The 56,163-nt window shown below is 64.8% G+C and carries 55 protein-coding genes and 2 tRNA genes (2 of these 57 cut by a window edge); 24 read left to right on the top strand and 33 right to left on the bottom strand.

Annotation, left to right across the window (positions count from 1 at the left end; all coding sequences use genetic code 11):
• Positions 1–234, top strand: partial view of a nicotinate-nucleotide--dimethylbenzimidazole phosphoribosyltransferase gene (gene cobT / locus B5D38_RS09435; RefSeq protein ID WP_078708151.1) — the 3' portion only. The gene continues 786 nt to the left of window position 1, outside the view; 234 of the gene's 1,020 nt are visible here — the last part of the coding sequence; the start codon falls outside the window, past its left edge; the stop codon is at positions 232–234.
• A gap of 67 nt (positions 235–301) precedes the next feature.
• On the opposite strand, the gene B5D38_RS09440 is transcribed toward cobT, so the two are convergent.
• From B5D38_RS09440 to B5D38_RS09465, 6 genes are all read right to left on the bottom strand, one after another.
• Positions 302–505: a hypothetical protein gene (locus tag B5D38_RS09440; RefSeq protein WP_078708152.1), complete on the bottom strand. Its 204-nt coding sequence runs from the start codon at positions 503–505 to the stop codon at positions 302–304.
• A 131-nt stretch (positions 506–636) separates the two neighbouring features.
• On the bottom strand, positions 637–1,896 hold the full coding sequence (locus B5D38_RS09445; RefSeq protein WP_245318988.1) for an OpgC family protein: 1,260 nt from the start codon (positions 1,894–1,896) through the stop codon (positions 637–639).
• Positions 1,897–1,969: 73 nt separating this feature from the next.
• Positions 1,970–3,757 (bottom strand): glucans biosynthesis glucosyltransferase MdoH, encoded by a 1,788-nt coding sequence (gene mdoH / locus B5D38_RS09450; protein WP_280949379.1) that lies wholly within the window; start codon positions 3,755–3,757, stop codon positions 1,970–1,972.
• 75 nt (positions 3,758–3,832) lie between these two features.
• Positions 3,833–4,075 (bottom strand): hypothetical protein, encoded by a 243-nt coding sequence (locus B5D38_RS09455; protein WP_078708154.1) that lies wholly within the window; start codon positions 4,073–4,075, stop codon positions 3,833–3,835.
• Positions 4,076–4,188: 113 nt separating this feature from the next.
• Positions 4,189–5,745, bottom strand: coding sequence for an OpgD/OpgG family glucan biosynthesis protein (locus B5D38_RS09460; protein ID WP_245318994.1), 1,557 nt, complete (start codon positions 5,743–5,745; stop codon positions 4,189–4,191).
• Positions 5,746–6,005: 260 nt separating this feature from the next.
• Complete coding sequence (locus B5D38_RS09465; protein WP_245318997.1) at positions 6,006–6,506, bottom strand: MarR family winged helix-turn-helix transcriptional regulator; 501 nt, start codon at positions 6,504–6,506, stop codon at positions 6,006–6,008.
• 428 nt (positions 6,507–6,934) lie between these two features.
• On the opposite strand from B5D38_RS09465, the gene B5D38_RS09470 reads away from it, so the two are divergent.
• The 9 genes from B5D38_RS09470 to B5D38_RS09510 are packed head-to-tail and all read left to right on the top strand — an operon-like array spanning position 6,935 to position 16,207.
• Positions 6,935–7,312 (top strand): STAS domain-containing protein, encoded by a 378-nt coding sequence (locus tag B5D38_RS09470; RefSeq protein ID WP_078708156.1) that lies wholly within the window; start codon positions 6,935–6,937, stop codon positions 7,310–7,312.
• Entirely contained in the window at positions 7,309–7,677 is a 369-nt protein-coding gene (locus B5D38_RS09475; protein ID WP_078708157.1) for a response regulator, read from the top strand. Before B5D38_RS09470 ends, B5D38_RS09475 begins: the two co-directional genes overlap by 4 nt.
• Entirely contained in the window at positions 7,674–9,683 is a 2,010-nt protein-coding gene (locus tag B5D38_RS09480; protein ID WP_078708158.1) for a chemotaxis protein CheA, read from the top strand. The genes B5D38_RS09475 and B5D38_RS09480 overlap by 4 nt, the downstream gene beginning before the upstream one ends.
• Complete coding sequence (locus B5D38_RS09485) at positions 9,680–10,186, top strand: chemotaxis protein CheW (RefSeq protein ID WP_245319000.1); 507 nt, start codon at positions 9,680–9,682, stop codon at positions 10,184–10,186. Before B5D38_RS09480 ends, B5D38_RS09485 begins: the two co-directional genes overlap by 4 nt.
• Positions 10,183–11,895: a methyl-accepting chemotaxis protein gene (locus B5D38_RS09490; RefSeq protein ID WP_078708159.1), complete on the top strand. Its 1,713-nt coding sequence runs from the start codon at positions 10,183–10,185 to the stop codon at positions 11,893–11,895. Before B5D38_RS09485 ends, B5D38_RS09490 begins: the two co-directional genes overlap by 4 nt.
• Before the next feature lie 8 nt (positions 11,896–11,903).
• Complete coding sequence (locus tag B5D38_RS09495) at positions 11,904–12,389, top strand: chemotaxis protein CheW (protein WP_078708160.1); 486 nt, start codon at positions 11,904–11,906, stop codon at positions 12,387–12,389.
• Positions 12,390–12,418: 29 nt separating this feature from the next.
• Positions 12,419–13,276, top strand: a complete 858-nt coding sequence (locus B5D38_RS09500; RefSeq protein WP_078708161.1) for a CheR family methyltransferase — start codon at positions 12,419–12,421, stop codon at positions 13,274–13,276.
• A gap of 19 nt (positions 13,277–13,295) precedes the next feature.
• The gene (locus B5D38_RS09505; RefSeq protein ID WP_078708252.1) at positions 13,296–14,441 is read left to right on the top strand and encodes a protein-glutamate methylesterase/protein-glutamine glutaminase; all 1,146 of its coding nucleotides are present in this window, start codon (positions 13,296–13,298) and stop codon (positions 14,439–14,441) included.
• Positions 14,438–16,207, top strand: coding sequence for a methyl-accepting chemotaxis protein (locus B5D38_RS09510; protein WP_078708162.1), 1,770 nt, complete (start codon positions 14,438–14,440; stop codon positions 16,205–16,207). Before B5D38_RS09505 ends, B5D38_RS09510 begins: the two co-directional genes overlap by 4 nt.
• Before the next feature lie 54 nt (positions 16,208–16,261).
• Here B5D38_RS09510 and B5D38_RS09515 read toward each other — a convergent pair whose 3' ends face one another.
• Positions 16,262–18,217, bottom strand: a complete 1,956-nt coding sequence (locus B5D38_RS09515) for an elongation factor G (protein ID WP_078708163.1) — start codon at positions 18,215–18,217, stop codon at positions 16,262–16,264.
• 335 nt (positions 18,218–18,552) lie between these two features.
• Here B5D38_RS09515 and B5D38_RS09520 point away from each other — a divergent pair, with 335 nt between their 5' ends.
• A complete protein-coding gene (locus B5D38_RS09520) occupies positions 18,553–20,505 on the top strand; it encodes a methyl-accepting chemotaxis protein (protein ID WP_245319003.1) in 1,953 nt (650 codons plus the stop codon).
• An 82-nt stretch (positions 20,506–20,587) separates the two neighbouring features.
• On the opposite strand, the gene B5D38_RS09525 is transcribed toward B5D38_RS09520, so the two are convergent.
• From B5D38_RS09525 to infC, 6 genes are all read right to left on the bottom strand, one after another.
• Positions 20,588–21,577 (bottom strand): Gfo/Idh/MocA family protein, encoded by a 990-nt coding sequence (locus tag B5D38_RS09525; RefSeq protein WP_078708164.1) that lies wholly within the window; start codon positions 21,575–21,577, stop codon positions 20,588–20,590.
• Positions 21,578–21,604: 27 nt separating this feature from the next.
• A complete protein-coding gene (gene pheT, locus B5D38_RS09530; RefSeq protein WP_078708165.1) occupies positions 21,605–24,019 on the bottom strand; it encodes a phenylalanine--tRNA ligase subunit beta in 2,415 nt (804 codons plus the stop codon).
• 73 nt (positions 24,020–24,092) lie between these two features.
• Positions 24,093–25,175 (bottom strand): phenylalanine--tRNA ligase subunit alpha, encoded by a 1,083-nt coding sequence (pheS, locus tag B5D38_RS09535; RefSeq protein ID WP_078708166.1) that lies wholly within the window; start codon positions 25,173–25,175, stop codon positions 24,093–24,095.
• Positions 25,176–25,328: 153 nt separating this feature from the next.
• On the bottom strand, positions 25,329–25,748 hold the full coding sequence (gene rplT, locus B5D38_RS09540) for a 50S ribosomal protein L20 (RefSeq protein ID WP_078708167.1): 420 nt from the start codon (positions 25,746–25,748) through the stop codon (positions 25,329–25,331).
• A 30-nt stretch (positions 25,749–25,778) separates the two neighbouring features.
• Positions 25,779–25,979: a 50S ribosomal protein L35 gene (gene rpmI / locus B5D38_RS09545; RefSeq protein ID WP_078708168.1), complete on the bottom strand. Its 201-nt coding sequence runs from the start codon at positions 25,977–25,979 to the stop codon at positions 25,779–25,781.
• Positions 25,980–26,204: 225 nt separating this feature from the next.
• Positions 26,205–26,744 carry a translation initiation factor IF-3 gene (gene infC, locus B5D38_RS09550; RefSeq protein WP_078708169.1) on the bottom strand — a complete coding sequence of 180 codons (540 nt, stop codon included), beginning with the start codon at positions 26,742–26,744 and terminating at the stop codon, positions 26,205–26,207.
• A 254-nt stretch (positions 26,745–26,998) separates the two neighbouring features.
• Here infC and B5D38_RS09555 point away from each other — a divergent pair, with 254 nt between their 5' ends.
• Positions 26,999–27,817 (top strand): alpha/beta hydrolase, encoded by an 819-nt coding sequence (locus B5D38_RS09555; RefSeq protein ID WP_078708254.1) that lies wholly within the window; start codon positions 26,999–27,001, stop codon positions 27,815–27,817.
• Between the two features lie 485 nt (positions 27,818–28,302).
• On the top strand, positions 28,303–28,821 hold the full coding sequence (locus B5D38_RS09560) for a transglutaminase-like cysteine peptidase (protein ID WP_280949380.1): 519 nt from the start codon (positions 28,303–28,305) through the stop codon (positions 28,819–28,821).
• 54 nt (positions 28,822–28,875) lie between these two features.
• Here B5D38_RS09560 and B5D38_RS22195 read toward each other — a convergent pair whose 3' ends face one another.
• The 7 genes from B5D38_RS22195 to mbfA all read right to left on the bottom strand — a co-directional run bounded on the left by B5D38_RS22195 (position 28,876) and on the right by mbfA (position 34,265).
• Positions 28,876–29,112, bottom strand: a complete 237-nt coding sequence (locus B5D38_RS22195; RefSeq protein WP_165690819.1) for a hypothetical protein — start codon at positions 29,110–29,112, stop codon at positions 28,876–28,878.
• Between the two features lie 281 nt (positions 29,113–29,393).
• Positions 29,394–29,591 (bottom strand): DNA gyrase inhibitor YacG, encoded by a 198-nt coding sequence (gene yacG, locus B5D38_RS09565; protein ID WP_078708171.1) that lies wholly within the window; start codon positions 29,589–29,591, stop codon positions 29,394–29,396.
• Entirely contained in the window at positions 29,588–30,229 is a 642-nt protein-coding gene (locus B5D38_RS09570; protein WP_078708172.1) for a Maf-like protein, read from the bottom strand. The genes yacG and B5D38_RS09570 overlap by 4 nt, the downstream gene beginning before the upstream one ends.
• A gap of 20 nt (positions 30,230–30,249) precedes the next feature.
• On the bottom strand, positions 30,250–30,468 hold the full coding sequence (gene infA / locus B5D38_RS09575; protein WP_055892241.1) for a translation initiation factor IF-1: 219 nt from the start codon (positions 30,466–30,468) through the stop codon (positions 30,250–30,252).
• A gap of 208 nt (positions 30,469–30,676) precedes the next feature.
• A complete protein-coding gene (murA, locus tag B5D38_RS09580; protein ID WP_078708173.1) occupies positions 30,677–31,966 on the bottom strand; it encodes a UDP-N-acetylglucosamine 1-carboxyvinyltransferase in 1,290 nt (429 codons plus the stop codon).
• Between the two features lie 204 nt (positions 31,967–32,170).
• A complete protein-coding gene (locus B5D38_RS09585; protein WP_165690820.1) occupies positions 32,171–33,112 on the bottom strand; it encodes a calcium/sodium antiporter in 942 nt (313 codons plus the stop codon).
• 166 nt (positions 33,113–33,278) lie between these two features.
• Positions 33,279–34,265: an iron exporter MbfA gene (gene mbfA, locus B5D38_RS09590; protein ID WP_207552921.1), complete on the bottom strand. Its 987-nt coding sequence runs from the start codon at positions 34,263–34,265 to the stop codon at positions 33,279–33,281.
• Between the two features lie 298 nt (positions 34,266–34,563).
• On the opposite strand from mbfA, the gene B5D38_RS09595 reads away from it, so the two are divergent.
• On the top strand, positions 34,564–35,730 hold the full coding sequence (locus B5D38_RS09595; RefSeq protein ID WP_116002624.1) for a GNAT family N-acetyltransferase/peptidase C39 family protein: 1,167 nt from the start codon (positions 34,564–34,566) through the stop codon (positions 35,728–35,730).
• A gap of 62 nt (positions 35,731–35,792) precedes the next feature.
• The gene (locus tag B5D38_RS09600) at positions 35,793–37,247 is read left to right on the top strand and encodes a RimK family protein (protein WP_078708175.1); all 1,455 of its coding nucleotides are present in this window, start codon (positions 35,793–35,795) and stop codon (positions 37,245–37,247) included.
• Between the two features lie 50 nt (positions 37,248–37,297).
• Here the strand turns inward: B5D38_RS09600 and B5D38_RS09605 are convergent, their stop codons facing one another.
• The 4 genes from B5D38_RS09605 to B5D38_RS09620 all read right to left on the bottom strand — a co-directional run bounded on the left by B5D38_RS09605 (position 37,298) and on the right by B5D38_RS09620 (position 40,437).
• Complete coding sequence (locus B5D38_RS09605) at positions 37,298–38,188, bottom strand: SDR family oxidoreductase (protein ID WP_078708176.1); 891 nt, start codon at positions 38,186–38,188, stop codon at positions 37,298–37,300.
• Positions 38,185–38,541 (bottom strand): hypothetical protein, encoded by a 357-nt coding sequence (locus B5D38_RS22370; protein ID WP_207552922.1) that lies wholly within the window; start codon positions 38,539–38,541, stop codon positions 38,185–38,187. Before B5D38_RS22370 ends, B5D38_RS09605 begins: the two co-directional genes overlap by 4 nt.
• On the bottom strand, positions 38,525–39,658 hold the full coding sequence (queG, locus tag B5D38_RS09615) for a tRNA epoxyqueuosine(34) reductase QueG (RefSeq protein ID WP_078708177.1): 1,134 nt from the start codon (positions 39,656–39,658) through the stop codon (positions 38,525–38,527). Before queG ends, B5D38_RS22370 begins: the two co-directional genes overlap by 17 nt.
• An 86-nt stretch (positions 39,659–39,744) precedes the next feature.
• Positions 39,745–40,437, bottom strand: a complete 693-nt coding sequence (locus B5D38_RS09620; protein WP_078708178.1) for a glutathione S-transferase family protein — start codon at positions 40,435–40,437, stop codon at positions 39,745–39,747.
• Positions 40,438–40,690: 253 nt separating this feature from the next.
• Here B5D38_RS09620 and B5D38_RS09625 point away from each other — a divergent pair, with 253 nt between their 5' ends.
• Complete coding sequence (locus B5D38_RS09625; RefSeq protein WP_078708179.1) at positions 40,691–41,494, top strand: undecaprenyl-diphosphate phosphatase; 804 nt, start codon at positions 40,691–40,693, stop codon at positions 41,492–41,494.
• Between the two features lie 146 nt (positions 41,495–41,640).
• Here B5D38_RS09625 and B5D38_RS09630 read toward each other — a convergent pair whose 3' ends face one another.
• Positions 41,641–42,639 (bottom strand): complex I NDUFA9 subunit family protein, encoded by a 999-nt coding sequence (locus tag B5D38_RS09630; protein ID WP_078708180.1) that lies wholly within the window; start codon positions 42,637–42,639, stop codon positions 41,641–41,643.
• A 180-nt stretch (positions 42,640–42,819) separates the two neighbouring features.
• On the opposite strand from B5D38_RS09630, the gene B5D38_RS09635 reads away from it, so the two are divergent.
• The 4 genes from B5D38_RS09635 (at position 42,820) to B5D38_RS09650 (ending at position 45,178) form a co-directional block, all read left to right on the top strand.
• Positions 42,820–42,904: transfer RNA gene (locus B5D38_RS09635), tRNA-Leu, on the top strand.
• 868 nt (positions 42,905–43,772) lie between these two features.
• On the top strand, positions 43,773–43,988 hold the full coding sequence (locus B5D38_RS09640) for a type II toxin-antitoxin system VapB family antitoxin (RefSeq protein ID WP_078708181.1): 216 nt from the start codon (positions 43,773–43,775) through the stop codon (positions 43,986–43,988).
• A complete protein-coding gene (locus B5D38_RS09645; protein WP_078708182.1) occupies positions 43,988–44,386 on the top strand; it encodes a type II toxin-antitoxin system VapC family toxin in 399 nt (132 codons plus the stop codon). The genes B5D38_RS09640 and B5D38_RS09645 overlap by 1 nt, the downstream gene beginning before the upstream one ends.
• 174 nt (positions 44,387–44,560) lie before the next feature.
• Positions 44,561–45,178: a ribonuclease D gene (locus B5D38_RS09650; RefSeq protein WP_078708183.1), complete on the top strand. Its 618-nt coding sequence runs from the start codon at positions 44,561–44,563 to the stop codon at positions 45,176–45,178.
• 102 nt (positions 45,179–45,280) lie between these two features.
• Here the strand turns inward: B5D38_RS09650 and B5D38_RS09655 are convergent, their stop codons facing one another.
• From B5D38_RS09655 to B5D38_RS09665, 3 genes are all read right to left on the bottom strand, one after another.
• A complete protein-coding gene (locus B5D38_RS09655; RefSeq protein ID WP_078708184.1) occupies positions 45,281–45,682 on the bottom strand; it encodes a response regulator in 402 nt (133 codons plus the stop codon).
• Positions 45,683–46,084: 402 nt separating this feature from the next.
• Positions 46,085–47,569 carry a DHA2 family efflux MFS transporter permease subunit gene (locus B5D38_RS09660; protein WP_280949382.1) on the bottom strand — a complete coding sequence of 495 codons (1,485 nt, stop codon included), beginning with the start codon at positions 47,567–47,569 and terminating at the stop codon, positions 46,085–46,087.
• A 65-nt stretch (positions 47,570–47,634) separates the two neighbouring features.
• Entirely contained in the window at positions 47,635–48,834 is a 1,200-nt protein-coding gene (locus B5D38_RS09665; RefSeq protein ID WP_245319010.1) for an HlyD family secretion protein, read from the bottom strand.
• 165 nt (positions 48,835–48,999) lie between these two features.
• Here B5D38_RS09665 and B5D38_RS09670 point away from each other — a divergent pair, with 165 nt between their 5' ends.
• On the top strand, positions 49,000–49,608 hold the full coding sequence (locus tag B5D38_RS09670) for a TetR/AcrR family transcriptional regulator (RefSeq protein WP_207552923.1): 609 nt from the start codon (positions 49,000–49,002) through the stop codon (positions 49,606–49,608).
• A gap of 31 nt (positions 49,609–49,639) precedes the next feature.
• Here B5D38_RS09670 and B5D38_RS09675 read toward each other — a convergent pair whose 3' ends face one another.
• The 4 genes from B5D38_RS09675 to aroA form a co-directional block, all read right to left on the bottom strand.
• Positions 49,640–50,065 (bottom strand): hypothetical protein, encoded by a 426-nt coding sequence (locus B5D38_RS09675; RefSeq protein ID WP_165690821.1) that lies wholly within the window; start codon positions 50,063–50,065, stop codon positions 49,640–49,642.
• Between the two features lie 193 nt (positions 50,066–50,258).
• Positions 50,259–51,983 carry a 30S ribosomal protein S1 gene (gene rpsA, locus B5D38_RS09680; protein ID WP_078708188.1) on the bottom strand — a complete coding sequence of 575 codons (1,725 nt, stop codon included), beginning with the start codon at positions 51,981–51,983 and terminating at the stop codon, positions 50,259–50,261.
• A 279-nt stretch (positions 51,984–52,262) separates the two neighbouring features.
• Positions 52,263–52,904, bottom strand: a complete 642-nt coding sequence (gene cmk / locus B5D38_RS09685; RefSeq protein WP_078708189.1) for a (d)CMP kinase — start codon at positions 52,902–52,904, stop codon at positions 52,263–52,265.
• Positions 52,901–54,265: a 3-phosphoshikimate 1-carboxyvinyltransferase gene (gene aroA / locus B5D38_RS09690; RefSeq protein WP_078708190.1), complete on the bottom strand. Its 1,365-nt coding sequence runs from the start codon at positions 54,263–54,265 to the stop codon at positions 52,901–52,903. The genes cmk and aroA overlap by 4 nt, the downstream gene beginning before the upstream one ends.
• A gap of 172 nt (positions 54,266–54,437) precedes the next feature.
• On the opposite strand from aroA, the gene B5D38_RS09695 reads away from it, so the two are divergent.
• From B5D38_RS09695 to B5D38_RS09710, 3 genes are all read left to right on the top strand, one after another.
• Positions 54,438–54,821, top strand: coding sequence for a TIGR02300 family protein (locus B5D38_RS09695; RefSeq protein ID WP_078708259.1), 384 nt, complete (start codon positions 54,438–54,440; stop codon positions 54,819–54,821).
• 366 nt (positions 54,822–55,187) lie between these two features.
• Positions 55,188–55,263: transfer RNA gene (locus tag B5D38_RS09705), tRNA-Ala, on the top strand.
• Between the two features lie 304 nt (positions 55,264–55,567).
• The gene (locus B5D38_RS09710; protein ID WP_165690822.1) at positions 55,568–55,942 is read left to right on the top strand and encodes a PH domain-containing protein; all 375 of its coding nucleotides are present in this window, start codon (positions 55,568–55,570) and stop codon (positions 55,940–55,942) included.
• 100 nt (positions 55,943–56,042) lie between these two features.
• Here B5D38_RS09710 and B5D38_RS09715 read toward each other — a convergent pair whose 3' ends face one another.
• Positions 56,043–56,163: the 3' end of a phosphoketolase family protein gene (locus B5D38_RS09715; RefSeq protein ID WP_078708193.1), read on the bottom strand. The gene runs 2,315 nt beyond the window's last position; 121 of the gene's 2,436 nt are visible here — the last part of the coding sequence; its start codon lies beyond the right edge, outside the window; its stop codon occupies positions 56,043–56,045.

A 56,163-nucleotide genomic window follows, 5' to 3' on the forward strand; every position in this document is an offset into this window, starting at 1 on the left:
TGGAAGATGGACCCCGGCGCTTTGGACCACTGCCTGTTCGGCCACGTCTCCGCCGAGCCAGGACATATCCGCGCGCTGGAAGCCATGGGCAAGATCCCGCTCCTGGCGCTCGGCATGCGGCTCGGCGAAGGAACGGGCGCCGCGCTTGCGGCCGCCATCGTCAAGGCGGCGGCACGCTGCCATTCCGGCATGGCCACCTTCGAGCAGGCTGGCGTCGCGGAAAAAGCGGAGTAGGCTTTTCAGCAAGGGGATCGGAGTCAAGATCGCGTTCGCTCCGATCATCCTCGGCAAGGTCGAAGCCTCAGGACTCCGGCGATCCTGACCGGCCACCGTCGTCGAACCGGATGATGTAGCGCCAGACGGCGTAGCCGGTCAGGGCGAGGGTGATCATGCCCCAGGTGGCATCGCCGCGCTGCCATTCCATCAGGCACCAGGACGACGTGACCGCGACCACCGCGATGCGCCGCCAAAGCGGGCGCATCATTTCGTCGCCGTTGTTGCTCATGGCCCGACCCTCCCTGATTTCGCCGCCAGGGTGACGCCGAAAAGGACAATGCCGTCGGGTCATATCACGCAATGGAGCGAAAGTGACCGCCGCACGCGGCGGTCACCCGGCAATTGCCTGAGAAGACGACATCAGGAAGGCTGCTTCAAGCCCGTTTGTGCCGGAAGCGCCGCAACGTCAACGCGCCGGCGCTCCGCCGCGCTCATCGCGCCGTGCGGCCGCGTCGATTCTCCTGCTCCAGCCATCAGGGACGGCGCGCGCCGCATCTCCGGCACGAAGCCCACCTGCGGGCGCCGTGCCTCGGGAGCGCTGGCCGCCGACGGCACCTTGACCTTGGAGGCCACGCGCCACCAATCGAGATAGCGGGCGAGAAGGAACTGCAGGATCAATCCCGCGCCGAGAAGAAGCGTGTCGCGAAGAAGATCGGGCTTCGTATCGAAGATGATCACCTGCCCGATAAGGGACAACACCGTGCCGGTCGCGAACACAGGGAGCGAATGCCGGCCGAGCATCGTGAAGGGGTTGTCCTTGCGGACCCGCGCCAGCGGCGACGTCTTCGAAGCGTTGGCGAAGACGTAGATCAGCGACAGCACGTGCAGAAGCAGGGGCGCAGTCACATAGGTCTTGTCGAAGTTGCGCAGAGCGAAGGGCAGCGGAAGGTAGGCCTCCCACCCCCACAGGGTGAAGGCGTCGACGATCAGCGCGGAAATCACGTAGGCGGCCGCCAGCGCGAACAGAATCGGATGATACGGGACGGAAACGCCCCTCCTCATCTTGTTGAGCCCGCAGGCGAGGCCGATGGCGAAGAGGAACTGCCAGGCAATCGGGTTGAAGAACCAGCCGCCGGAATTGGGATAGTTCGGCATATCGATGCGGAACGTCGCCGCAAGAAACCAGACGAGGCCGGAAACGCCGAGCATCAGCCTGAGATCGATCCGGGCGAGCAGGAGCAGCACCGGCACCACGAGAAGCATCACCGAATACATCGGCAGAATGTTCACGTAGCCAAACTGGTGGGCCAGCGTCGGGATACCGATCAGGACGTCGAGAGGGCGCGTTAGAAGCGGCGTCAGGTTCATGTGATCGAGCAGGCGGCCCTCGCCAAAGGCCAGCGCCGACCATGCGAAGATCGCCATCGCCATCGCCATGATCATGAGATGGACCAGGTAGAGGACGCCCGCCCGGCGCCATGCCTTGATGCTGGCGATCAGCGGCTCGCCGGCCAGGAAGAGCTTGCCATAGGCGAAGGCCGAGGCGAAACCGGCGAGAAAGACGAACAGCTCCGCCGCATCGGAATAGCCGAAGTTTCGACTGGTGAAGTTCTCCCAGACGTTGCCCGGAACGTGGTTCACGAAAATCATGGCGAGCGCGATACCGCGGTAGAAGTCCACGCGGTGGTCCCGTTCGACATGAAATGTCTGTGGCGCCAAAGGCGCGGAGCTAAGGGTCGTCGGCATCTTGAACTCAGGCCATTCCCAACGAGATGGAAGCCCCTTCTCGAGACGACGTCGTGGCTTCCAAAGAGATCAGACGCCGGCGCCATTTCGCCGTCGCGCGGATCACCTCTTCAGGATGAAGCTCGAACGGCGTAGCGAAAACGCCGGTCGCGCGGATTCGTTCACCAATTTCCGGATCGCCCGAAAAACTGATCAAGAGCGGTGAAATGACCAGGGGGACTGCGATGGGGCAGACCCAGAGAAAAAGGTCCGGCGCGAAGACATAGGTGGCGTAGAGCAGAGCGGTGCCGGCTGCCACCATCCACCAGCTGCTGCGCAGGGCGGTGGAAAGCGGAAGACTGCCGTCCTCGCGTTCGGTGGCAGGCCAGCCACCGTCCGCACCCACGAGGATCTCAAACACGGCCTTCGACTGGAACATCATCATCACCGGTGCCAGGATCGAGGTGGTGAGAAGCTCCGCCGTCGCGCTGGCGAGAACCGTGATGAAACCGCCGAACTTGAAGCGGTGGCGCGAGAACGCATTGCCGAAGGCGATCAGCGTCTTGGGCAGGAGAAGAAGAACGCCGATGCCGACGAGCAGCAGGAGCGCCTTTCCTGTCTCCGGGCGCGGAAACACCGGGAACAGCGAGTCCGCGGGGAAATAGTTGGGCGCCGGCGCCAGGATCGGATCAAGCAGGCTGAAGACGATGAAGAACAGCCAGAGGGGCGAGGCGGCATAGGCCATGATGCCCTGAACCAGCGCGATGCGGCTCCAGGTTCTGAGGCGCGGGGCGCCGATGAGGCGGCCGTGCTGAATGTTGCCCTGGCACCAGCGGCGGTCCCGCTTGGCATATTCGATGAGGTTCGCTGGCGCTTCCTCGTAGGAGCCGTCGAGATCGGGATCGACCCTGACCTTGTAGCCAGCTCGCGCCAGAAGCGCGGCCTCCACGAAGTCGTGGCTGAGAATGTCGCCGCCGAAGGGCGCCTTGCCCGGCAGCTTCGGCAGACCGCAGCTCGCCGCGAAGGCACGCGTGCGGATGATGGCGTTGTGGCCCCAGAACGGGCCCTCGCGGCCTTGGAGCCAGGCGATGCCGCGCGAGAAGATGGGCGAATAAAGCGCCGCCGAAAACTGCAGCGCCCGCCCGAACAGCGTCTTGCGGCCGATGATCAGCGGCAGCGTCTGGAGAAGAGCCAGCTCCGGCTCGCGTTCCATGCGCGCCACCATCTCCACCATCGTCTCGGGGCGCATCAGGCTGTCTGCGTCGAGCACCAGCATGTACTCGTACGCGCCACCATTGTTGGTGACGAAGTCGGCGATGTTGCCGGCCTTGCGCCCGATATTGTTCGTGCGGTTGCGATAGTAGAGATGAGCGGCGACGCCGAGCTCGGCCGAAAGGCGGCGCGCCCAGAGCTGCTCCGCATCGCGACATTCCTGCCGGGTGGAATCGCTCAGCACGTGAACGTCGAACTGATCGAGCGCGCCGATCGCACGCAAGCCCTCGATCATCGCGGCGACGCGGGCGAAAACCGCGACCGCGTCCTCGTTGTAGACCGGGACGAGAATGGCCGTGCGCGAGAGGCCGCGCCACGCCGAGACGGGCCTCGGCGCGCGCCGAGGCCCGGCCGTGAACAAGCCGGCCATCGCCGTATTGAAGCCCCAGGCCAGCCAGAAGCAGCAGATCGCCAGCAACCCGATCTGCACGACATGGAGCCACGTCAGACCATTAACCGTGATGACGGTGGCAAAAAGCATAGCGGCCAGAAGGGCGAGCAACGCCGCCGTTCCAGCAAACACGAGTCGTCGTATCGTGATCACGTTCGAACCGGGTCCCCTACCCTGGCCAGGCCCCCGGCCAGCAAAGCGGAGCGCCGCCGCGACCGAGGAGCCAGCTTACCGCCGCCGCAGGGCGAGACGCCCAAAGGGCAGGAAACGCTCGCGCTTTTCGCGCACGAGCTGCTGAACCGGCATCGGGAGACTGGCCCGGGGGGCGGGCAGCACGACACCACGCAGCAGCGCGACAGCCTTGGCGTCGCCACCTCTGGCCGACGACATCAGCGCCGGAGCATCCGCCGGATCGCGTCCGTCCATCTCCAGCCTCGCCGCCAGGGCCTCGAGGACGACTTCGTCCGACAAATCAGGACGTCCAACAATCAAGCCCGCAGTCGGGCGATCAAGAGAAGCACGCATGGGAACAAACTTTGACGAGGGAGAACTGACGGCATTCTTCGAGATTGCAGCAGCCTGCGTCATACCGATCCTGTCCACTGATAGAGGAATGTCTCGCTTACAATGCGCTGCATCATCGAAAGTTTCGCACGAATTTCGACCGGGCCGGATTCAGTCCGTTCGAGTTCGATTGCAAGGCGCCAACCTCCGTCCGGCAGACGATCTAGCGCCACGTGGTTAACGCGCGCCTTCTCGGACACTTCCACGATCGGCTCAGGTGCCACGCCGTCCGGCAGATTGGCGACGGTTCCGCCCCTAAAGTTAATAGCAAAGCGGCGGAAGTTTGGCTGCGGCTCGTCGACGGCATTGCCCCCCGCACCCGCGAAGGTATCGGAAACATGCGCCAGACGATCAAAGGTCTCGACCTCGAGGCCCCAGCGCATCCGGTAGCGGAACTCGTAGGAGCTTCCCGCCTTCGGCTTGTCCTCGGGCACCCAGAAGGCGACGATATTGTCGTTCGCCTCGTTGGCGCTGGGAATCTCGACCAGCTCGATCGCGCCGCTGCCCCAGTCGCTGAGCGGCTCGATCATCAGCGACGGCCTCAGATCGTAGCGCGCCTCGAGATCCTCATAATGGGAAAAGTCGCGGTCGCGTTGGATGAGACCGAAGCCGCGCGGTGAAACCTCGGCGAGATGAGACAGGGCGAGCTCGGCCGGATTGCGCACCGGGCGCCAAAGCCGCTCGCCATTGGCGCGATAGATGACGAGGCCATCGCTGTCATGCACCTCGGGCCGGAAATCGTCCCGCGCGCCATGGTCATGCTCGCCGAAGAAGAACATGGACGTCAGCGGCGCGACGCCCAAACGCTGCACCTCCGCCCGGAAGTAGAGGCGTGCCGTCACGTCCACGATGGTCTGTTCGCCCGGCACGAGGGTAAAGGCGAAGGCGCCCGTAACGCTCGGACTGTCCATCTCCGCGTAGATCTGGATCTGATTATCGCCAGCCTTGGGCCTGACGATATAGAAGGTCGTGAAGCGGGGAAATTCCTCGGAGTCCGAGGTTGCCGTGTTGATCGCGAGGCCGCGAGCCGAGAGACCGTAGCGCGTCCCCGAACCCAGGGCACGAAAGTAGCTCGCGCCAAGGAACGTCACCAGCTCGTCGAAGACGTCGGGGCGCTGAAGCGGGTAGTGGAGGCGGAAGCCCGCGACACCAGGAAGATCGATTCCCTGGAAGGTCGAAGGATCCAGCGGTGCCCGGTACTCGAAATCGGCGCCGGTGAAGTGCTGCTCCTGGAACACCTTGCCGTCGCCGACAAAGATGCGCGCCGTGTCCTTGAAGTAGGAGCCCGGATAGAACGCCTGAAGCTGAAAGCTCACCGGCTGATCGCGCCAAAGCGCATGATCCGGCCGGAAGCGCACCATGCGGTGTTCGTCATAGGTCAGGTCTAGCAGAACCTGCGGCAGCTGCGAGGGCTGCTCGACATAGGCTTGGCCGGCCTTGGCACGCATTGCCGAGGACAGAGCCTCGAAGTCGAAATTCTGAAGATCGATCGCCGGCGCGGGGGCCTGCGGGCTATCCTGGGCCAGGGCGCGACCGGCCCACACCGTCGCAAGGGCGGCGCCGAGGCCGAGCTGCAAGGTGGAGCGACGAGTAAAAGAAACTGGTCGACGCGAAGGAAGAACAGGCATGGACACGAGGCGGCTTCACTCTGAAAGGAGGACAGCCGTAATAATAGGGCTACCGAGAGCATCTGCCTAGACGGACTCGCGGCTCCCACCAAGGAAATTCGCGTCAAGGTCGGGCGCCGGCGCCCCGAGCAAGTCATCGGCGAGAAGCGGTACGCCTTGAGGATCGTCCCCGGCTCGGTCACCGCGAGGATCCACAATGGCGCCCTCGCTCACCTCAGGCGCCGCAGCTTCTTGGTCAGGATTCCGTCAAACTGATCGATTGCCCCAACAAGGGCGTCGCGATCCTCCCCGTCCAGAGCCTCCCTCAGCTCCGTCTCGACGCGGCTCCAGATCGCCAGCACCGTATGCTTGGCGACCTCGCCCCGGGAGGTCAGAACCACCATGGTGCGCCGACCGTCACTATCGCTCGCCTCTCGCGCGACCATATCCTTCTCGATCAGGCGATCCAGCATTTTCGAGACGGTCGAGGGCCTCACGGCCAGCCGGTCCGCGAGCTTGGAGACACTGATCGGTTCGTTACGATCGAGCTCGCAAAGGAGCTGGTCCTGGCCTGGATGGAGCCCCGCATCCGTGAGGAGCAGCGCAAACAATGCCCGCGTCGATTTCGCGATCGACAGGAGCGACCGGGTCAGGGGCGCGCCGGCCGCGGAGGCCGGGTCGATTCCGCCTGTGTCGCCCTGCATGCCGCTTTTGAGTTCGATAAGGGTCATATCCTGATCTCCGTGAAGAGATGATCATGCAGAACGACCGGCTGGATTCTTTCAACTGGTTAAAGTCAGCCAGGAAATCATTTCCGACCGGTCGCAACCGGAGCTGGGCGCCTGCCTCTGCCCAGGACTCTCGCCATCACGCTTCAAGGTGAACGAAAGCTTGCGGGGAAACGATCCATGCGAGCGGGCGGCCGCGAGGGTCGGCGACGGTCCCTCGACCTTTGGTTGATCCCGCACCGCCCTGATTTTCTGGGAAAGCGCGCGCCTTGACCGCCCGAAAATAGAAAGCGCGACATATCTTATTCCACTTATACTGTATTCCTGATTGATATATTCAATACACCCAAAAGCAGAAACAGGTAACTCATCCGCAACCTGTCAGGAATATCCATGGTGCTCCAGACTTATTGGAGAGGGAATCGTCTGCCATGCAGGAAATATATAATCAGCCTGCACAGAACAATGCAGAAGACTACGCTCTCGCGGGACAACTATCGCTCAGAGACGCACCACGCGTTGCGGAAGAACTGAAGCAGGCGCTCGTCGCGGGCCGAAACATTCGCGTTCGCACCGGCGACGTCGAGGCTATGGACCTGAGCATCGTGCAGCTTTTGGTGGCAAGCATCAAAACGGCTGAGGCATCGGGATGCGCAATCGCGATCGAGGCACCCGAGGGCGGCGTCCTCGATCAGGTGCTGAAGCGCGCCGGCCTCGACCAGCCCTTGGACGGATGCCTCCAGCGCCGCGACGGCTTCTGGATCGGACTGAGCTGCCAAGCGAGCAAAGAAGAAGGATACGCCCAATGAGCAAGACGATCCTCGTCGTCGACGATTCGGCTTCCGTGCGGCAGATGGTCAGCCTGACCCTGGCGCAGGCCGGCTACCGCACCATCGAGGCCTGCGACGGCGCCGACGCCCTGTCGAAGGCGGGAGCCAACCGCCTCGACGCCGTCATCACCGATCTCAACATGCCGAACATGGACGGGCTCACCTTCATCAAGCGCTACCGCGCCAGCCCAGCCAGCGCCGGCGTGCCGATCGTCTTCCTTTCCACGGAGTCGGACGGCGGCATCAAGGCGGAGGCCAAGGCAGCGGGCGCGACCGGCTGGATGGTGAAGCCTTTCCGGCCGGAGCAGCTTCTCTCGGTCGTGCGCAAGGTGGCGGGCGAATGAGCGGCATCGACCCTATCGAGACGTTTCGCCAGGAAGCGCAGGAGCTTCTGGAAACGCTTGAACAGACCCTCCTCGACCTCGAACAGCGTCCCGACGACAAGGACCTCGTGGCGCGTGCCTTCCGCGCCCTTCACACGCTGAAGGGTTCGGGCGCCATGTTCGGCTTCACGGCCGTCGCCGAGTTCCTGCACGATTTCGAAACCGCCTTCGACCGCGTGCGCAAGGGCGAGGCCGAGGCTTCCAAGCCTCTGGTGTCCGCGGCCCTCAAGGCGCAGGATCATGTCGCCGACCTCGTCGCCGGTGGCGACGATCCCGCGCGCGGGCAGGAGATTCTCGCCAATCTGCGCGCGGCGGTGAGCGGCGCGGCGCCGTCGGGCGCAACGCCCTGCCAGTCCGCCGCGTCCACCCCCGCGGGAGCACCGGCCAGCGAAACACGCGGCTGGACGGTTCGCTTTGCCCTGCCCGCCGATGCGCTGGTCCTCGGCACCAATCCGCTTCTTCTCCTCGACGAGCTGCGCGGACTCGCGCCGGCCAAGGTTCGCGCCGCCATGGCTGCCGTGCCGTCGCTCGAGGCGATCGAGCCCTCCGCCTCCTACATCACCTGGGAGGTCACACTCGACGGGCCGGTGGCCCTTGAGGCGATCGAAGACGTCTTCCTGTTCATCCGCGACGACATGGACCTCGCCATCGAGCCGCTGAGCCCGGTCGTGCCGGAGACGGAGGAGAAGGCGCCCGCGCCCGAAACCGCCGCCTCGGAATCAGCGCCGACGCCCGCAGCGAAGAAGCCCGAGAAGCAGACCGCCGCGAACGAGCGCGCCGCGACCTCGCTGCGCGTCTCGGCCGAGCGTCTCGACGAGCTGATGGACCGGGTCGGCGAGCTGGTGATTGCCCAGGCGCGGCTCAATGAACTCGCCGCCCAGAGCCGCGAGCCCGCGCTGGGCGCCGTCGCCGAGGAGATCGCCCGCCTCACGGCGAGCCTGCGCGACACGACGATGAGCACGCGCATGGTGCCCATCGGCTCGCTCTTCGGCCGCTTCCGCCGCCTGGTCCACGATTTGTCGCGCGACCTTTCCAAGCCCATCGACTTCGTGACGGTGGGCGAGGAAACAGAGCTCGATAAGACCGTCATCGAGCAGTTGGCCGATCCCCTCGTCCACCTCATTCGCAATTCGGTGGACCACGGCGTCGAGCCGGCCGAGCGGCGCTGCGCGTCCGGCAAGTCTCCCACCGGCACCATTCGACTGTCGGCGAGCTATCGCGGCGCCGAGGTGGCCATTGCCGTCACCGACGACGGCGCCGGCCTTGATGCCGTCCGCCTGCGCGCCAAGGCGGAGGAACAGGGGCTCATCGCTCCTAGCACGCCGATGGCCGACAGCGACATCTATCCGATGATCTTCCAGCCGGGCTTTTCCACCGCCAAGGAAGTCACCTCGCTGTCCGGCCGAGGCGTCGGGATGGACGTCGTCAAGCGCACGATCGACGGCCTGCGTGGCTCGATCGACATCGACACGCAGCTGGGGCGCGGCACGACCGTCACGCTGCGCCTGCCCCTGACGCTCGCCATCATCGATGGTCTGCTCGTGCGGGTCGGCGACGAGCGCTACACCATCCCGCTGGCGGCGGTGGAAGAGTGCGTCGAGCTGTCGGCGACCGGCGGCGTGGAGACGCGCGGTCGCAACTTCATGAACATCCGCGACGCGCTGGTTCCGTTCCTTAGGCTGCGGGAGCTGTTCTCCGTTCCCGGAGAGCCCGAGCCCTTCCAGAAGGTGGTGGTCGTCGCCTCCGGCTCCACCCGCGTCGGGCTCGTGGTCGACCAGATCATCGGCAACAACCAGACGGTGATCAAGCAGCTCTCGCGGCTCCACTCGGGGGTCAAGACCTTCTCGGGCGCGACGATTCTCGGCGACGGCACCGTCGCCCTCATCCTCGACGTCATGCACCTGGTCGGCTTCGGCCAGTCCCTGGAAGAGCGGCGCCGGCAGGATCGCATGGGGAGAGCCGCATGAGCACGACCATCGAACATCACGGCATGAACGCCCTGACCTTCCATCTCGAGGACGAGATCTTCGCGGTTCAGGCGGAAAGCGTGCGCGAAATTCTCGACCCTGTCCCCATCACGAGGGTGCCCAACGCGGCGGCCTTCGTCGGCGGACTGATCAACGTGCGCGGCACCGTCGTTCCCCTCGCCGACCTTCGGGTCGTCTTCGGGATGGAGCGCCGGCCGCCCGACAAGGACACGCGGATCATCGTGGTGGAGTTCACCCTCGACGACGAGCCCATGGTGACGGGCATCCTCGCCGACCGCGTGCATGAAGTGACGGAAATCGAGGCCGCGTCCATGGAGCAGGTGCCCTCGGTGGGCATGCGCTGGCCGCCGGCCTTCATCAGAAGCATTGGCAAACGCGACGACGGCTTCGTCGTCATCCCCGACATGGAACGGATATTTCGCACCCAGAGCGGCCGGGACGCCGCCGCGGCGAACCTGACCGAAGAAAGGCACGAACAATGAGAGCGACCCTGAAGCTGAAGCTGGTGACAGCGTTCTTCCTGATCATCGCCATGTCCGCCCTGGGCATGCTGATGGCGGTCCAGAACCTGTCCTCCCTCAACGATGCCTTCAAAGTCGTGGTCGAGAAGAACGTTCTGCGCATCGAGAACGCCGGGAACATGGACACCCATATCGCCCGCCTCGCCCGCACCCTCTATGAATCGGTGCTACAGAGCGACCAGGACACCATCTCAAAGCTCCAGGACAGCGCCAACGAGGAGCTGCGCACCATCAAGGCCAGCGCCAAGGAAGTCTTCGACGTCTCCGATTCCGGCAAGGCGCTCGTCAATCGCTTCACCGATCAGCTCGCCATCTACGAGCGCTATGTCGGCGAGATCATGACGCTGTCTCGCGCCAACCGCGACATGGAAGCCATGGCGCTGATGACCGGCGAAGCCGCCGCAGTTCGCAAGGAGGCAGCCGCCGTTCTCGCGGAAATCGTCGACACCAACCAGAAGCAGCTCGACGAAGCGAAGACCAATACGGATAACGTCTACTCCTTCGCCCGCAACGTCGTCTTCGCCCTTCTGATCGCCTCGCTGGTGGTTTCGTTCGGCGCCGCGTTCTGGATCATCACCTCCCTTAGCCGTGGTCTGAAGCAGGCGCAGGCCCTGGCGGACGCCGTCGCCAACGGCGATCTGCGCGCCACCGCCGAGGTTCGCACGAACGACGAGGTCGGCGACCTCCTGAACACCCAGAACCGCATGGTGAAGAAGCTGCGCTCCGTCGTCGGCGACGTCACCTCCGCCGCCCATCACGTCTCCTCGGGTTCCGAAGAGATGTCGGCGACCGCCGAGCAGCTCTCCCAGGGTGCGACCGAGCAGGCGTCCGCCACCGAGGAGGCATCGGCGGCCATGGAGGAGATGGCGGCCAACATCAAGCAGAACGCCGACAACGCGGTTCAGACCGAGCAGATCGCCAAGCGCTCGGCGGTCGACGCGACCTCCAGCGGCGACGTCGTCGGCCGCGCCGTCACCGCGATGCAGACGATCGCCGAGAAAATCAACGTCGTTCAGGAAATCGCCCGCCAGACCGATCTTCTCGCCCTCAACGCGGCGGTCGAGGCGGCCCGTGCCGGCGAACATGGCCGGGGCTTTGCGGTCGTCGCCTCCGAGGTCCGCAAGCTCGCCGAGCGCAGCCAGGCGGCGGCCACGGAAATCTCCGGCCTCTCTGGCGACACGTTGAAGGCCGCGCAGATGGCCGGCGACATGCTCGCCAAGCTGGTTCCCGATATCCAGAACACCTCCCGCCTCGTAGAGGAGATCTCGGCGGCCAACCGCGAGCAGGCGACCGGCAGCCAGCAGGTGAACACCGCCATCCAGCAGCTCGACAAGGTGACGCAGCAGAACACCGCCGCCGCAGAGCAGATGTCGTCCACCGCGCAGGAGCTGGCCGGCCAGGCCGAGCAGCTGAAGGACGCCGTGTCCTTCTTCCAGACCGACGCGGACGGCGGTCGACCGGCGGCATCCGAGCCGCGCCGTGCCGCCAAGCGCCCCGCCAAGCGAGTCGCGTCCAGCCAGCGCGGACGCCAGGCCAGCGACTCCGTCGGCGACCTCAAGCGCATGTCGGCCAAGATGCACAGCCAGGGCGGCGCCGGCGGCTTCGAGTTCGACATGGGCAATGGCGACGACGAGTTCGACCACGAATTCTCCCGCAACGACGCCGCCTGAGAGGCACCATGTCGGACCACATGCAATACGTGACCTTCGGCGTGGCGGACGAGATATTCGCCGCGCCCGTGGAAAGGGTCCGGGAGATCCTCGATCTGAGGCCGATCTCCTCCCTGCCCCGGTCTCCCGAGGCGGTGCTTGGCATCATCGACCTGCGCGGCCAGACCGTGGCCGTCCTCGACCTTCGCAAGACGTTGCGCATGCCGGCCGTCGAGGACACCCACCACACGCGCATCGTCGTCCTGTCGATCCCGCGTGAGAAGGGCGAAGGGCTGCTGGCTCTCAAGACCGACCGCGTCTTCGAGGTCGCGCCGCTCGACGACGACAAGCTCGAGCCGCCGCCGGACGTCGGCCCCAGCTGGTCGCAGACGGTCATCGCCGGTGTCGGCCGGCGCCACGGCGCCTTCGTCACCGTCGTCGATCTCGACGGTCTCTTCGCCGGGCTCGATCTGGCCACGATCGCGCGGGCGGCCCCCGCGACAGCCGCCGCCTGATCCCCGTGACCTCCATCCAGAGCCGAGCCATGAATGCAGTCGCAATCGAGACCGCGCAGACCAAACTGACCTCGGACGACTTCAGCCGCATCGCGAATCTGATCGGCGAGAAGGTGGGCATCAAGCTCCCCCCGCAGAAACGCCTGATGGTGGAGGGCCGGCTGCGCAAGCGCATGCGCCAATGCGGCCGGCCCGATCTCAGGAGCTATTGCCACTATCTCTTCGAGGAGGGCGGCCTCGACCGCGAGCTCACCCAGCTCATCGACGTCATCACCACCAACAAGACCGACTTCTTCCGCGAGCCCCACCACTACGAGCTCCTGGAAAGGTCGCTGGTGCCGGAGATCCTCGCCAAGCGGAACACACTCCGCCCGAAGCTCAAGATCTGGAGCGCGGCGAGCTCCAGCGGCGCCGAGGCCTATACGGCGGCCATGGTGCTGTCGGACATGGCACGGCAGCGCCAGGACTTCGCCTTCTGCATTCTCGGCACCGACATCTCGACGGCGATGCTCGACAACGCGCGCCGTGCCATCTACCCGACGGAGATGATCGCCCCCGTGCCGAAGGCGATGCAGCAGCGCTATCTGATGCGTGGCACCGGCAAGCGCCACAACGAGGTTCGCATCGTCCCGGAACTGCGGCGCGTCGTTCACTTCCGCCAGATGAACCTCATGGACCGCAAATATCCGGTCGATCAGGACGTCGACGTCATCTTCCTGCGCAACGTGCTCATCTACTTCGAGAAGCGCGACCAGGAGGCGGTCGTCGCCCGCATGCTGAGCCATCTCCGGCCCGAGGGCTACCTTCTACTCGGTCATTCCGAATCCATGGCCGCGGCGGGCGCGCCCGTTCGCCAGATCGGACCCTCGGTGTTCCAGAAAATATGACAAGGGCGGGATGACGATCATGTCTCCAGCAAGAACAAGCGGCCTCGCATCCCGAAAAATCCGCGTTCTCATCGTCGATGATTCGGCGTCGGTGCGCAGCACGCTGTCGAGCATCCTGTCGTCCGATCCCGACATCCAGGTCATGGCGACGGCCAGCAATCCTTACGCCGCCGCCGAGAAGATCAAGGCCGAGGTCCCTGACGTCATTTTTCTGGATGTGGAGATGCCGCGCATGGACGGCATCACCTTTCTCAAGAAGATCATGGCGCAACGCCCGATCCCGGTGGTGATCTGCTCGAGCCACACCGAAGAAGGTTCGGAGCGGATGATGGAGGCGCTGGAAGCGGGCGCCGTCGAGGTGGTGCTGCTGCCGCGCGTCGACACGGCGGAGTTTCTCAACGATTCCCGCATGCGCCTGTGCGACGCCGCCAAGGCGGCCGCCCAGTCGAGCGTCTCACCCAAGCGCAAGCCGACTGCTCCGATGAAGGTCGAGAGCAAGCTCCTCGCCGACGCCATCATCCCGCCGCTGACGGACGCGCGCCGGTCCATTCTGCGCAATGCCCTGCCCGAGACCGAGCCTGTTGTCTGCATCGGCGCCTCCACCGGCGGCACCGACGCGCTCGCCGTCGTGCTCAAGGCGATGCCCGCCGTCAGCCCCGGCATCGTCATCGTTCAGCACATGCCCGACAAGTTCACCGGCGCCTTCGCCAAGCGCCTCAACGGCCTCTGCGCCATCGAGGTGCGCGAGGCAATGGACGGCGACACGGTGACGCCCGGTCTGGCCCTAATCGCGCCGGGCAACCGCCATCTCCTGCTCCAGCGCAACGGACGCCGCTACTACGTCAACGTCGTCGACGGGCCGTACATCTGCCGCCACCGCCCGTCGGTGGACGTGCTCTTCCGCTCCGCCTCCCAGTCGGCCGGACCCAACGCGATCGGCGTCTTGATGACCGGCATGGGCGACGACGGCGCGCGCGGCCTTCTGGAGATGAAGCAGATGGGCGCGCACACCATCGCCCAGAACGAGGCGACGAGCATCGTCTATGGCATGCCCAAGGAAGCGGTGGAGCGCGGCGCCGCCAAGCTCGTCGTGCCGCTCGGCAAGATCGCGAACGAAATCCTGCGCGGCGCTGTCCCGCCCGCGACCAAACGGGTGGCCTCATGACGCACCAATCCCCCATCTCCTGGGAGCAGGCGGAATCGCTTTCCAACACACCCGCCGGCGCCAGCGTCATCGCCGAGGAGCTGACCGGGACAGCTGGACGCATCGACCAGACGTTCCTGGCCACCGGCGAGAAACTCATGGCCTGCGTCCAGCTGCTCGGCCAAATTCTCACGGCCTTCAAGATGCTGGAGGATGCCTACACCAGCGAGGAGATGGCCGCGGCCTGCCGAACGATCCGCGCGGTGGGCGAGGACGGACGCAAGTTCCTCGATGGCTTCGTTGCCGAGCGGGCCATCCTTTCGCGCATCCGCTCGACCATCGGCAAGGCCAAAGGGCCGATGAGCGAGCTCAGCCGCACCATCAACATGATCGGCGCCATCGCCATCAACGCGCGCATGGTCGCCGCCGCCATGCTGAACGGCAGCGAGGAGCTCACCGTCTTCACCAGCGACGTCATGGACCTCTCGCGCAAGGCGGCCGCGACCATGGACGAGATGGAGGAGAGATACGCCAAGCTCTTGCCGGACCTCACCTTGGTGAACGCGCGCAGCGAACACTTCGAGAAGCGCTATGTCGGCAGCATCGGCGGCCTGTCGGAGCGCGTGGAGGTCCACCTCGAGGCCCTCGATCGCCAGCGCCACACCAATCTGGCTCTGGGCGGCGAGGTGCGGGCGATGTCGAGCGACTTCTCCGGCCGCGTGTCCGACGTCGTCTCCGCTCTCCAGATCGGCGACGCCACGCGGCAACGCGTCGAGCATGTCGTCGACGCCCTGAAGACCATCGCGGCGCTCGAAGCCGGCGCGGCAACCGCCGGCGATGATCCGTTGCCCGAAGACGAAGCCGACCGGCGTTGGCTGGCCGAGCTCATCGTTCTCATTCAGGATGGGCAACTGGAGGCGGCAAGCCGCCACTTCACCGGAGAGGCAGAGGCCGCGCGCCGCACCCTGACCGCCCTCTCCGCCGATCTCGAGCGAGCCTTCCGCCAGGCGATGGCCAAGTTGAACCAGGCCGGACCCACACGAGCCGCGCCGCTGGCAGACTTGGACGGCGAAGTCTCCCTGACGGTCGAGAACCTCAGTGCCAGCACCACCGAGTGCGACGGCATCCAGCGGGTGGTCAATGCCGTCGAGGACACTGTTCGCGATCTTCTCGAAAGCGCGCGAATGATGCGCCAGATCGAGCACGAGGTCCGCCTCGTCAGTCTCAACACCGCCATCAGCTGCTCGAAGCTCGGGGCCGACGGCCGCGCCCTCAGCGTCATTTCGCTGCAACTGCGCGAGCTGACCGGAGACATGGTGGCCTTGTCCGAGCAGGTTTGCCGCCCCCTCGGCGAGGCTGGGGAAATCGCCCGCGAGCTTTCCGAGGAGGAGTGCGAGTGCGGCGCCGAGCAGGTGGTCGCCATCGAAAACAGAGGCCGGGAGGCGCTCGCGCTGCTCGGCGGCGTGGAAACCAGGATGAACGAGACCAAGGCCCTCTTCGACGAGGTCGGACCGCAGATCGCGCGGCTCGCGCAGGATGCCGTCGGCGTGTTCGATCAGCAGGACGAGATCGCCGCCGAGCTCAATGCCACGAGCGATCGTCTGCGTTCGCTCTGCGATTTCATGGCAGCGGGTCTCGAGCCGGCCGGGATGGAGACCGCGGCAGCCGCCAAGCCTGTGCTCGACCGAATGCGGCGACGTTGCACCATGGCCGAAGAGCGCAACATCCACGATCAGCTCGCCAGTGAGATGGCGCCCGATGGCGGGGCGCCTGCCGAGGCTGCCTGACCAGGCCGCGGCAAAGGGCAGGGAGCGCGAGCGGCCGCTCCCTGCCCACTTTTGTTAGCCGGCTTTCCCGGTTTGTGCGGCAACGACGGCGTCCGCTTCCTTGCCGTACATCTCCTCGAAGTGGTCAAAGGTCTTGATGTAATAGCCGATGCCCTGGGTGGCGGAGCGGAGTGCATGGGCCAGATCCTCCAGCCCGCCGCCCGGTACGAGGGCGCGGAAGATGTCCCACCCCTTGGCGCTCTCATGGCGATCGAAGCCGAGCACCTGCCCCTTGATCGACGAGACGATGGGAATGAGGCCTCCGGAGAACACCGACGGCAGGTGGATCTCCACCCGGAAGATCGGCTGCATCAAAACCGGCGCGGCCTCCGAGAGCCCTTGCTTGGTGCCCATCTTACCGGCTGCGCGGAAGGCGAAATCGGAGGAATCGACGGCGTGATATTGGCCATCGGTCAGCGTCACGCCAACATCGACCACGGGAAAGCCGAGGGGCCCGGTCTCCATCGCGTCCTTGGCGCCCGCCTCCACCGAGGGAATATAGTTGCGCGGCACCGCACCGCCCTTCACCACTTCCGTGAAAGTAAAGCCCTGGTTGCGCTCGTTGGGCTGGATGGTGAGATGGACGTCGGCGAACTGTCCGGCGCCGCCCGTCTGCTTCTTGTGGCGATAATGGACCTGCGCAGGCTTGGTGATGGTTTCGCGATAGGCCGCGTTGGGCATCTTGTCGGTGACATCGACATGGAAGACCTCGGTGAGGGTCTTGCCGAGATCGCGCAAATGCACCGGCCCCTGCACGCAGACGAGCTTGGCGCCGGTGTCCTCGTCGCGCGACAGCTGCAAGCCGTGATCGGTCTCGGCGATCTTGGCGAGGATGCCGGAAAGCTTGGTGTCGTCGCGTTCGTTCACCGGCACCAGGATGCGCTCCATCATCGGCGTCGGAGGCGTCGCCCAGTCCGGCGCCGCGAACACCTGGTCCACCGAAAGCAGCGCGGGCGCCGGCAGATGATCCGATTTCACCGTGGCGAACACGCAGCCCGTCGCCGCCTCGCCGGAGGCGAGAGGCTTGCCGTTGGCGACATCCTGCACCGCGCCGAGGCTGGCCCCGCCGAGCGCCGCCCCCTGCTTCAGCCCATCCGTAAGGGCGCGCACGAAGACGGTCTTGCCGACGCTCTGGCGATGATAGGCATGGAAGCTGACAGCGGTGAGCTTGCCCTCCTCGACACCGGCTGACGCAGCAAGACGCCCGCGCAATGCCCCAGCCTTCGGCGCCTCGTGGCGCAGCGCCTTCATCAGTCGGGTCATGCCGTTGCCGTGGCTGGCCGCGCCGATGAGCACCGGAATGACACGGTTCTCCCTGAGCACGCGGGAGGACAGCGCGAACAACGCGTCGGAGGGTGGCTGGCGATCCTCGATCAGCTCCTCCAGCAGCCAATCGTCATATTCGGAGAGATGCTCGAGAAGCTCGGCGCGCGCCTCGTGTTCCTGATCGATCAGGGCTTGAGGAATCTGCACGAGCGCGGACGGCTGATTCTCGCGATAGCGCCAGGCGCGTTCGGAGATGAGGTCACAACTGCCGACGATGGTCTCGCCCTCTCGAATCGGAATCTGGCGCAGAATCAGGGGGTGGTTGGAATAATCCTGCAGGGCGGAGACCAGCTCGGCGAGGCGCCCGTGCGTCTCGTCCATCTTGTTCACGAAAACAATGCAGGGAGTGCCCGAGGCTTCGACGGCCTTGAGATACGGCGCGACCAGCACGGCCTCGTCCGGATTTGGCGAAACGCAGAGGATGGTGGCGTCGCTGGCCAGAAGGACGTCCTGGGCAACCGTTACCGCTTCGTTGGCGCCGGGCGCGTCAAGCGCGCACCAGGACTCGCCGAGAAATTCGAACTCGGTGACGGTCAGTCCGTACGGAGAGGTCGAGCCTCGCGGCGCGCCCTCGAGCGAGGCAAGCTTAGCCACCATGGTTGTCTTGCCGGTTTGCGAGGGTCCAATCACGGAAAAGCAGCGCATCAGTTTTTCTCCCCCTGTCACGCTAGATTTCTCCCAATGGCCAAGATGCATCGAATGCGTCCGTCGCGCCAGCGTGGCCGCGCGGTTGATTGACGCAACCGGCAGCAGCGGGCCCCTACCTTTCTCTTCCGGGAAAGGAGCGTTGGCCGCTCCAGTGAACCAGGGCTCGCGCCGATGTCGCATTCAGCAAAATTGTCAGGTCATACTTATTTTATGCGAGGAAAATTTCTCCATTTCATGAACAAAATCCGTTTTTCTCTCAACCTGATCCATTAATCCCTGATTGACCGAATGGGTTTAACTGTTCTGTACAAGTATTCTCCGGGGCGAATTCCATGGGTTTCATCGATTCGATTTCCATTTCCGCTCGATTGAAGGCGGCGGTCATTTTTTCCGGGGCGGCGTTTATGGCCGTGGGTACGCTGGCCTGGGTCGAGGGAACCCGCACCTACGATAAGATGTCGATGTCGGATGATTTGCGGGAGCAATCCGACATCATGGCGCGGATGCGTTTCGACAATGTCCAGTTGGTGTTGACGGCGATGGATATCATCGTCGACCGCGAGGACGGCAGCGTGGCTCCTGAGAGGTCTGCTGTCATCGAGGCAACGCTGAAGGAATTGCGCGACGACGCCCCGATGGCTCACGCCCTTGCCAAGCAGCTCGGCGAGCAGGCGATGATGGCTACTTTCGATGCCGATCTCGAGGAGATCGCAGCGACGGTCCAGCAAAAGCTCCCGGAATTGGTGACGCGCCGCGCGCCCATCGAAGACTTTGCAGCCATCGACGACGCCATCGACGGCGCGGGGAAGCGGCTGTCGAAGGTACTGGAAAACCTTGATGCCGATAGCTCCAAGGTGCTCGGCAGCTACCTTGACGATGTTCACAAGCGTGCCGGACAATCGAAATGGATTCAGGTGTTCACGGCGGCAGCAGCCTTCCTGATCATCACGCCGTTCATCCTGCTCATCAGCCGGTCGATCACCCGCGCCATCGCCCGGCTTCGCGCCAACATGGGCCAGCTTTCCAGCGGCAATCTCGAAGTGAATGTGGAGGGCCTTCAGCGCAAGGACGAGATCGGCGACATGGCGCGCTCGGTCGAGGGCTTCCGCAAGGCGGCCATCGAGCAGAGGAGACTGGAGGGAGAGGCCCTTACCCTTCGCCAGGAACAGGACGTCGAGCGCGGCCGGAAGGCGCAGGTGGATGGCGCCAGGTCCGAGGAGCTACGGACTTTCGTCTCTCATATCAGCGAGGGCTTCGCCCGTCTTTCCGAGGGCGACCTCACCGTGCGCCTGGTTCAGCCGGTCGCGGTGGAGTTCGAGGAGATTCGCGACCAGTTCAACGCCTCCGTCGGCAAGCTGGACACGACATTCGGCGCTATCGTCGGCTCGATGGGGCTGATTCGCACAGGCCTCGCCGAAATCGACACCGCCACCAGCGATCTCGCGCACCGCACAGAACAGCAGGCGGCGAGCCTGGAGGAAACGGTCGCCGCCCTCGGCGAGGTGGCGCGCGGCGTCAACCAGACCGCCGAGAGCGCGGGCAGCGCCCAGGACTCGGCCGAGACGGCTCAGAAGAACGCCGAAAAGGGCGGAGCGATCGTCGGACGCGCCGTCGAAGCCATGAGTCAGATCGAAAAGTCATCGGACGAGATCGGCAAGATTATCGGCGTCATCGATGAAATCGCCTTCCAGACGAACCTCCTCGCCCTCAACGCAGGCGTCGAGGCGGCGCGCGCCGGCGAGGCAGGCAAGGGCTTTGCCGTTGTCGCCCAGGAGGTTCGCGCCCTAGCCCAGCGCTCGGCAGAAGCGGCCAAGGAGATCAAGGAGCTGATCTCGGCCTCCCATGGCCATGTCGAGCAAGGCGTCGAGCTGGTGACGGCGTCGGGACAGAGCCTCGAGGAGATCGTCGCGGGAGTCGCGACCATGTCGGCGGTGGTTTCCAAGATCGCGCGCGGCGCTCGCGAGCAGGCCATGACCCTGCGCGAGGTGTCTACCGCCGCCGATCAGATGGACAAGGTCACGCAGCAGAACGCGGCGATGGTGGAGGAGACGACGGCTGCGGCGCAGTCGCTGACCCAGGAGACGGCGACCCTCGCCGATCTCATCGCCCAGTTCCGGACGGCGGTCTCTTCCGGCCAATCCGCCCAGGGCTCGCGGGGCGCCCCCCGCAGAACAGCGGCACCGGCGGCGCCCCGCCCCGCCCCGCGTCCGGTCCCCCAAATGAAGGTCGCTGGCTCCGGCGGAGCCGCGCCAAAAGCTGCGAGCGACGGTTGGGAGGAGTTCTGACCCTTCCTCTCCACGAAAAAGGCCGGCGGATCGCACCGCCGGCCTTTTTCATTCCTTGCTTTCCGGCTGAATCCCGGCCGCCTCAGCCGATCGACTCCCAGGCGCCGCTTTCGCCCGAGCGATAGAAGGCATCGATCACCTTCTGGTTGGCGATCGAATTTTCCAGCGTAAAGTGGATCACGTCCTCGCCTGCCGCGCGCTTCGCGAAGGCCTCCACCTCCCGGCAGTACTGGTTGATGCCGCCGAAGCGGAAAACCTCCGCCCGGCCATGCTTCTGATCCTCGAGCCGGACGTTGGGATAGCCGTAGAGCCCGACATTAAACGGCGCCTCCACCTCGATGAAGCCATCCGTGCCGTGGAAGACCATCGTCTGCCGCGCCGCCAACTGCGTCGCGACATAGAAGCTCATGTCGAAATCCTCGAAGGCCAGCTGGCAGTTTGCGTAGGTGTCGGTGCCGAAGACCTCGTCGCGCGTTACCTTGGCGAGGGCCTTCAGCGGCTCGGCGCGGGTGACGATGCGCGCTGCCACCGTCGGGTAGACGCCAATATCCGGCAGGCCGCCACCGCCGAGCTCCGGCTTGTTGCGCATGTTGGCCGGATCGACATTGTGATAGCAGAAGACGCCCTGGACATGGGCAAGGCGACCAATGAGGCCGCCCTCGATCAGCTCGCGCACCTTCCACCACTGCGGATGGTGCTCGACCATAAAGGCCTCCGAGATGAGGACGCCCGCCTTGTCGCGCACGGCAATGAGCGGCTCGATGTCGGACGCCTTCAGCGCCAGCGGCTTCTCGACCAGAACATGCTTGCCGGCTTCGGCCGCCTTTTTCGCCCATTCGACATGCTGGGAGGTGGGCAGCGGGATATAGACGCCGTCGACGACGTCGCTTTCCAAGAGTTCCTCATAGGAGCCGAAGGCATGGGGCGCGCCGAAACGTTCGGCCAGCGCCCTCGCCTTTTCGATATCGCGGCTGGCGATCGCCGAAAGCACACCGTTCTCGGATTCCAGAATCGCCGGAATCACCTGCTGCCGTGCGATCCTGGCCGTCGATATCACGCCCCATCGAAACATCTTCGCTCTCCTGTTCTTTTGTTCTCGTCAGGTGCGCAGCGTGCCGCCGCTTGCCTTGGTCACCGCCGCGACGATCTTCGCCGAAACGGCTTCCAGTTCCGCCTCGGTCAAGGTCTGGTCCTTCGGCTGCAGCGTCACCTCGATGGCCACCGACTTGCGGCCCTCGCCGAGCGCCGCGCCAGAGAAAACGTCGAAGACCTTCACCTCCGACACTAGCGCCTTGTCGGCGCCTTCCGCCGCACGCAGAATCTTCTGTGCCTCGACACTGTCCTCCACCACGAAGGCGAAGTCGCGCTTCACCGGTTGGAAAGGTGACAGCTTCAGCACCGGCTTGGTGCGCGTCGCCTTCTGCTTGGGTTCGGGGATCTCGTCGAGAAACACCTCGAAGCCGGCGTGAGGCCCGGAGACATCCATCAGCTTCAGCGTCGCGGGATGGAATTCGCCGAACTCGGCCAGAACCACTTTCGGCCCAAGCTTGATGCGGCCCGAGCGTCCGGGGTGATACCAGGGGCTCGCGGGGGCCTCGATGATCAGCCGCGAAACCGGCGCGCCCGCCGCCTCCAGGGCCGCCATGGCATCCGCCTTGGCGTCGAAGACGCCGACCGCCGAGGCGTCGCCGTCCCACTGGCGCCCGGCCCCCGTTGTCTTGGCCGTGCCGCGCCGGATACCGGCGGCAACGCGCCTCTGGCCGTCCGGCGTGTCGGAGCGGTAGACCGCCGCCACCTCGAACAAGGCGGTATCGGCGAAGCCGCGCGCCGCGTTGCGTCCGGCCGCCGCGATCAGCCCCGGCAGGAGCGAGGGGCGCATGTCCGACATTTCCGCCGCAATGGGATTTTCGAGCTGGAGGCTCGGGGCGCCACCGCCGAAGGCTTTCGCCTGCGGCTCGGAGATGAAGGAATAGGTCACGGCCTCCACCATGCCGCGCGCGGCGAGCGCCCGGCGCGCCGAGCGGTCACGAACCTGCTTTGTCGTCAGGATGCGCGCGGCCACCGACTGCTTGGCGGGAAGCGGCGCGGGTTCGATGAGGTCGACGCCCTTGAGGCGCATCACCTCCTCGACGAGATCGGCCTTGCCTTCCACGTCCGGGCGCCAACTCGGCACCGTGACCTCGGCCTCGCCGCCCTCGACGCGAACCTTGAAGCCGAGGTGATCGAGGATCAGCGCCTGCTCGCCCGGCTCGACGTCGAGACCGGTGAGGCGCTTCACCTCGCTGAAGGGCAGACGCAGAACCTTGACCGCCGTCTCGCGCTCACCGACGACGGTGCGCTTCGTCGCCTGGCCGCCGCAAAGCTCGATGACGAGCTTCGTCGCAAGGTCGAGGCCCGGTTCCATGAAGGCCGGGTCGACACCCCGCTCGAAGCGGTAGCGCGCGTCGGTGATGATCCCGAGATTGCGGCCGGCGCGAGCGATCTCGATGGGCTCCCACAGCGCCGATTCGATGAGCACGTCGGTCGTCGTCTCGTCACAGCCGGAATGCTCGCCGCCCATGATGCCGGCGATGGATTCGACGCCCTTGTCGTCGGCAATGACGCAGGTCCCCGCCTTCAGGGAATAGGTGCGGCCATCGAGCGCCAGCACCTCCTCGCCGTCGCGCGCGCCGCGCACCACGAGATTGCCCGCAACCTTCGCCGCATCGAAGACGTGAAGCGGACGGCCGCGGTCGAAGGTGACGTAGTTGGTGATGTCGACGAGGGCATTGATCGGCCGAAGGCCGATAGCGATGAGCCGGCGCTGCATCCACTCCGGCGAAGGCCCGTTCTTGACGCCCCGTACGAGACGCAGCGCGAAGCCGAGGCAGGTGGAAGTCTCGACCGAAACCGAGACGGGGCAATCACCCTCGCCCTCGATGCGCTCGACGGCGGACGTCTTCAGCGTGCCGAGGCCGGAGGCCGCAAGATCGCGCGCGATGCCGGAAACGCCCGTCGCGTCTGGCCGGTTGGGCGTGAGGTTGATGTCGATGACCGGGTCGGCGAGATTCGCATAGTCGGCGAAACGCGCGCCCACCGGCGCATCCTGCGGCAAATCGATGATGCCGGTATGGGCGTCCGAAAGCTCAAGCTCGCGCTCCGAGCACATCATGCCGAAGGATTCGACGCCGCGGATCTTGCCGACGCCGAGCGTGGTGTCGATGCCGGGCACGTAGGTTCCGGGCAGAGCGAGCACGCCGACCAGTCCGGCGCGCGCGTTGGGCGCGCCGCAGACCACCTGAAGCGGCTTGCCGCCATTGACCTCCGGACCGCCATCGACGGTGAGCACCTGAAGCTTGTCGGCATCCGGGTGGCGGCTGGCCGAAAGCACCTTGGCGATGCGGAAGGGCTGCATGGCCGCCTTGTCGTCCACCTCCTCGACCTCCAGGCCGATCATGGTGAGGCGCTCGACGATCTCCTCCAGCGAGGCGTCGGTGTCGAGATGGTCTTTCAGCCAGGAGAGCGTGAATTTCATCGGACTGTTTCGCTTTAAACGGAGGCGATCGAACGGGCGGCGACCGCCAAATCAAGGGTCCTGGTGATAAGGATCAGGCGCTGAGGCCCCCGAACAGCGTCGGCAGGTCGAGCGGGCGGAAGCCGTAGTGCTCGTTCCAGCGCACGTCCGCGTCGAAGAAGGCACGCAGGTCCGGCATGCCGTATTTCAGCATGGCGATGCGATCGATGCCCATGCCCCAGGCAAAGCCCTGATAGACGTCGGGATCGAGCCCAACGCCTCTGAGGACATTGGGATGAACCATGCCGCAGCCAAGGATCTCCATCCAGTCGGAGCCCTCGCCGAAGCGGATCTCCGACCCCGAGCGATCACACTGGATATCCACTTCCAGGCTCGGCTCGGTGAAGGGAAAGAAGGACGGCCGGAAGCGCATCTTCACCGAGGGCACCTCGAAGAAGGCCTTGCAGAACTCGGTGAGCACCCACTTCATGTTCGCGATGTTGGTGGTCGTATCCACCACCAGCCCCTCGAGCTGATGGAACATCGGCGAGTGGGTGGCATCTGAATCCTGCCGGTAGGTCTTGCCGGGGATGATGATGCGGATCGGCGGCTTCTGCGCCTCCATCGTCCTGATCTGCACAGGCGAGGTGTGGGTGCGCAGAACCTTGCGCTCGCCCTTCTCGTCGGGCTTCAGGAAGAAGGTGTCGTGCATTTCCCGCGCCGGATGCCCTTCCGGGAAATTCAGCGCGGTGAAATTGTAGTAGTCGGTCTCGATGTCCGGGCCCTCGGCCACCGAGAAGCCCATGTCGGAATAGATCGCGACGATCTCGTCGATCACCTGGCTGATGGGGTGGATGCGCCCGCGCTCGATCGGGCTCTGGCGCACCGGCAGGCTGACGTCGACGGTTTCGGCGGCAAGGCGCGCGGCGGTTGCCGCCTCGGCCAATGCCTCGCGGCGCGCGCCGAGGCGCTCGGCGATGCGGTCGCGAAGACCATTGAGCCTCGGCCCTTCCGTGCGGCGTTCTTCGGGGCTCATCTTGCCGAGCCCCTTCAGAAGCTCGGAGATCTGCCCTTTCTTGCCGAGCGCCGAGACGCGGATCGCCTCGAGGCCCGCCTCGTCGGATGCGGCGTCGATGGATGCGGTAAGCGCGGATTCGAGAGCGTCGAGATCGGACATGGCCTGAGGGATCTTCACGGAAGTTGCGGACGACCGGGCGCTTATAGCAGCGCCGGCCAGGGGTTCGAGCCGGAAAATGGGCGATGAGACGAAAAAGGCCCGCTCGGGCGATCGCCGGCGGGCCTTTTCACGATCAGCAAAGCTACCGGCTGTTTAGGCGGCGGCCTTCTCGCCAACGGCGCGTTCAAACTCGCCCGACTGGCCGGTATCCTTCAGATAGGCGAGCGCCGCCTTGGCGGCGTCGCACAGAGCCGCGAAGGCCTCGGGCTCATGGATGGCGATGTCCGACAGGACCTTGCGGTCCACCTCGATGCCGGCCTTGTTGAGGCCGTCGATGAAGCGGGCATAGGTCAGGCCGTGCTCACGCACGCCGGCGTTGATGCGCTGGATCCACAGAGCGCGGAAATTGCGCTTGCGCGTGCGCCGATCACGCGTCGCATACTGCTTGGAACGGTCCACCGCGGCCTTGGCGGCGCGGATGGTGTTCTTGCGGCGGCCATAGAAACCCTTGGCCTGCTCAAGAACCTTCTTGTGCTTGGCGTGAGCCGTCACGCCCCGTTTCACTCGTGCCATGATCTTCTCCTGAAACTCGAAATGCGCGACTTAGCGGTTGTAGGGCATGTAGCTCTTGACGATCTTCGCGTCGGGTTCCGACAGGATCATCATGCCGCGGGAGTTGCGCAGGAAGTCGTTGGAGCGCTTGATCATGCCATGGCGCTTGCCGGCCGGAGAGGCCTTGACCTTGCCGGTGGCGGTGAAACGGAAGCGCTTCTTGGCGCTGCCCTTGGTCTTCATCTTGGGCATTTTGCTCTCCTTGAAGGATGCCGCGACCAAATCACGCCGGCAGGCAAAGCCTATAGGGTGACGAACGGTACGGACAGCATTTAAGAGCCGCCACGGCATGCCCTGCCGGACGGCTCGGATGGAACGAGCGGCGATATAGCCGCCTCAGACGCCGAACGCAAGCAAAAGCAGCGTCCGCCGCCCTGGATCAGGCCGGCCCAGCAGGTGGAACGGCCGAAGCGGTGCTCAGGCGCGAGGCGCCAGCACCATCATCATCTGGCGACCTTCGAGCTTGGGCTCTGCCTCGACCTTGGAGATTTCCGCCGTCTCGTCACGGACACGGTTGAGAAGCTCCATGCCAAGATGCTGGTGCGCCATCTCGCGTCCGCGGAAGCGAAGCGTCACCTTGACCTTGTCGCCATCCTCGAAGAAGCGGCGAACGGCCTTCATCTTGGTTTCGTAGTCGTGCTCGTCGATGTTCGGACGCATCTTGATCTCTTTGACCTCGATGGTCTTCTGACGGCGTCGGGTTTCGGCGGCCTTCTTCTGGCTCTCGTATTTGAGCTTACCGAGATCGAGAATCTTGCACACGGGCGGTGTGGCCGTCGGCACGATCTCAACCAGATCCAGCCCCGCCTCTTCGGCGAGCGCCATAGCGTCCTGCGACGACACGACGCCGCGGTTCTGGCCCTCGGCGTCGATCAGCTGCACCTGCGGTACGCGAATTTCCCGATTTGAGCGCGGCCCTTCCTTCTGGGCCGGCGGCGCGCGAAATGGTCTGCGAATGGTCTTCGTCTCCCTGACTGTTGACGATCCTGGTCCAAGGTCGAAATATGCGGCGGGTGAATGTCGGTCGGGTCCCCGACCAGCACCAACTCGCCCAACCGAATAAAGGTCAGAAGTCTATATAGCACGTCAACGACGCTTTTTCACGGGGCGAAGCGATCTTCGTTCCCATGATCCCGCGTCTGGTCGCGCGCCGCGCTTCGGCCTTCGCTCCCGATATCGGGCCTATCATGGGGCGCGAAGCAGGAAAAGCCATGTCCGAGAACTCCACCGCCGTAGCACCAGCCTTCATCGAGATCGGAGAGGGAGATGACAAGCGCCGCCTCGCCTATCGCGCGTCGGATGGCGGGGCGCCGACCATCGTCTGGCTCGGCGGCTTCAAATCCGACATGCTCGGCACCAAAGCGGAACGTCTCTCGGCTTTCGCCGCGGCGCGCGGCCTCGGCTTCTGCCGCTTCGACTATTCGGGCCACGGTGAGTCCTCGGGTCGTTTCGAGGACGGAACGATCAGCCAATGGCTCGCCGACTCCCGTGCCGTGTTCGACGCGGTGGTCCGCCCGCCGGCGATCGTCGTTGGCTCGTCCATGGGCGGATGGATCGCGCTTCGTCTCATCCAGGAGTTGCGGGCAACGGGTCGTGGGCAAGACGTCGCAGGCGTCCTTCTCCTTGCTCCCGCCCCCGACTTTACCGCTCGGCTCGTCGAGCCGCAGCTCAGCGACGACAACCGGCGAGCCCTGACCGAGGAAGGCTTCTTCGCGGTTCCCTCGGACTATTCGCCGGAACCCACGATCTACACACGGGCGCTAATCGAGGATGGCCGCCGCAACGCGGTGATGACGGGCCTGATCGAGACTGGCTGCCCGATCCATATCATCCAGGGCATGACCGATCCCGACGTGCCCTATACCCACGCGATCGAACTCGTTTCCCATCTTCCTGCCGAGAGCGTCGTGCTGACGCTCGTCAAGGACGGCGACCACCGGCTGTCGCGCGAGGCCGACCTCGCGCGGATGGAGCGCTCCCTCGAAGAGATGATCTCGGCGCTAAAGGACGCCGGCGCGCTTTCCCGCTAAAAGGGCACATGCAAAGCACGCGTAGAGCGAGGCATTGGGCCGACAACCCCGGCTTGAGGTTTTGTCGCACGCCGTTATCGGAAGATGCAAATCCTGTGTCCTTCGCGTCACAGCGGCCGGCAATGTCATGAAATTGTCGCTTGCGGCTCCTCACCACTTCAGAGTGGCGCCCTCGCCGCACCCGTCGATCGCCTCAAATGAAGGCAAACTTACTGCGTTGATTTAATTTAACTTTTTGATTTGGCCGACCAACAAATCAGCTTACGTAGCAAAACAATGCTTTTTGTTTAGGCCAAACCGAAGGATAGCGAGGGACTCCCCTCCCTATTTTTGAGGTTTGACTATTACCCCATTCAATCTGAACATCATCCTCCAGAGACCCAGGAAAACTGGACGGAATGGCGATGAGGGGTGTACTTTGCGCTTTTGGCGCCACGGTAGCGTTCGTCTGTAGCTTAACATCAGCCAACGCTCGCGATTCTTACATGAAGGTCGGTTTAGCAATAAAATCGCCGATCGGCTATACGGTTTTTTGCACGAATAACCCCGTGGACTGCGCGAAGTTCGACGTGTCTTCGCCGATGAAGCTCGATCCGGTGCTGATGAACCTGGTCGCGAGGCTCAACACTTCCGTCAATCTCAAGATCAAGGCTCGCTCGGACGCAGAAATTTACGGCGTACCAGAGTATTGGACCTATCCCGACGGCGCGGGCGACTGCGAGGATTACGTGCTGGAGAAGCGCCGCCTTCTGCACCAGGCGGGCATCGCCCTCTCCAACCTGCTGATCACGGTCGTTCGCCAAGCCAATGGCGAGGGCCACGCGGTTTTGACGCTGCGCACCGATGGAGGCGACTTCATCCTGGACAATCTCGACTGGCGCGTGAAGCACTGGTCGGACACGCCCTACGTCTATCTGAAACGACAGAGCGAAACTGATCCGAACCATTGGCAGGCGATCGAGGATGGCCAGCAGGTGACGGTGAGCGCGTCGGTAGCCCGGTAGCAGCACCGCGGCTCAGGCGCTCTTGGCCTCGAGGCAAGGCGGAAGCTGGATCGTTCAGACGTTGTTCGCGGGCTTCGGAGGCACCACGATGGTCAGCGATCGCAGCGCAGCTTCCACGTCGCCGGCAAGCCAGTCATCGGCGAGGCGGAGCTGGGCGAGCTCGGCTTCCACGAGGCACTCGCGGGAGTTGTCGGCACAATCGGCCGTCATTGTCTCCGGCGGCGTCGCTCGGTGATACTCGCCTGAGGTTGCGCAGGGCAGGAGCGGCTCGCTTCTTCTCTTGCTTGACACTGACGCTCCCCTTCCTTCGCGAGCGACAATAGGGATTAACCTATTGTTATTACGCGACTAAGCACACGAAAGCTTGTGTGGAGCTGAAGGGATGAAGAAAAGGCGGGCGCGGCGAGTGTGTGAGGGGTGATGAATGCCGCGCCCCGCAAGAAACAGGTACCGCAACCATTTCGTGCGCTACCGTCAGTTGTTCATATAGTCAGAGGCGCTTGCGCCAAGCTGGTGAACCACGACAGGGCGATCGGCCGCAGATAATGCCAGCCCCCTCGGGCCGTCCTGGTTCATTCGTCGTCGACCGGGCTGTCCGTCTCGGCCTCGGGGCCCGGAATGACATAGCGTCCCGCCAGCCAGCGGTTGAGATCGACCGCCTTGCAGCGCGGCGAGCAGAAGGGGTAGCTCGCCCGCTCGGATGGTCGACCGCATTCCGGGCATTTCCTCTTGGGGCGCAACGGCGCCACTTTCGGATCGGCACGGCTCACGCGGTTTCCCCCGTTTCGCGCAAGGCGCGCCGCACGCCGTGGATGTCGAAGCCCTCACCCTCCACGAGGGCAAGTGCCTCGTAGAGCGGCAGGCCGACGACATTGGTATAGGAGCCGACGAGGCGCACGACAAAAGCGCCCGCCAACCCTTGAATGCCGTAGCCTCCGGCCTTGCCGCGCCACTCACCGGAATCGATGTAGTCGCGAATGTCATCGCGCGTCAGGCGCTTGAAGCGGACACGGGTTTCCACCAGGCGCTGTCGCACACGGCCGGACAGGCCGATGGCGCAGACGCCGGTATAGACGCGGTGCGTGCGTCCGGACAGGAAGCGTAAATTGGCGAGCGCGTCGTCCTCGACCTCGGCCTTGGGCATGATCCGCCGGCCCACGGACACGACGGTGTCTGCCGCGAGCAGAATGCGCCCCTCGGCCTCGTCGCGCTCGCGCAGGACCTGAAAGGCAGCCTCCGCCTTCTGGCGGGACAGCCGCTTGGCCAGCGATCGCGGATGCTCGCCGCGCTCAGGCGCCTCGTCGATATCGACAGGAAGCAGACGCTCGGGTTCGATTCCCGCCTGTTGCAGCAGCGCGAGGCGCCGCGGCGAGGCCGAGGCCAATACGAGATGGTGGGTCGCCGCCATCGGAAATCCTGGCGCTCGCCTTACTTGAAGCGGTAGGTGATGCGGCCCTTCGTCAGGTCGTAGGGGGTCATCTCCACCAGGACCTTGTCGCCCGTCAACACACGGATGCGGTTCTTGCGCATCCGGCCGGCCGTGTGCGCGATGATCTCGTGATCGTTCTCGAGCTTGATGCGGAACGTCGCATTGGGAAGCAGTTCAGTGACCGTTCCCGGAAATTCGAGAACCTCTTCTTTTGCCATATGGTCTATTTTCCTCAGAACATTTGTGGATGAGGCGCCAGGTCCCGCCGCCGCTGCTGCCCGCGTGAATTCGGCGAGCGCTGCGCGCACCCGCCCCTCGCAACTCTAGAAGTGGCCTCTAAATCGGCCTTCTCGATGCAAAAAGCAAGACGGCGCGGGGTCGCGCGGCCACGCGCCCGCCATTCCCGCCGAAGCCACGTCGATCGCGTCAGCCAGAGATGCGCTCGACGTCCGCGCCGCACGCTGTCAGCTTTTCCTCCAGCCGCTCGAACCCGCGGTCGAGGTGATAGACGCGATGCACGGTGGTTTCGCCTTCGGCAGCCAGCGCCGCGATCACCAGCGAAACCGAGGCGCGCAGATCGGTGGCCATGACGTCGGCGCCGGCGAGCTTTTCCACGCCCTCGACCCGGGCCATCTGGCCGGAGAGCGAGATTCGCGCGCCGAGTCGGGCCAGCTCCTGGACATGCATGAAGCGGTTCTCGAAGATCGTCTCGGTAATTTGCGATACGCCCGAGGATCGCGTCATCAGCGCCATGAACTGGGCCTGAAGATCGGTCGGAAAGCCCGGAAAGGGCTGCGTCTCCACATTGACGGGATTGAGGCGCCCGGGCGCGCGCCGCACCCTGATGCCGCCTTCGGCCTCGCTCACCTCGGCGCCGGCCTCGGTCAGGGCGCGAAGCGCCGTGTCGAGAAGCCGCCCGTCGGTGCCTTGCAGGGTGACGTCGCCGCCGGTCATCGCCACGGCCATGGCATAGGTGCCGGTTTCGATTCGATCGGGCAGGACGCGGTGGCGCGCGCCGGCGAGAGCCGGCACGCCCTGAATGGTCACGGTCGAGCTTCCCGCGCCCTCGATCCGGGCGCCCATGGCGTTGAGGCAGGCGGCGAGATCGACGATCTCGGGCTCTCGCGCCGCGTTTTCCAGCACCGTCTCGCCCTTGGCGAGCGAGGCCGCCATCATCATGACGTGCGTCGCGCCGACCGAAACCTTCGGAAAGACATAGCGGTTGCCGATGAGGCCATCCTTGGCCTTGGCCACGATATAACCGTTCTCGATGTCGATCTCGGTGCCCAGAGCCTTCAGGCCCTCGATGAAGAGGTCGACCGGACGTGTGCCGATGGCGCAGCCGCCCGGCAGGGACACCTTGGCCACTCCCATGCGGGCGAGCAGCGGGCCGATCACCCAGAACGATGCGCGCATCTTGGAGACCAGATCATAGGGCGCGGTCGTGTCGACGATGGCGCGCGCCGTGAAATGAATGGTCCGGCCGCCGCTGGCGCGCTGATTGAGACGTTTGCCGTCAACCGAATAATCGACGCCATGGTTGCCGAGGATGCGGATGAGCTGTTCGACGTCGGCCAGATGCGGCACGTTCTCCAGCGTCAGCGTGTCGTCAGTCAAAAGCGCGGCGATCATCAGGGGCAGCGCGGCATTCTTCGCCCCCGAGATCGGGATCGTGCCGTTGAGGGTGCTGCCCCCGCGTATGCGAATGCGATCCATGATCCGATCCAGTCCGTCTCAGGGTCGTGCCACGATGTCGTAGCCGCCAGTTCCTCAAGTTCAGGGCGTGCGCGAGCCGTCCGCGCCAACCGCCGAGAACATCAATCTATCCGTCCCTCTACAGGGAAGCGTCGTGGTGTTCAAATCCCACGATCACATGGCTCTGGCGAGCCATCGACGCAGGGATCATCGCGTTAAGACGCATCAGGCTCCGGCGACGAGATAGGCGATATAGCTGCAGTAGCCGACCATGAGAACGCCGCTTTCCCAGCGCTCGAGCCGCCAGCGGGTTCTCAGGAAGACGAGCAGCAGAGCCGTGGCGGCCGCAAGAATCCAGATATCGAAGGCAGCCACCTCGGGCGGCACGGTGACGGGGCGAATCGCGGCGGTGACCCCGAGGATGCCGAGCGTGTTGTAGATATTCGAGCCGATGACATTGCCGAGCGCGACGTCGCTATGGCCCCGCCAGGCCGCGATGACACAGGCGACGAGCTCCGGCAGCGAGGTTCCCACGGCGACGATGGTGAGGCCGATCACCGTGTCCGACACGCCGAGACTTTCGGCAAGGACGATCGCGCCATCGACGAGAAGCCGCGCGCCGAAGATCGTCAGCACGATTCCGCCGACGGCCAGGAGAACATGGGGCAGGACGGCGCGTAGCGGCTGACGCGGCGCCGGCGATTCGCCCCCGGCTTCGGCCGGGTTCGTGCGCTCGTTGAGATAGGCGAAGACCATGTAGGCGCCGAGCCCGGCGATCAGGGCGAAACCCATCCAGCGCTGAAGCTCGCCGGCCATGACCGCCGCGACGCAGGCCACCGTCGAGGCGGCCAGAACGAAGGCATCGCGCCGGAAGGCCTTGGGCCGTACGGCGAGGGGTGCCATCATCGCCGTTACGCCGAGAATGAGAAGAATGTTGGCGGTGTTGGAGCCGACAACGTTGCCGATCGCGATTCCCGGCGCATCGCGAAAGGCCGCCATGACGCTGGTGACAAGCTCGGGCGTCGAGGTGCCGAAGCCGACGAGCGTCAGACCGATGAGGAGAGGCGAGACGCCGAACGCCTCGGCCGTGCGCACTGAGCCACGGACCAGGATTTCCCCGCCGAGGGTGAGAAGGACAAGTCCCACGGCAATGAGAATGATGGTCACGCGCAGCCCCTTCGCTCGAAAGATCATGGGCGCCGCGTGGACGCCGACGGAGAGGCCGCCGCGCCGTTGGGCGCGAGGCCGCAGCGGACGGCGAGAATGCCGGCCTTCTCTTAGCTAAGCATTGCCCGCCCCAGTGCAAGGACCGCCGGCGAACCCAAAGGACGGTTCAAGAACCGCCGATCAGAACGCCCGCCAGAAGAACGAGGATGCCCCCCAGCACCACCTGAAACGCCGCCCGCAGGAAAGGCGTGCGCATGTAGTGGTTCTGAATCCAGACAATCGCCCACAGCTCGACGAAGACGATGGCGAAGGCGATCATCGTCGCTGGCCAGAAGGCGGGGATGAGATAGGGCAGCGCGTGGCCGAGCCCGCCGAGGGTGGTCATTGCCCCGCAGGCGATGCCGCGCTTGACCGGAGAACCTCGGCCCGACAGCTTGCCGTCGTCATGGGCCGCCTCGGTGAAGCCCATGGAGATTCCGGCGCCGACCGAGGAGGAGAGCCCGACGAGAAAGGTCGTCTTGGGGTCCTGGGTGGCGAAGGCCGTGGCGAAGATCGGCGCCAGCGTCGAGACGGACCCGTCCATCAGGCCGGCGAGCCCTGGCTGAACCCAGGTGAGGATCAGGCGCCGATGGGCGGCTTCGTCCTCCTCCTCCCGCTTTTCGCCCACGAGATGGCGCTGCGCGAGTTCCTCGGCTCTTTCGTAATGGCCGCTTTCATCCTCGGCGAGGCCTGCCAGCAGCGCCTTCACGTCCTCGTCGAAGGCGCGATCGGCCGCCTGGACGAAGAAGTCGCGCGAGGTGCGGGCCATGTCCATGCATTCGGCGCGAATGCGATCAAGGCCGAGATTCTCGACGAGCCAGACGGGGCGGCGCTCGTAGAAGCCGGCGACATGATGGCTGGAGATGGGCAGGATGAACGCCCCGAAGCGCGCCTGATAGGCATCGGTCAATCGACGGCAGTGGGCGCCCTCTTCCACCGCCATCCCCTCGAAGACAGCGGCCGTCGAGGGAAACTCCGCGCGCAGCCGCTCGGCATAGGTGGCATAGATCCGGCTGTCCTCATCCATCCGCGAGATCGCCAGCGCCAGGATCTCCTTTTCCGAAAGATCCTCGAAGCGACGTTTGCCGATTCCGGAGAAGAACTGTCGAAACAATATTCCATCCTTAGCTGTGAAACTGCGAGGGCGGGCGAGCGGCCAAGCCAAGACGACGCTCTTGCTTTATTTCCTGTCTGAGTGCCAGCGGGAATGTGACACAAGGCAGCGTCAAAGTCGGCCTAACCCCTCAGTTTTACTCATATTTCTCCGATCATTTCAGGCGGCAACAATCCATGACCGGAAGGCGCGTCCGGCGCATGCGGATTTTCCTCGCCTGCCCACGAGGCGCGGCGTAGGATGCGCGACGAATCGGGCCGCTTCGGCCCTCGGCCCTTGGCGAACACACTCCCTGTCGATGTCATCCTCTTCCGAAGCGCCTCAGTCAGCCTCTCTTAAGGCGCGGCTGCCGATCCGTTTGCGTCCGGCGAGCCAGGACGATGTCGACCATCTGGTGGAGCTGGAGAGCGAGGCGTTCGACGCCGATCGCATCACGCGTCGCTCGTTCCGAAATCTCATCCAGTCGAAAAGCGCCGTCGTCACGCTGGCGGTCGATCCGGATACCGACGCACTGCTCGGCTACGCCGCGCTTCTCATACGGGCCAGCACCGCGCTCGCCAGGCTCTACTCCATTGCGGTGGCGCGCCGGGCGGCGGGGCGCGGCGTCGGCCGGGCGCTTCTGTCGGGCATGGAGCGCGAGGCTTTCGGTCGCGACCGCATCGCGCTTCGGCTGGAGGTGCGCGAGGACAATCAGCCGGCCATCTCCCTCTATCGTAGCGAGGGCTATCGCCCCATCGGCCGCTATCTCGACTATTATGCCGATCACTCGCCGGCCCTGCGCTTCGAGAAGACCTTGCGCGGCGATACCGCCCTCCAGTCGACGGTGCCCTATTACGAGCAGACGACGGATTTCACCTGCGGCGCCTGCTGTCTCATGATGGCACTGGCCCGCGACATCGAGGGCTTCGAGATGAGCCCGGTGAAGGAGATCCGCCTCTGGCGCGAGGCCACCACGATCTTCATGATGTCCGGCCCCGGCGGCTGCGACCCTTATGGGCTGGCCGTCGCCGCCTACGAGGCGGGGCTGTCATCGGAGATCCACGTTTCCGAACCTGGCGATCTTTTCCTCGAAGGTGTGCGCAGCCTGGAAAAGCAGAAGATCATGGGCCTCGCCCAGGAAGACTTCCGCACCCGCGCGCGCGACTACGGCATTCCGGTTTCCGTCCGCCCGTTTTCCGTCGCCGATCTCAGCGCCGCCATCGCGGCGGGCAAGACGGCGATGGTTCTGGTGTCGGGCTACCAGATGTTCGGAAAGAAAGTGCCCCATTGGGTGCTGGCCCACGGCGATGATGGGCGCCATATCATCATTCACGATCCGTGGGTGGACGACGAACACGGCGAGACCATCGCCGACGCCGCGAGCCTGCCGATCCCCTATGCCGCGTTCGAGCGCATCGCCCGGTTCGGAAAGATCGGTCTTCGAGCCGCCGTATTTCTGGCGAAACGTCGAGCGTCGCACGCCTGACCCCGCACACCCGATACCCGAAAGTTTAAGATCCGCTTCCAGCCAAGGGCCGCAGACGTCCGATGTCACAATGGGTCATTCTGGTCGGACGCCCGTCCGACCTAGACAACGCAGCCACCCCCCACAAGATCATGACCAGCCGGGATTATCTCGCCCGGCCGGGCCTGTTTCGCGGTCAGCGGCCGAAGATCATCAATCTCGCCCGTTCCTACGCCTATCAGAGCCGCGCCTACTACGCCTCGCTTCTGGCCGGCGCGCGCGGGCATCGTATCATCCCGACCGTCGAGACCATGATCGACCTGTCGGAAAAGAAGCTCTACGAGAACGCCCTGCCTGAACTCGACGCCGCGCTGGCGCGCGCCGTTCACCGCTCGCCGACGCCGCTCGACCCCCATATCCGGATCTATTTCGGCCATTCGCCGGACCCGCGGCTCGATCGCTTCGCCAAGCTCGCCTTCGATTGGTTTCGCGCGCCGGCTCTCGAGATCACCCTCGAGCCTGTCTCTCCCCCGAAGATCAAGAAGATCGGCTTCGCCGGTCTCGGCAAGCTCGATGCCGACGAGATGGCCTGCTTTGTCGCCGCCATGGAGCGCTACACCGCGCGCGAGTGGCGCGCCGCCAAGGCCAAGACGCCGACCAAGTATTCCTTCGCCACGCTCTACGACCCCAAGGAGGAACTCCCGCCCACCTCGGTCGAATCACTGAAGCACTGGGCCCGCGTCGCATCGCGCATGAGCGTCGAGGTCGAGCCCATTACCAAGAAGGATTTGGCGCGCCTCGCCAATTTCGACGCGCTGTTCATCCGCGAGACGACCTCGATCTCCAACCATACCTATCGCTTCGCGCGCCGGGCCATGCAGGAGGGCATGCCGGTCATCGACGATCCCATCTCGATGATCCGCTGCACCAACAAGGTCTATCTGAACGAGCTGATGGAGGCCAACGGTGTCGCCACGCCTCCGTCTGTCATGATCTCGGGCAAGGAAGACTGCGTGCGCGCCGCCGATCTTCTCGGCTTCCCCATGGTGCTGAAGATCCCCGACGGCTCGTTCTCGCGCGGCGTCAAGAAGGTGAGCGACATGGCGGGCCTCGAAAAGCTCGCCGGCGCCTGGCTGGAGGATACGGACCTCCTGCTTGCCCAGAAGTACATGCCGACGCAATTTGACTGGCGCATCGGCGTCCTCGGCGGCCAGCCGCTTTTTGCCGTTCAATACCACATGGCCAAGGAGCACTGGCAGATCATCAACCACGATACCGGCGGGCGGCCGATGGAGGGCGGCTTCAAGGCGTTCACGCTCGCCGACGCCCCGCCGCACGTCCTCGACGTCGGCCTCAAGGCGGCGCGCTGCATCGGCGACGGCCTCTACGGCGTCGACATCAAGGAGACGGAGGACGGCGTCTTCCTGATCGAGGTGAACGACAACCCCAATCTGGAGCACGGCGTCGAGGACTTCGCCGAAAAGGACGAGGTCTGGACCCGCCTCACCCGCTGGTTCATCGACCGCGTCGAGGGGTGAGGCCCCAACACTCAGCGCCAAGACTCAGCGCCAAGACTCAGCGCGACGAATCAGGGCTGAACGAAATCGCCGGCCAGCGCCGCGAGGCCTTCCCGATAGGTGGGATAGGCGAACGCGTAGCCGGCCGCCTTGAGCCGCGCGTTGGAGACGCGCTTGATCTCGCCGTAAAAGGAACGGGCCATGGGGCTGAGCTCGGCCGTCTCGAAGTCGATCTCGGGTGGCGGCTCGACCCCCGCCAGCCGCGCGGCCCATTCCACCACGTCCTGCGGCGGCGCCGGTTCGTCATCCGTCACGTTGAAGACCCCGCCAAGACGCTGTCGTGAAAGGAAGTCCACGGCCCCGGCAATGTCCTCGACATGGATGCGGTTGAACACCTGCCCCGCCTTGACGAGGCGTCGAGCCGTGCCGTTCGCGAGATTGACGAAGGCGTTGCGCCCCGGCCCGTAGATGCCGGAAAGGCGAAGAATGGCCAAAGGCACGCCGCGCCTTTGCGCCAGCTTCTGCCATGCCTCCTCGGCATGGAGCCGCTCGACCGACCGGCGCGAGACCGGGTGCGGCGGCGTTTCCTCGTCGACCCAGGCGCCGCCATGGTCGCCATAGACACCCACCGTCGAAAGGTAGCCGATCCAGGTGAGGTTCGGCATTTTCTCAAGAATTGTCGTCGCGAAGGCCTGCAACACCGGATCACCCGAAGCGTCCGGCGGAACCGAAACAAGGAGCAGGCTTGTATCTTCCAGGGCCGGCGCGATCCCCGCGTCGACCGTTTCGCCGGCGAATCGATAAGCCTGGTGCCCGGATTCAGCGAGCGCTTCCACGCGCTCCTCGGAGCGTACCGTCACGCCGCAGATGCAGACGCGCTTTCGAACACGCTCGACGACGCGGCTGGCCGAAAAGCCGCAACCGAACACGAAGAGACGATCGCGCTCCCCCGCCTCGCTCATGCGTCGTCTTCGTCCCGCGCGGGATAGCGCAGGCTGCCGATTTCCAGTTCGCCGATCCTCAGGCGATCGAACCGTGCCTCGCCGACCCGCGCACGACCGACCGACAGGCGGCCGATGGCAAAGGCGCCGATCGCCAATGCCCCGATGGCCAGGGCCCCGACGGCGAGCGCACCCAGGGCTCCCGCCCCCACCGCGCCCCGCCCGAGCGCGGCCGATCCTCTCACCGGTCCGCCGACGCGATGGCGCAAGGCATGGCGAGCCTTGAGGAAGTCGCCGCGCCGCTTCCCGCGCTCGCCCTCCTCGCCGGGTTCCGAACCGTCCGTCTCCGGATAGAAATCAGCCGTCGAGTGCATTCCATTCCCTCCTCACGTCGGGGTCTTCCTCGACATCGAGCGCGGCGGCTCGCTGTTCCAACGCTTCAGCCGGCACAAGCCGGTGAAGTGCCCAGACCGCCATGGCGCGCACCAGCGGCGCATCATCGCGCATGAGCCGCCGGCAAGGTTCGGCAAGCTCCGCCCGACCCGAGTTTCCCGCCGCGATCAGGCAGTTGGAGACGAACTTGGCGCGTCCGATGCGCTTGACCGGCGACCCCGAGAAGAGCGCGCGAAAGCCGGGCTCGTCAAGGGCCAGAAGGTCAGCGAGCGCCGGCGCTTTCAGGTCGTCACGCGCCTGAAGCTTGGCTTCCCGGGAGCGTTGGGCGAACTTGTTCCAAGGGCACGCGGCCAGGCAGTCGTCGCATCCATAGATGCGGTTTCCCATCGCCGGACGAAGCTCGGCGGGCACGGTCGCCTTGGTTTCGATCGTCAGGTAGGAGATGCAGCGCCGCGCGTCGATCTGGTACGGCGCCGGAAAGGCCTTTGTCGGGCAGGCATCGAGACAGGCCCGGCACGATCCGCAGAGGTCTCGGGAGGGCGTGTCGGGACAGAGATCGAGCGTGGTGAAGATCGCACCCAGAAACAGCCAGGAGCCGAACTCGCGCGAGACGAGATTGGTGTGTTTGCCTTGCCAGCCGAGACCGGCCCGGCTGGCGGCGGGCTTCTCCATCACCGGCGCCGTGTCGACGAAGACCTTGACGTCGTGGTCGCCACCCGCCCGCGACAGCAATCGGCTGGCAAGCTCCTTCAGCCGCCCCTTGATCAGCTCATGATAATCGCGGTTTCGCGCGTAGACGGAGATGGCGCCGCGCTCGGGATGGGCCTGCAGGCCGCGCGGGTCTTCCTCGGGCCCGTAGTTCAAGCCGAGAACGATCACCGTCTTCGCTTGCGGGAAAAGCGCCTTTGGGCTCGCGCGCCGTTCCGCCGTCTCGGCCATCCAGGCCATGGTTCCGTGACGCTCTTCGGCCAGGAACGCGGCGAGCCGGCTGCCCGCCACGCCGTCATCCTCGGCGCTCGAAACGCCGACGGCGTCGAAGCCGAGCCGTCGGGCATCGTCGAAAAGAAAGCGCCTCAATGATTCACGTGTGTCATTCATGAGCCCGAATCATGGGGCGAAGCGGCGCCGGCCGCAAGGTCAAAGAGCAAGAATACCAGGACCTTATGGAGAACGCGGCTCAGCGCTCAGAAGTCGAGTTCAGCGTAATGCGCGACGGGGGGGATGCCGCGAATCCGCTCGGCCAGAAACGGGCGGAAGGAAGGGCGCGACTTCAGCCGCTGGTACCAATCCTTGGCCGCCCCCTCGCGATCCCAATCCACCTCGCCAAGATAGTCGAGCACCGAAAGAGCGGAGGCAGCGGCCAGGTCCGCCTGACTAATTCTTGGGCCCGCCAGCCAATCGCGGCTTTCCGCGAGCCAGCCGATATAGCGCATGTGATTCTTGAGGTTGGCTCGCGCCGCACGGATGGCAGAGGCATCCGGCGGGCCGCCGCCGTGCTCGACCTTCATGTCCAGCTTGAAAACGCGCTCGCGCACCAGATAGCGCGTCACCTCGGATTCGAGCTTGTTGACGAACCATTCGCTGAGGCGGCGAATCTCTGCCCGCTCGATGGGCTTTTCCGCCATCAACCGCCGATCGCGCTGATAGATGCCGCGCGTCTCGTCAAGATATTCGGCGATCACCAACCCGCCAACGATGGGAGGTCCGTCATCCTCGATGAGGACTGGCAGCGTCGCGGCGGGATTGAGCGCCAGAAACTCGCGGCGGCGCTCCCAGGGCTTTTCCTCCACCAGTTCGGCACGCTCGCCATATTCGCCGAGTATGAGCCGGGCAAAGCGCGACGCGGCGGACATGGGATGATGATGGAGCCTTAGCATGGCAGAGATAGCTTTCCTCGAGCGCCGCATCGTCAAGCCCTGACGCCGGCGTAATCGGCAACTCTAGGGGCGCTTGGTTGATGACGCGCTAACACCTTCGCGCCGCTCGTGCCATTTCGGCGACAGTCTGCGCAAGGCATCACGTTTCCTCTTGAGACCGCCTTAGTGCCATGCCACCCATCGCCGCCCAGTCAATTCCACGGGCCCCGCGAATCGCGCGGGCCGTGATCGTCAGCAGCAGGATCAGCCTTTCATGAGCTTCGCCGACATCTTCGATGCGATCGTTCTCGGCCTCACCGAGGGCCTGACGGAGTTCATCCCGGTATCCTCCACGGCGCATCTGCTCCTGGTCGGACGCCTCCTCGGGTTCCAATCGACGGCCCATACCTTTGAGGTATTGATCCAGTTCGGTGCCATCCTGGCGGTGCTGGTGGTCTATGCGGGCAAGCTCTGGCAGATCGCCGTAACCCTGCCGTCGAGCCCGCGCAGCCGCCGCTTCACGCTCGGCGTCCTCGTCGCCTTCCTGCCCGCCGCCTTCTTCGGCGCCTTGCTCCACGACGCGATCAAGGTTCTGTTTGAAGCGCCCGTGGTCATCTGCATCGCCCTGATCGTGGGTGGTGTCATCCTGCTCTTCATCGACCGCATGCCGCTCCGCCCACGCCACGAGGATGTGATGAACTACCCGCTGACGCTGTGCCTCGGCATCGGCCTCTTCCAGTGCCTTGCCATGATACCCGGCACCTCGCGGTCGGGCGCGACCATTGTCGGCGCCCTCTTTCTTGGCGCGGACAAGCGCTCGGCGGCTGAATTTTCCTTCTTTCTTGCCATCCCCACCATGCTCGGCGCCTTCGTCTTCGACCTCTACAAGTCGAGAAACGCCCTCAGCATGGACGACGCCGGGCTCATCGCCATCGGCTTCGTCGTCGCCTTCCTGTCGGCCCTGGTGGTGGTGAAGACCTTCATCGGCTTCGTCGGGCGCCACGGCTTCGCCTTTTTCGGCTGGTGGCGCATCGTCGTCGGCCTCGTCGGCCTCGTTTCCCTGACGCTCTTCGCGTGAGGAGCGGCGGCGGCCTGACTTGCCGCCGCCTCAGTGCCTAGAGCATGATCCCGAAAAGAGGGAACCGGTTTTCGGAAAAAGGTCATGCGCACAGAAGAAGATTGAGCGGGATGATGAGCGAAGCTCAACTCATCCCGCTCTAGCCGTCAAACGAGCTCGGGCGGTCCCTTGGCATCGGCCAGCGGTCCGCCCCGGTTGAACTGCCCGAGCGGCTTGAAGCGCACGAGATAGGTCGGCAGGATCGCATCCATCAGCCGCGGTTCGATGCCGAAAGCTTCGAAGGTGCGCCCCTCCGCCTTCGCCGCCTCGGAAACGACGTTGTCGTAGCGCAGCTGCTTCACCTGATCCTCGGTGATGGGTGCCCCAGGAATCGACTGGAGCAGCCGCCCCATGGAAGAGGCCGTCGAGTAGGAGAGCGTGACGAAGCGCTTCTTGCGGCAGATGATCTTGAGCATCAGCTCCATCAGCTCGCGGAAGGTCATGACCTCGGGCCCGCCGAGCTCATAGATTCGCCCGCCGGCGACCTCGCCTTCCATCGCCCGCGCCACCGCCTCGGCGACATCGGCCACATAGACCGGCTGGAACTTCGTCTCGCCGCCGCCGATGAGCGGCAGGAAGGGGCTGCGCGACGCCATGGCGGCGAAGCGGTTGAAGAACTGGTCCTCCGCGCCGAACAGAAGCGAGGGGCGCAGAATCACCGCGTCGGGCACGGCCGCGAGCACCGCCGCCTCTCCCCGCGCCTTGGTCTTGGCGTATTCGCTGTCCGAGCCTTCGTCGGCGCCGATGGCGGACATCTGGGTCATCGAGATGCCGGCCGCACGGACCGCCTCGGCCACCGCCTTGGCGCCCTCGTGGTGAAGGCTGGAAAAATTCTGCTTGCCGCTGCTCTGGAGAACGCCGACGAGATTGATGACGTGATCGGCGCCCGAAATCGCCCGCTCGATCGACCACGGATAGCGCAGATTGGCCTGGATAGCCTGAATCTGGCCCATGTTGCCGTTGGTCTGCAGGTGATAGGCCAGGTCGGGCCGGCGGCAGGCGACGCGGATGCGGTGGCCACGCTTGGCCAGGGCCCGCGAGACGTAGCGGCCAAGAAACCCAGATCCGCCGAAGACCGTCACGACCTTACCGGTGTCGATCGCCATCTGCCGAGATCTCCTCACAATCGTTCTCGCGGCCTGTTCTCGCGCCGCGCCATTGTGGCGGTCTTACCGCGTTGCCGCCGCAAGGTGAAGAGATTGCCGGCGGCATGGACAAACAAGAGTCAAAATGCCTGGAGAAACGCGTTGACAGGTCCGCGGCGAGAATCTAATGGTCGCCGCCGTGCCCAGGTGGCGGAATTGGTAGACGCGCACGGTTCAGGTCCGTGTGCCGCGAGGCGTGAAGGTTCGAGTCCTTTCCTGGGCACCAATTCCCAAAGATATGCCGTCGACCTCGATGTCGAAGATTGCCGCGCCCGTTCATGGGCTGAGGCGAGAGCAGCGGCATGTTCGGCTGACACCGACTGCCTCCCCGCCTTTTTTCATTTCGCTGTTCATTCCGATGTCAGCCCGCCATGGGAAGCCACTGCGCCACGTCGCAGCTTACGGGCACGGCCTCGGCACGAAGACCTACGCGACTGAAAGCTTCCGCCATATCAGGACGCGGTTCCCTCCAACACAATTCCCCCCCGATCAGATCGTGTCTTCACAGGAAGGGCGCGCCAACACGCCGCCGAAACCTCGCTGACCAGTGCGGCCTCACACTGCTGATTCAAGGCTCATCGGGCGCTCAAATCGACCCTGTGACGACACCGCCGCGAGCAGCAAAAGAAGCCTGGAAGCCTCCTGCTTTTCTTTCTGTGGGCAAAGCCAAAGGCGCCTGGGAATGCGCGCCGGTTGCCGTTAATCCTGACTTCAGCGGACCGAATGCCGCGAGGCATTGAACGCGCGCCGGAGAGCCACCGCACGTGAGGGGGCGACTCTTCGGTCAAGCCGGCTGGCTTTGCGGGGATGATCGCCAGCCGGCCCGCGAGAAGGGCAAAAGCGCAAGAAGATCAGCGGATAGACCGCGAAATCTATCCCGATCTGAATTGGGCTAGACAGGGGGGCTAGCCTCGCCGCTATCCGGGTCGCCGCGGCAAAATGCTGTGCGTTGTCGGAAAACCGGTCGGGTAGACCGCAATTCGAGACGATCTATCCCGGCGCTCCGGCCTCAAGCCCCGCTCAAAGCCCTGTCTTGCGCCGAAATCGTGGTGCGCTATACGGCTAGCTCTAGTCTTATAGCCGTGCGAATCGCCATGCCTTTTCACATCAAGAATCCCGAGACCGACGCCCTCGCCCGCAAGGTCGCCCAGATCAAGAAGATCGGCCTCACCGAGGCCGTGCATCTGGCGCTGGAGCATGAGCTGGAACGCGAACGCGCCAAGCCCTCTCTGGCCGATGTCGCCGCCGAGTTCTGCCGCGAGCTGAAAAACCGCTCCTCCGCCGGCTCGGGTCGCGCAGGCCACCTCTGATGTTCGTTGATGGCTCCGCACTGATCGCCATGCTCACCGACGAGGAGGAGGCGCGCATTTTCGCCGCCCGCCTGCAGGCCTCGCCGAAGCGCCTGACCTCGCCGATCGCCGCGTTCGAGGCGGCGGCGTCCGTCTCCCGCGCCTACGGCCTGCCGATCGAGGAGGCCAACGAGGCGGTGCTGCGCTTTCTCGACCTCATGAGCATCCAGATCATGTCGCTCCCGGCGCAGGTCACATCCATCGCGCTTGAGGCATATGGCCGCTATGGCCGGGGCCGGGGCAACAGCGCCGGCCTTAACACCGGCGACTGCTTTTCCTATGCCTGCGCGCGCTATTATCGCCAGCCCCTGCTCTACAAAGGCGCGAAGTTCGCCGCCACCGACATCGAAACCGCCTGACATGGGCGAAAGGCCAATTCTCGCGGGCTCGCGTCGTCGAGCGCGGGGAGAGGCGAAAGGGGTTGACCCGACGGGCGCTTTCCGATTGTTCCTGAAAGGAAGCCGGAAAGCTCACGCCGGCGTCCATCGCGCGGCGGAAAGGCACCGCCGCCTCTCAAGGCTGAAGATTCCTTCATGACCATTCGCGTTCATCAGGGCGATCTGCCCGATCTGTCCCGCTATTCCGGCGCCGTCGCCATCGACACCGAGACGCTCGGCCTCGACACGCGCCGCGACCGGCTGTGTGTCGTCCAGCTCTCTCCCGGCGACGGCACGGCGGATGTGGTGCAGATCGCCAAGGGGCAGCGCGAGGCGCCCAATCTCTGCGCACTTCTCGCCGATCCTTCCAAGGTCAAGATCTTCCACTATGCCCGCTTCGACATCGCAGCGCTCTATCACGCCTTCGGTGTCATGACGTCGCCGATCTTCTGCACCAAGATCGCCTCGCGCCTGACCCGGACCTATACCGACCGTCATGGCCTGAAGGACCTGACGCGGGAACTCATCGGGGTCGACCTGTCCAAACAGCAGCAATCCTCGGACTGGGGCGCTGACACGCTGACGCCGGCGCAGCTCGAATACGCCGCCTCCGACGTGCTTTATCTTCACGACCTGATGGGCGTGTTGCTGAAACGCCTGGAACGCGAGAATCGCATGGAGCTCGCGGACGTCTCCTTCGCCTATCTGCCGACGCGCGCCAAACTCGATCTTCTCGGCTGGGACGAGGAAGACATCTTCTCTCACTCGGTGTGAGGCGAAGGCGCGCTCGCACTGACGACGGTGCTACGTCGCCCTGAAACCAGGCCGCTTCGATATGGGCGGACACCAAAGAAGCCTTGACCCGTGTGCCGGCCTTCAAGCCGACATGCGGTAGCGCTGCATCTCGCCCAAGCCAAGAGCCTTCACCAGATCGGCGCACATCACCGGCTTGATCATGAGCTGGAAGACGGGCGCCGAACCGATCCGCTTGAGCAGTTCCGGCTCGCTCGAGCCCGTGATGAAAATGATTCTGGTCTCCGGCAGCATCTCATGGATCGCCTGGATCGCCTGCGCCACATCAATCCCGTCCCGCTTGCCGCCCAGGCGCACATCCATCAGCACGAAGTCCGGCTTCTCGCGAGTGATGAGATCGATTGCTTCGTCCGCCTCATGGGCCATGCCGACCACCTCGCCGCCATGCAGCTCGCAGACATCCATAAAGAAGGACGAAATAATCACGTCGTCATCGACGATAGCTATACGCTTCGCGTCACTCATTACGACTCTCCCGATATCACGGCCTAACGACCGCAAGAGTGCATTGTCACCGCTCCGGCGCCTGCCTCCAGTTCCTCCACGAGGCGGCCGCACTCAAAGCACGGATCTAATACGCAAAACAATACAAGATATAATGTAAGTCTGCCTTGCATCGTCGAGCGCCGCAGGAATCGCTCAATACTTGAAGAAGAACAGATTTCCATATGAAGCGCAAGATGGGCCGAATCCCCAAGGATGCCCCGATTTAAAAACGATTATATCTAGCGATACTTCTGAGGAACTTATTGTATGAGATTTTGGTTCCGACAAGCTGGACGAATCTCCGCGTTCAGCCGATTGCCGTTGAGGAATGCCTCGTCGCCGACGGGGTGCTGCGGCCGCCAGCCGTGGAACGCGGACGACCTATCGCCCGGCAATCGTCGGCTTCCTCATGATGAGCACGAGCGGCATCAGGGCGAGCGTGACCAGCATCATCAGCTTGAAGTCGTCGATATAGGCGATCATCGATGCCTGCGCGGTGATCTGGGAATTGATCACCGACAGGAGCGTCGCGTGATCGAGGCCGGTTCCCTCCAGAACGCCGGTGAGGCGCGGCGAGGACGGCGTGAGCTTGCCCGTCATCTCGGTGCGGTTGATGGCGATGTTCCACGACAGGATGGCCGAGGCGAGCGAGATGCCGATGGAGGAGCCTATGTTGCGCACGAGGCTGAAGAGCCCGGCCGCGTTCGCCCGGTGGCGCGGCTCCAGCGTTGAGAAGGCGATCGTCGACAGCGGCACAAAGACGAAGCCGAGACCGAAGCCCTGGACGATGCCGCTGCTGACGATCGGCGAGCGCCCCATGAGGACGGAATAGCCGGTCATCATGTGGAGCGAGTAGGCGGTAAGGCCGAGGCCGAACAGGATCAGCAGCCTGACGTCGACACGTCCGACGAGACGCCCGACCACCATCATGGCCATCATCGTTCCGAGGCCGCGCGGCGCCAGGACGAGGCCGGTGAGGCTGACCGGATAGCCCAGGATGTTCTGCAGCATTCCCGGCAGCAGCGCCGAGCCGGCAAGGAGGATAGCGCCCACCATGAAGACCAGCAGAACGGCCGTCATGAGATTCCTGTCCTTGAGGATCACCGGGTCGATGAAAGGGTGGTCGCTGCCGGCGATATGGAAGGCGAACATCCAGATGCCGCTGACCGCGAGCCCGGTCTCGATCCAGATTTCGCTCGAGGCGAACCAGTCAAGGTCCTGCCCGCGATCCAGCATCATCTGCAGCGCGCCGATGGCGAGCGATAGCATGAAGAAGCCGATGAAATCGAAGACGCGGGGCCGCGAGGGCACCTTGGGCAGGAAGAACAGGATGCCGAAGAAGGCGAGAATGCCCACCGGCAGATTGACGAAGAAGACGTAGCGCCAGTCGAAGGTTTCCGTCAGCCAGCCGCCGAGCGTCGGGCCGATGATCGGCCCGAGCATGACGCCGGCGCCCCAGAAGGCCATCGCCTGGCCGTGCCTCTCCTTGGGATTGATGTCGAGGAGCACCGTCTGGGAGAGCGGCACCAGGCAGGCGCCGAACAGCCCCTGGAGAACGCGGAACAGAACCATCTCGTTGAGGCTGGAGGCGATGCCGCAGGCCATGGAGATGATGGTGAAGCCGGCGACCGAGGTGTTGAACACCTGGCGCAGCCCGAAGCGGTCCGTGAGCCAGCCGGTGAGCGGCGTCATGATTGCCGCCGCCACGATGTAGGAAGTGAGCACCCAGGTTATCTGGTCCTGCCCCGCGCCCAACGATCCGCGCATCGAGGGCAGCGCCACGTTGGCGATGGTGGAATCCAACGCCTGCATCACCGTCGCCAGCATGATCGAAAGGGTGAGCAGCCCCTTGTGGCGCACCTCGATCGTCTCGCCAGCAGCCTTGGCCGCCCTGTCGGTGGGCGCGGCCGGCCCGCGCCGTGAGGCCTCGCTCACCGACGCACTTCCGCATAACCGCGCGGCGGCCGGGCCGCGTCGAGAAGGCGCTGAAGTCCGAGCCGCTCGGCCGCCGCCACGACGAATTTCGGCAGGCCGCGCGCGTGACCGGTATCGACGTCGACCGCAACGCTCAGGCCAACGCGGAGCGGCGGCGCACCCTTTGGATCATCCAGCGCAATGCGCACAGGCAGGCGCTGAACCACCTTCACCCAGTTGCCCGAAGCGTTCTGCGCTGGGATGAGCGAGAAGGCGGAACCTGTGCCCGCGCCGATGCTCTCGACCCGCCCTTTGAGCGTCACGTCGGGATAGGCATCGACCGTCACCTTCGCCGGCTGACCGACGGCCATGTGAGTGAGATCGGACTCCTTGTAGTTCGCCTCGATGTGCGTCGAACTTGTTTCGACCAGCGCGAGAACGGAGCTTCCCGGCGCGACGTACTGACCTTTTTGGAGGAGATTCGTCAGCGTGACGACACCGTCGACGGGTGCGTAGACCTTGGTGCGCGAAAGGTCGAGCTCGGCCGAGTGAAGCTTTGCCAGCGCCACCATGACCTCGGGGTGCGCGTCGGTCATAATATCCGGGTCACCGCCCAGCGCGGCCCGCGCGCTGGCGATGTCCTGGTCGGACGAGACGAGATCACCCGCGGCGTTCTGGAGCGTCAGGTTCGCCTGATCGAGCGCCGCCTGCGCCACGATGCCATGACCCGCGAGATCGGACTGGCGCTTCTGCTGCGCCTTGGCGATCTCGACCGCATCCTCCGACGTTTTCCGCTTCGCCACAGCCTTGGCATAGGCCGCCTTCAGCTTCTCGACGTCAAGCCTCGCCGACGCGACCGCCGCCTCGGCCTGCTCCACGTTGTTGCGATAGGCGGCGTCGTCGATGGCGAAGAGGAGGCTGCCTCTGGCGACTACCTCGTTCTCGTGGGCGCCCACCTCGACGATCCGCCCGCTGACCTGGGGAATGACGCTGACGAGATCCTGCTGGATGTAGGCGTCATCGGTGCCGACATCGCGGCCGCCGGTGACGTAGACATAGGCGCCTCCGGCCGCGAGCAGCAGCGGCAGGCTGATCATGAGAAGAAAGCGCAGCCCTCTCCGCGTGCGGCGGCGCAGCGGCGCGCCGCCCGAGGGAAGCGGGGCGGGCCGCTCGGCAACTTGGGCGGGCGGGGAAGCTGGCTCGGCGGACGTGCTCATGAGCATTACCCTGGGTATCGAGAAAGGTCCCGGCGTTCCCGCATTGGTCTCGGAGCGGGCGGAAGCAGGGGCTGCTTGCATGATAAGGAACAGATGTGTACCTAATATTCTGGCATATTGACGTCAATAGGGTACGTAGGCGTTCCTTAAAGTGGTGAACTGTCCGTGACCAAAAGAGAAAGGCGCCGGGGCTCGGCGCTTGAAGATGCCATTCTGGACGCGGCCTGGGCAGAGCTGATCGAAACCGGCTATGGCCGCCTGACGATGGAAAGCGTGGCCCAGCGCGCGGCGACCAGCCGCACGGTGCTCTATCGCCGCTGGCCGAGCCTCGCCGATCTCGCGGTCGCCGCCGTGCGCCACAACGTTCGTAAGACGCCTGTCGAGATTCCTGACACCGGGGGCCTCAGGGGCGATCTCATCGACATTCTTCTGCAATTCGCAAAGCGCGGCGCCGGCACCGGCCTCGTTCTCATCGCCCAGATGCGCGACTATTTCGCGGAGACCGGAACGACACCGGCCGACCTCAGGTCGCGCCTTGCGGTGGGCGAGCAGAAGTGGATGGACATCATCCTCGAGCGCGGCATCGCGCGCGGCGAGATCGATGCGGCCAGGGTCACGCCGCGCATCACGGCCCTTCCTGCCGATCTCTTGAGGAACGAGCTATTGATGACGCTTCGCCCCGTGCCGAGGGACGTCGTCATCGAGATCGTCGACCAGATCTTCCTGCCGCTGGTGAGCAAGGAGGTCGCGACCGCTCTCTCTGGCCGGGAATAGATCCGCGCGGCAAGTCGAGAGCGGGGCGGGCTTAGGACGCCGCCTTCAAGGCCCCGTCGATGAGCGCGTTGGCCACCGTCATGCGCCGGTTCGCCGTCTCGCGAAACTGCGGGCCGAAAAGGTCGGGATGGTTCGTCGCGGCGAATCGGCGGCGAAGCCGCTTCAACTCCTCCACGGAGAGCCCGTCAAGCGGCCCGAGTTCTTCCGCCACCATCGCGGGATCGGCGTTGAACGGGCGGAGATCGGGAGACGATCCGGCGTGGAGCGCATAGCCTTCGCGCGCCTGGTCCGCCGCCGTCGGACCGAAGGCCGCCTCGATGGTCGACAGGACGTTCCAGAAGCCGTCGGACGTCATCCGGAAGGCGCGATCCTCGCCCTCTTCCCCGAGCCCGGCATGCCAGACTTCGTCGAGGACGTCCTCGAAGGCACGCGCCGCAAATTGTTCCTGACGCAACACGGTAAGGCACCCGATCCTTTGACCGGGGAGAGCATGCCGCGCCGTGATGAATCCTGGGTTAAAGCTGACCTCAGGCTGGCCCGAAACTGACGTCGCACGCCTTCAAGCCTTGCCAAAATAGAAAAAGCCCGCGGAGCGTCACGCACCGCGGGCCGAATCAGTTGCCCGGCGAAAGCCGCCGGGCGTCTTGGTGTCAGGAATTGTCGTCCTGACGGCCCCGCAGCGCGGCGCCAAGAATGTCGCCCAGCGAGGCGCCGGAGTCGGTCGAGCCGTACTGCTGAACGGCTTCCTTCTCCTCGGCGATCTGCAGCGCCTTGATGGAGACGCCGACGCGACGGGCCTTCTTGTCGAACTGGGTGACGCGAGCGTCCACCTTCTGTCCGACCGAGAAGCGCTCGGGGCGCTGCTCGTCGCGATCGCGAGCGAGATCGGCGCGGCGGATGAAGGAGGTGAGGTCGGTATCGACGATCTTCACCTCGAGGCCGCCGTCCTTCACGCCCGTCACCTCGCAGGTGACGACCGAGCCACGACGCATCTCGCCGCTCTCGGAAGCCTGGACGAACGGATCGCCCGCAACCTGCTTGATGCCGAGCGAGATCCGCTCCTTGTCAACGTCGACGTCAAGAACCTGCGCCTTGACCACGTCGCCCTTGTTGAACTCCTCGATGACCTGCTCGCCGGGACGGTTCCAGTCGAGGTCGGAGAGGTGGACCATGCCGTCCACATCGCCTTCGAGGCCGATGAACAGGCCGAACTCGGTCTTGTTCTTGACCTCGCCCTCGATGACGGTGCCGACCGGATGAGCATCGCGGAAGGCTTCCCAGGGGTTCTGCAGGGTCTGCTTGAGGCCCAGCGAGATGCGGCGCTTGACCGGATCGACCTCGAGCACGACCACCTCGACCTCCTGGGAGGTGGAGAGGATCTTGCCCGGATGGACGTTCTTCTTGGTCCAGCTCATCTCGGAAACGTGGATGAGGCCCTCGATGCCGGGCTCCAGCTCGACGAACGCACCGTAGTCGGTGATGTTCGTCACGCGGCCCGTGACCTTGACGCCCATCGGGTACTTGACGCCGATGCCGTCCCAGGGATCCGCCTCGAGCTGCTTCATGCCGAGCGAGATGCGGTGCGTTTCCTGGTTGATGCGGATGATCTGCACCTTCACCGTCTGGCCGATCTGCAGGATCTCGGTCGGATGGTTGACACGGCGCCATGCCATGTCGGTCACGTGCAGCAGGCCGTCGATGCCGCCGAGGTCGACGAACGCACCGTAATCGGTGATGTTCTTGACCACGCCCTCGACCACCTGCCCCTCTTCGAGGTTCTGGACGATCTCGGAGCGCTGTTCGGCGCGGCTCTCTTCGAGGACGGTGCGGCGGGAGACGACGATGTTGCCGCGCCGCTTGTCCATCTTCAGGATCTGGAAGGGCTGCGGGGTGTTCATCAGCGGCGTCACGTCGCGGATCGGCCGGATGTCCACCTGGCTGCGCGGCAGGAAGGCCACGGCGCCGTCGAGATCGACGGTGAAGCCGCCCTTGACCTGGTTGAAGATCTGACCCTCGACCTTCTCACCGGCGTTGAACTTCTCTTCGAGCTTGACCCAGCTCTCCTCGCGGCGCGCCTTGTCGCGCGACAGCACGGCCTCGCCGAGGGCGTTCTCGATGCGCTCGACATAGACCTCGACGGTGTCGCCGATCTTGAGCTCGCCGTCCTTGCCCTTGGAGCCGAACTCCTTCAGCGCGACGCGGCCCTCAACCTTGAGGCCGGCGTCGATGACCGCCATGTCCTTTTCGATGCCGACCACGGTTCCCTTGACCACGGAGCCTTCGGCGACGTCGTGGTCCTGGAAGGAAGCTTCCAGCATGGCGGCGAAATCATCGCGAGACGGCTTGCCATCGCGCGGCAGGTTCACATTCGACATTCTTTCTCCTTGGATGCCCGACAACTGTCGATGAAGCCGGACGGCGCCAATATGGGTTCGTGTTGATCATTGCATCGTCGGCGGTCCAGCCCGCTCTCCTCGATTGAAGGATCGCGGGCTCGAAAGGCCGGGGGTTGCCCAGGCGGTTCGATCGGCGCGGCGGACCGCCGAAATGCAGATTCATGCTGGAATGGAAAGACGGCTCCCACAAGGGATATCGCCCGTCCATGCCAGAAAAGGGCGTGCCCTGTGAGCCAGGGCCGCCCTGATGAATGAATTTCACTCGGCCCGGTGACGATCGACGAGATCGCAGGCCGCTTGAAACGCCGTCTCTATATCCATTTCGCTGGTGTCGAGCAAGTGCGCGTCGGCGGCGGGCTTCAACGGCGAATCGGCGCGCCCCATATCGCGCGCGTCCCGCCGCTTCAGGTCCTCCAGCACGTCCTCCAGGCGCGCGTCCCCACCCTTGGAGAGAATCTCGGCATGGCGGCGTTCGGCCCTTCGCTCGGCCGAGGCCGTGACATAGAGCTTCACGTCCGCGTCGGGCAGGACGACGGTTCCGATATCGCGCCCGTCGAGAACCGCCCCCTTGCCCGTCTCGGCAAAGCGGCGCTGCGCCGCCACCAGGGCCTGACGCACGGGAACCATGACGGCGACCTTCGAGGCGGCCTCGCCGATCACATGGTCGGAGAGAATGCCCGCATCGAGCGCCGAGAGGTCCAGCACTTCGGCCGCCCTCCTCGCCGCCGCCTCGTCGTCGAGCGCGGCGCCCGCGTCGATCAGCGCCTTGGCGACAGCGCGATAGGAGAGGCCGGTGTCGAGATGGGCGAGGCCATAGGTCGCGGCGATCCGCCGGGCGAGCGTTCCCTTGCCGGATGCCGCCGGCCCGTCGATGGCGATGGTGAGGCGCGGCCGAATCATCTCCCCTCCTCCGAAACATCGTCCAACGTGCCGCCGAGCGCCGTCATCAGGGACAGGAACTCGGGGAAGCTAGTGGCGATCATCCGCCCGTCATCGACCGTCACCGGCCGCTCCGCGGCGAGGCCGAGGACGAGGAAGCTCATGGCGATGCGGTGATCGAGATGAGTGGCAACGGTGCCGCCGCCCATTCCCTTGCCGTCCGGCCGCCCCGTGACCACGAGCCAGTCCTCGCCGGCCTGATGTGTGACGCCGTTGGCAAGAAGGCCCGCCGCGACGGCGGCAAGACGATCCGATTCCTTGACCCTCAGCTCGCCAAGCCCCTGCATCCGCGTCTCGCCTTCGGCAAAGGCCGCCGCGACGGCGAGCACCGGATATTCGTCGATCATCGACGGCGCGCGCTCCGCCGGCACGTTGACGCCCTTCAGGGCCGAATGGCGCACATGCAGGTCGCCCACCTCCTCGCCGCCGGCCGAACGCCGGTTCTCGATGGCGATCGAGGCGCCCATCTCGATCAGCGTCTCGATGAGGCCGGTGCGTGTCGGATTGAGCAGCACGTTCTCGATGACGACGTCCGAGCCGGGCACGATCAGCGCGGCGACCAACGGGAAGGCTGCCGAGGATGGATCGCCCGGCACCACCAGATCGGCGATGCCGCCGAGCGTTCCCTGCCCGACCACCGCGATCTGGCGGGCGCCGGCCGCGTCCGTCTCGACGGAAAGCTCGGCGCCGAAGCCGATCAACATCTTCTCGGTGTGGTCCCTCGTCGCCACCGGCTCGATGACCGTGGTCACGCCCGGCGCGTTGAGCCCGGCGAGGAGCACGGCCGACTTCACCTGGGCCGAGGCCATGGGCAGGCGATAGACGATGGGCGCGGCCGTGCGCGGCCCGTGGAGCGTCAGCGGCAGCCGGTCTCCCGACCGGGCGGCGACCTGGCATCCCATCAGCCGAAGCGGATCGAGCACGCGCCCCATCGGCCGCTTCGACAACGACGGATCGCCGACGAAGGTCGCGCCGAAATCATAGGCCCCGACGAGCCCCATGGTCAGGCGCGCGCCGGTGCCGGCATTGCCGAAATCGAGCGGTGCCTCCGGTTCGAGAAGGCAGCCATTGCCGACGCCGTCCACCAGCCATGCCGCGCCGTCGCGGGCGATGCGGGCGCCCATGGCGCGCATGGCCGCGCCGGTGGCGAGCACGTCCTCGCCCTCCAAAAGCCCGGTGATCCGCGTGCGGCCGGCGGCGAGCGCCCCCAGCATCAACGCGCGGTGGGAAATGGATTTGTCGCCCGGCACGCGGGCCGCGCCCGAAAGGCACTCCGCCCGCCGCGCCCGAATCGGCTTTGCCGCCATAGGCTCTGGCTTCATGCTCGCTCCTGCCGCTCACCCGTTAAGGCTGCTCGTTACCATGGGCTTTCTTCTTCATCCACCCTTTGACAGAAGGGCTTTCACCGGCTTTGACAAGGTTACGGCAAGACCGTAAGGGACCAACCGGATTTAAAGGGTGTTGGAACAGGCCCAGCATCAAGACGAGGCGACGATGGCGAAACCAGAACTCGGCACCAAGCGCATCTGCCCGGAAACCGGGCGCAAGTTCTATGACCTCAACAAGGACCCGATCGTGTCGCCTTATACTGGCGTCGCCTACCCGCGGTCTTATTTCGAGAGCGAAAGCACTCGGCCGGAGGCCGAGGAAGAAGAGGCGGAGGTCGACGTCGTCGAAGCCGCCGAATCGCCCACCACCGTTCCTCTCTCGGATGTCGAGGAAGAAGAGGAGGCGGGCGCCGACGACGACCTGCCCGATCTCGGAGACGACGAGGAAGACTCCAGCGAGGCTGAGGACGACACCTTCCTCGAGGAAGACGAGGAAGACGACGACATGACCGGCTTCATCGGCGGCGGTCGCAACGACGACGAGGAATAGAGGCTAACGATCGACGGCGGGGCTCGCGGAGTGCCGCCGACGATCCGCCTGCGGGCGGGCCGCGAACGCGACCCCAAGCCCGCCAACGAAAACGAATCGCTTCCCTCCCATTTCTCCCCGTCGTCGGAGCGGATGGGAAGGAGCGGCCTGATCTCCGGCGCCACTGGCCCGGCGGTCGGCCACGGCAGGGTGGCAGCGCCCTTTCAGACCGGCCAGAGACGGCCTCTTCGCGATTTTCGTGAAATGACGCTTGATCTTGGCCGGCAGCTTCAGTAATGAACCGCCGTTGCCCCGACGGGGTCCGAACCCAAAACGGACCGAAACGTCGGAAGCCCGGTCGAAGGACCCGGCGCAACAGCAGTGGATGGGGCCATAGCTCAGTTGGGAGAGCGCTTGAATGGCATTCAAGAGGTCAGGGGTTCGACTCCCCTTGGCTCCACCATTTTCCTCTGCACACCATCGCCAAGTTCGTTGAGTGGCTCGAGCCTGCGCCCATCCGGCGCCATTTGCGCAGCCGGCTACGGAAGATTTCCTTCTCCCAGTACATACCGAGCGGGTTGCCGATCGGCCATCGGGCTCGTCTCATGACACTTTTGGCCGACAGATGGATAGCGCGTGAGACGCCAAGCCGTCGGCAGACGGGCGGACCGACCCCATATTCGTCTCTGTCCTTCCAGCGCCGCCTGAGCGTTACGGAGGCGAAACGGCACCCGGCGTGTGCTGAAGCGAGCGATGGAGCGATTCGAATGATCGATTTTGAGAACAAGGCCGTCTTCAAGCTGAAGGCCAATGACGACTACGCCGAGACCGTCGCCGATCTGCTCGTGCCGGGCGAAGCGGTTCTCGCCTCGTTCAAGTCGATGCGCGACGGCGCCGTCTTCACCGACAGGCGCATCATCGCGGTCAACGTCCAGGGTCTGACCGGATCGAAGCGGGATTTCACCTCGCTGCCCTACAAGAACATCGTCGCCTATTCGGTGGAGACGGCGGGCACCTTCGACATGGACACCGAGCTCGAGGTCTATTTCTCGACGCTGGGATGTGTGCGCTTCGAATTTTCCGGCCGCACGCCCATCAAGGAAATCTCGCGCCTGATCTCGCAGGCGATCTTCTCGCGCTGACGCGGCTCCCGGCGATCGCGCCTTCCATAAAAGAACGGAGCGGCCGAAGCCGCTCCGCGAAGGCCATTCAAGGCCGCTGGCGGAATGTGCCCGCGCCGGATCAGTCGCCGGTGCGCGCCGCCGTGCCGTAGGGCCAGCCCCAGCCGTTGATCTCCGGCATGTCCTCGCCGTGCTCATGGACATAGGCCTTGTGCTCCTTGAGCTTGGCCTCGCAGTACTCC

The sequence above is a fragment of the Consotaella salsifontis genome, assembly GCF_900167365.1.
Taxonomy (GTDB): Bacteria; Pseudomonadota; Alphaproteobacteria; order Rhizobiales; family Rhizobiaceae; genus Consotaella; species Consotaella salsifontis.

Bases quoted from the DNA above. Each gene is read 5' to 3' on its own strand.
- B5D38_RS09440 (WP_078708152.1), bottom strand. From the start codon at position 505: ATGAGCAACAACGGCGACGAAATGATGCGCCCGCTTTGGCGGCGCATC.
- B5D38_RS09465 (WP_245318997.1), bottom strand. From the start codon at position 6,506: ATGACCCTTATCGAACTCAAAAGCGGCATGCAGGGCGACACAGGCGGA.
- B5D38_RS09470 (WP_078708156.1), top strand. From the start codon at position 6,935: ATGCAGGAAATATATAATCAGCCTGCACAGAACAATGCAGAAGACTAC.
- B5D38_RS09475 (WP_078708157.1), top strand. From the start codon at position 7,309: ATGAGCAAGACGATCCTCGTCGTCGACGATTCGGCTTCCGTGCGGCAG.
- B5D38_RS09480 (WP_078708158.1), top strand. From the start codon at position 7,674: ATGAGCGGCATCGACCCTATCGAGACGTTTCGCCAGGAAGCGCAGGAG.
- B5D38_RS09485 (WP_245319000.1), top strand. From the start codon at position 9,680: ATGAGCACGACCATCGAACATCACGGCATGAACGCCCTGACCTTCCAT.
- B5D38_RS09490 (WP_078708159.1), top strand. From the start codon at position 10,183: ATGAGAGCGACCCTGAAGCTGAAGCTGGTGACAGCGTTCTTCCTGATC.
- B5D38_RS09495 (WP_078708160.1), top strand. From the start codon at position 11,904: ATGTCGGACCACATGCAATACGTGACCTTCGGCGTGGCGGACGAGATA.
- B5D38_RS09500 (WP_078708161.1), top strand. From the start codon at position 12,419: ATGAATGCAGTCGCAATCGAGACCGCGCAGACCAAACTGACCTCGGAC.
- B5D38_RS09505 (WP_078708252.1), top strand. From the start codon at position 13,296: ATGTCTCCAGCAAGAACAAGCGGCCTCGCATCCCGAAAAATCCGCGTT.
- B5D38_RS09510 (WP_078708162.1), top strand. From the start codon at position 14,438: ATGACGCACCAATCCCCCATCTCCTGGGAGCAGGCGGAATCGCTTTCC.
- B5D38_RS09515 (WP_078708163.1), bottom strand. From the start codon at position 18,217: ATGCGCTGCTTTTCCGTGATTGGACCCTCGCAAACCGGCAAGACAACC.
- B5D38_RS09520 (WP_245319003.1), top strand. From the start codon at position 18,553: ATGGGTTTCATCGATTCGATTTCCATTTCCGCTCGATTGAAGGCGGCG.
- B5D38_RS09525 (WP_078708164.1), bottom strand. From the start codon at position 21,577: ATGTTTCGATGGGGCGTGATATCGACGGCCAGGATCGCACGGCAGCAG.
- pheT (WP_078708165.1), bottom strand. From the start codon at position 24,019: ATGAAATTCACGCTCTCCTGGCTGAAAGACCATCTCGACACCGACGCC.
- pheS (WP_078708166.1), bottom strand. From the start codon at position 25,175: ATGTCCGATCTCGACGCTCTCGAATCCGCGCTTACCGCATCCATCGAC.
- rplT (WP_078708167.1), bottom strand. From the start codon at position 25,748: ATGGCACGAGTGAAACGGGGCGTGACGGCTCACGCCAAGCACAAGAAG.
- rpmI (WP_078708168.1), bottom strand. From the start codon at position 25,979: ATGCCCAAGATGAAGACCAAGGGCAGCGCCAAGAAGCGCTTCCGTTTC.
- B5D38_RS09555 (WP_078708254.1), top strand. From the start codon at position 26,999: ATGTCCGAGAACTCCACCGCCGTAGCACCAGCCTTCATCGAGATCGGA.
- B5D38_RS09560 (WP_280949380.1), top strand. From the start codon at position 28,303: ATGAAGGTCGGTTTAGCAATAAAATCGCCGATCGGCTATACGGTTTTT.
- B5D38_RS09570 (WP_078708172.1), bottom strand. From the start codon at position 30,229: ATGGCGGCGACCCACCATCTCGTATTGGCCTCGGCCTCGCCGCGGCGC.
- infA (WP_055892241.1), bottom strand. From the start codon at position 30,468: ATGGCAAAAGAAGAGGTTCTCGAATTTCCGGGAACGGTCACTGAACTG.
- murA (WP_078708173.1), bottom strand. From the start codon at position 31,966: ATGGATCGCATTCGCATACGCGGGGGCAGCACCCTCAACGGCACGATC.
- B5D38_RS09595 (WP_116002624.1), top strand. From the start codon at position 34,564: ATGTCATCCTCTTCCGAAGCGCCTCAGTCAGCCTCTCTTAAGGCGCGG.
- B5D38_RS09600 (WP_078708175.1), top strand. From the start codon at position 35,793: ATGTCACAATGGGTCATTCTGGTCGGACGCCCGTCCGACCTAGACAAC.
- B5D38_RS09605 (WP_078708176.1), bottom strand. From the start codon at position 38,188: ATGAGCGAGGCGGGGGAGCGCGATCGTCTCTTCGTGTTCGGTTGCGGC.
- B5D38_RS22370 (WP_207552922.1), bottom strand. From the start codon at position 38,541: ATGCACTCGACGGCTGATTTCTATCCGGAGACGGACGGTTCGGAACCC.
- queG (WP_078708177.1), bottom strand. From the start codon at position 39,658: ATGAATGACACACGTGAATCATTGAGGCGCTTTCTTTTCGACGATGCC.
- B5D38_RS09620 (WP_078708178.1), bottom strand. From the start codon at position 40,437: ATGCTAAGGCTCCATCATCATCCCATGTCCGCCGCGTCGCGCTTTGCC.
- B5D38_RS09625 (WP_078708179.1), top strand. From the start codon at position 40,691: ATGAGCTTCGCCGACATCTTCGATGCGATCGTTCTCGGCCTCACCGAG.
- B5D38_RS09630 (WP_078708180.1), bottom strand. From the start codon at position 42,639: ATGGCGATCGACACCGGTAAGGTCGTGACGGTCTTCGGCGGATCTGGG.
- B5D38_RS09640 (WP_078708181.1), top strand. From the start codon at position 43,773: ATGCCTTTTCACATCAAGAATCCCGAGACCGACGCCCTCGCCCGCAAG.
- B5D38_RS09645 (WP_078708182.1), top strand. From the start codon at position 43,988: ATGTTCGTTGATGGCTCCGCACTGATCGCCATGCTCACCGACGAGGAG.
- B5D38_RS09650 (WP_078708183.1), top strand. From the start codon at position 44,561: ATGACCATTCGCGTTCATCAGGGCGATCTGCCCGATCTGTCCCGCTAT.
- B5D38_RS09655 (WP_078708184.1), bottom strand. From the start codon at position 45,682: ATGAGTGACGCGAAGCGTATAGCTATCGTCGATGACGACGTGATTATT.
- B5D38_RS09665 (WP_245319010.1), bottom strand. From the start codon at position 48,834: ATGAGCACGTCCGCCGAGCCAGCTTCCCCGCCCGCCCAAGTTGCCGAG.
- rpsA (WP_078708188.1), bottom strand. From the start codon at position 51,983: ATGTCGAATGTGAACCTGCCGCGCGATGGCAAGCCGTCTCGCGATGAT.
- cmk (WP_078708189.1), bottom strand. From the start codon at position 52,904: ATGATTCGGCCGCGCCTCACCATCGCCATCGACGGGCCGGCGGCATCC.
- aroA (WP_078708190.1), bottom strand. From the start codon at position 54,265: ATGAAGCCAGAGCCTATGGCGGCAAAGCCGATTCGGGCGCGGCGGGCG.
- B5D38_RS09695 (WP_078708259.1), top strand. From the start codon at position 54,438: ATGGCGAAACCAGAACTCGGCACCAAGCGCATCTGCCCGGAAACCGGG.
- B5D38_RS09710 (WP_165690822.1), top strand. From the start codon at position 55,568: ATGATCGATTTTGAGAACAAGGCCGTCTTCAAGCTGAAGGCCAATGAC.